This is a genomic window from Peribacillus sp. NPDC101480 (assembly GCF_050277335.1).
Taxonomy (GTDB): Bacteria; Bacillota; Bacilli; order Bacillales; family DSM-1321; genus Peribacillus.
The window spans coordinates 461,374-519,044 of record NZ_JBNNSB010000002.1 but is presented as its reverse complement, the minus strand read 5'-3'; the positions used below and the strand labels follow the sequence as shown (position 1 = coordinate 519,044).

The 57,671-nt window shown below is 37.1% G+C and carries 51 protein-coding genes (2 of these 51 only partly in view); 46 read left to right on the top strand and 5 right to left on the bottom strand.

The genetic code is table 11. From position 1 onward, the window contains the following. From ACQKMF_RS10015 to ACQKMF_RS09985, 7 genes are all read left to right on the top strand, one after another. Window positions 1-502, top strand: partial view of an acetyl-CoA acetyltransferase gene (locus tag ACQKMF_RS10015; RefSeq protein ID WP_101221706.1) — the 3' end only. Its footprint begins 683 nt before the window's first position; 502 of the gene's 1,185 nt are visible here — the last part of the coding sequence; the start codon falls outside the window, past its left edge; its stop codon occupies window positions 500-502. Between the two features lie 27 nt (window positions 503-529). Next, window positions 530-937: an FAS1-like dehydratase domain-containing protein gene (locus tag ACQKMF_RS10010; RefSeq protein ID WP_101221707.1), complete on the top strand. Its 408-nt coding sequence runs from the start codon at window positions 530-532 to the stop codon at window positions 935-937. A gap of 11 nt (window positions 938-948) precedes the next feature. Continuing rightward, on the top strand, window positions 949-1,335 hold the full coding sequence (locus ACQKMF_RS10005) for a MaoC/PaaZ C-terminal domain-containing protein (protein ID WP_427572859.1): 387 nt from the start codon (window positions 949-951) through the stop codon (window positions 1,333-1,335). Between the two features lie 366 nt (window positions 1,336-1,701). Continuing rightward, entirely contained in the window at window positions 1,702-2,880 is a 1,179-nt protein-coding gene (locus tag ACQKMF_RS10000; RefSeq protein ID WP_427573184.1) for an acyl-CoA dehydrogenase family protein, read from the top strand. 12 nt (window positions 2,881-2,892) lie between these two features. Further along, on the top strand, window positions 2,893-3,708 hold the full coding sequence (locus tag ACQKMF_RS09995; RefSeq protein WP_101221710.1) for an SDR family NAD(P)-dependent oxidoreductase: 816 nt from the start codon (window positions 2,893-2,895) through the stop codon (window positions 3,706-3,708). 350 nt (window positions 3,709-4,058) lie between these two features. Continuing rightward, a complete protein-coding gene (locus ACQKMF_RS09990) occupies window positions 4,059-5,063 on the top strand; it encodes an MBL fold metallo-hydrolase (protein ID WP_427572857.1) in 1,005 nt (334 codons plus the stop codon). A gap of 376 nt (window positions 5,064-5,439) precedes the next feature. Further along, window positions 5,440-6,219 (top strand): SDR family NAD(P)-dependent oxidoreductase, encoded by a 780-nt coding sequence (locus ACQKMF_RS09985; RefSeq protein WP_101221712.1) that lies wholly within the window; start codon window positions 5,440-5,442, stop codon window positions 6,217-6,219. Window positions 6,220-6,383: 164 nt separating this feature from the next. Here the strand turns inward: ACQKMF_RS09985 and ACQKMF_RS09980 are convergent, their stop codons facing one another. Then, a complete protein-coding gene (locus tag ACQKMF_RS09980) occupies window positions 6,384-6,515 on the bottom strand; it encodes a hypothetical protein (protein WP_421162147.1) in 132 nt (43 codons plus the stop codon). Window positions 6,516-7,105: 590 nt separating this feature from the next. Between ACQKMF_RS09980 and ACQKMF_RS09975 the strand changes: the two genes are divergently transcribed. The 4 genes from ACQKMF_RS09975 (at window position 7,106) to ACQKMF_RS09960 (ending at window position 13,712) form a co-directional block, all read left to right on the top strand. Next, a complete protein-coding gene (locus tag ACQKMF_RS09975; RefSeq protein WP_427572854.1) occupies window positions 7,106-8,293 on the top strand; it encodes a CaiB/BaiF CoA transferase family protein in 1,188 nt (395 codons plus the stop codon). A gap of 361 nt (window positions 8,294-8,654) precedes the next feature. Next, window positions 8,655-9,923 (top strand): MFS transporter, encoded by a 1,269-nt coding sequence (locus tag ACQKMF_RS09970; RefSeq protein ID WP_318290851.1) that lies wholly within the window; start codon window positions 8,655-8,657, stop codon window positions 9,921-9,923. Between the two features lie 1,457 nt (window positions 9,924-11,380). Beyond that, window positions 11,381-12,652, top strand: coding sequence for an MFS transporter (locus tag ACQKMF_RS09965; protein WP_101221715.1), 1,272 nt, complete (start codon window positions 11,381-11,383; stop codon window positions 12,650-12,652). 88 nt (window positions 12,653-12,740) lie between these two features. Further along, window positions 12,741-13,712 carry an NAD(P)H-dependent flavin oxidoreductase gene (locus ACQKMF_RS09960; protein ID WP_318290852.1) on the top strand — a complete coding sequence of 324 codons (972 nt, stop codon included), beginning with the start codon at window positions 12,741-12,743 and terminating at the stop codon, window positions 13,710-13,712. Between the two features lie 288 nt (window positions 13,713-14,000). Here ACQKMF_RS09960 and ACQKMF_RS09955 read toward each other — a convergent pair whose 3' ends face one another. After that, a complete protein-coding gene (locus tag ACQKMF_RS09955) occupies window positions 14,001-14,129 on the bottom strand; it encodes a hypothetical protein (RefSeq protein WP_286141254.1) in 129 nt (42 codons plus the stop codon). A 319-nt stretch (window positions 14,130-14,448) separates the two neighbouring features. On the opposite strand from ACQKMF_RS09955, the gene ACQKMF_RS09950 reads away from it, so the two are divergent. Genes ACQKMF_RS09950 through ACQKMF_RS09940 form a run of 3 tightly spaced genes read left to right on the top strand, consistent with a single transcriptional unit; the run spans window position 14,449 to window position 17,503 of the window. After that, window positions 14,449-15,606: an acyl-CoA dehydrogenase family protein gene (locus ACQKMF_RS09950; protein ID WP_427572852.1), complete on the top strand. Its 1,158-nt coding sequence runs from the start codon at window positions 14,449-14,451 to the stop codon at window positions 15,604-15,606. Beyond that, the gene (locus ACQKMF_RS09945; protein ID WP_427572850.1) at window positions 15,599-16,690 is read left to right on the top strand and encodes an acyl-CoA dehydrogenase family protein; all 1,092 of its coding nucleotides are present in this window, start codon (window positions 15,599-15,601) and stop codon (window positions 16,688-16,690) included. Before ACQKMF_RS09950 ends, ACQKMF_RS09945 begins: the two co-directional genes overlap by 8 nt. Further along, entirely contained in the window at window positions 16,691-17,503 is an 813-nt protein-coding gene (locus ACQKMF_RS09940) for an enoyl-CoA hydratase/isomerase family protein (protein WP_427572848.1), read from the top strand. It abuts the gene before it with no gap. An 87-nt stretch (window positions 17,504-17,590) separates the two neighbouring features. Here ACQKMF_RS09940 and ACQKMF_RS09935 read toward each other — a convergent pair whose 3' ends face one another. Continuing rightward, entirely contained in the window at window positions 17,591-19,750 is a 2,160-nt protein-coding gene (locus ACQKMF_RS09935) for a sigma 54-interacting transcriptional regulator (RefSeq protein ID WP_427572846.1), read from the bottom strand. 731 nt (window positions 19,751-20,481) lie between these two features. Between ACQKMF_RS09935 and ACQKMF_RS09930 the strand changes: the two genes are divergently transcribed. The 32 genes from ACQKMF_RS09930 (at window position 20,482) to ACQKMF_RS09775 (ending at window position 54,660) form a co-directional block, all read left to right on the top strand. Beyond that, complete coding sequence (locus ACQKMF_RS09930; protein WP_427572844.1) at window positions 20,482-21,069, top strand: enoyl-CoA hydratase/isomerase family protein; 588 nt, start codon at window positions 20,482-20,484, stop codon at window positions 21,067-21,069. 114 nt (window positions 21,070-21,183) lie between these two features. After that, the gene (locus ACQKMF_RS09925; protein WP_101221721.1) at window positions 21,184-21,588 is read left to right on the top strand and encodes a PaaI family thioesterase; all 405 of its coding nucleotides are present in this window, start codon (window positions 21,184-21,186) and stop codon (window positions 21,586-21,588) included. Between the two features lie 177 nt (window positions 21,589-21,765). Further along, a complete protein-coding gene (locus tag ACQKMF_RS09920) occupies window positions 21,766-23,346 on the top strand; it encodes a long-chain-fatty-acid--CoA ligase (protein WP_427572842.1) in 1,581 nt (526 codons plus the stop codon). 152 nt (window positions 23,347-23,498) lie between these two features. Further along, the gene (locus ACQKMF_RS09915; RefSeq protein WP_427572840.1) at window positions 23,499-24,704 is read left to right on the top strand and encodes a CaiB/BaiF CoA transferase family protein; all 1,206 of its coding nucleotides are present in this window, start codon (window positions 23,499-23,501) and stop codon (window positions 24,702-24,704) included. A 1,969-nt stretch (window positions 24,705-26,673) separates the two neighbouring features. Further along, complete coding sequence (locus tag ACQKMF_RS09910) at window positions 26,674-27,456, top strand: enoyl-CoA hydratase/isomerase family protein (RefSeq protein ID WP_427572838.1); 783 nt, start codon at window positions 26,674-26,676, stop codon at window positions 27,454-27,456. A 29-nt stretch (window positions 27,457-27,485) separates the two neighbouring features. Further along, window positions 27,486-28,295: an enoyl-CoA hydratase/isomerase family protein gene (locus ACQKMF_RS09905; protein ID WP_427572836.1), complete on the top strand. Its 810-nt coding sequence runs from the start codon at window positions 27,486-27,488 to the stop codon at window positions 28,293-28,295. A 156-nt stretch (window positions 28,296-28,451) separates the two neighbouring features. Continuing rightward, the gene (locus ACQKMF_RS09900; RefSeq protein WP_101221724.1) at window positions 28,452-29,627 is read left to right on the top strand and encodes an acyl-CoA dehydrogenase family protein; all 1,176 of its coding nucleotides are present in this window, start codon (window positions 28,452-28,454) and stop codon (window positions 29,625-29,627) included. A gap of 17 nt (window positions 29,628-29,644) precedes the next feature. Next, the gene (locus ACQKMF_RS09895; RefSeq protein WP_318290863.1) at window positions 29,645-30,502 is read left to right on the top strand and encodes a hydroxymethylglutaryl-CoA lyase; all 858 of its coding nucleotides are present in this window, start codon (window positions 29,645-29,647) and stop codon (window positions 30,500-30,502) included. A gap of 30 nt (window positions 30,503-30,532) precedes the next feature. Then, window positions 30,533-31,726 (top strand): thiolase family protein, encoded by a 1,194-nt coding sequence (locus tag ACQKMF_RS09890; protein ID WP_427572833.1) that lies wholly within the window; start codon window positions 30,533-30,535, stop codon window positions 31,724-31,726. A 102-nt stretch (window positions 31,727-31,828) separates the two neighbouring features. After that, a complete protein-coding gene (locus ACQKMF_RS09885) occupies window positions 31,829-33,115 on the top strand; it encodes an acetyl-CoA hydrolase/transferase family protein (protein ID WP_427572831.1) in 1,287 nt (428 codons plus the stop codon). Window positions 33,116-33,279: 164 nt separating this feature from the next. Further along, window positions 33,280-34,191, top strand: a complete 912-nt coding sequence (locus tag ACQKMF_RS09880; RefSeq protein ID WP_427572829.1) for an SDR family NAD(P)-dependent oxidoreductase — start codon at window positions 33,280-33,282, stop codon at window positions 34,189-34,191. Between the two features lie 296 nt (window positions 34,192-34,487). Continuing rightward, window positions 34,488-36,050, top strand: a complete 1,563-nt coding sequence (locus ACQKMF_RS09875; protein ID WP_427572827.1) for a long-chain-fatty-acid--CoA ligase — start codon at window positions 34,488-34,490, stop codon at window positions 36,048-36,050. 80 nt (window positions 36,051-36,130) lie between these two features. Further along, the gene (locus ACQKMF_RS09870; protein ID WP_101221729.1) at window positions 36,131-37,303 is read left to right on the top strand and encodes an acyl-CoA dehydrogenase family protein; all 1,173 of its coding nucleotides are present in this window, start codon (window positions 36,131-36,133) and stop codon (window positions 37,301-37,303) included. Between the two features lie 356 nt (window positions 37,304-37,659). Beyond that, window positions 37,660-37,782: a hypothetical protein gene (locus tag ACQKMF_RS09865; protein ID WP_427572825.1), complete on the top strand. Its 123-nt coding sequence runs from the start codon at window positions 37,660-37,662 to the stop codon at window positions 37,780-37,782. Window positions 37,783-38,146: 364 nt separating this feature from the next. Beyond that, window positions 38,147-38,497 carry a hypothetical protein gene (locus ACQKMF_RS09860; RefSeq protein WP_427572823.1) on the top strand — a complete coding sequence of 117 codons (351 nt, stop codon included), beginning with the start codon at window positions 38,147-38,149 and terminating at the stop codon, window positions 38,495-38,497. A gap of 404 nt (window positions 38,498-38,901) precedes the next feature. Beyond that, window positions 38,902-39,729 (top strand): MerR family transcriptional regulator, encoded by an 828-nt coding sequence (locus ACQKMF_RS09855; RefSeq protein WP_101221730.1) that lies wholly within the window; start codon window positions 38,902-38,904, stop codon window positions 39,727-39,729. 129 nt (window positions 39,730-39,858) lie between these two features. Beyond that, window positions 39,859-41,346, top strand: a complete 1,488-nt coding sequence (locus ACQKMF_RS09850) for a UbiD family decarboxylase (RefSeq protein WP_230176502.1) — start codon at window positions 39,859-39,861, stop codon at window positions 41,344-41,346. A 47-nt stretch (window positions 41,347-41,393) separates the two neighbouring features. After that, on the top strand, window positions 41,394-41,969 hold the full coding sequence (locus ACQKMF_RS09845; RefSeq protein WP_101221732.1) for a non-oxidative hydroxyarylic acid decarboxylases subunit B: 576 nt from the start codon (window positions 41,394-41,396) through the stop codon (window positions 41,967-41,969). Window positions 41,970-42,004: 35 nt separating this feature from the next. Continuing rightward, window positions 42,005-42,466: a pyridoxamine 5'-phosphate oxidase family protein gene (locus tag ACQKMF_RS09840; RefSeq protein ID WP_230176501.1), complete on the top strand. Its 462-nt coding sequence runs from the start codon at window positions 42,005-42,007 to the stop codon at window positions 42,464-42,466. 276 nt (window positions 42,467-42,742) lie between these two features. Next, window positions 42,743-43,576: an alpha/beta fold hydrolase gene (locus ACQKMF_RS09835; RefSeq protein WP_230176500.1), complete on the top strand. Its 834-nt coding sequence runs from the start codon at window positions 42,743-42,745 to the stop codon at window positions 43,574-43,576. Between the two features lie 240 nt (window positions 43,577-43,816). Next, window positions 43,817-44,503, top strand: a complete 687-nt coding sequence (locus ACQKMF_RS09830; RefSeq protein ID WP_157830962.1) for a cyclase family protein — start codon at window positions 43,817-43,819, stop codon at window positions 44,501-44,503. 14 nt (window positions 44,504-44,517) lie between these two features. Then, entirely contained in the window at window positions 44,518-45,237 is a 720-nt protein-coding gene (locus ACQKMF_RS09825) for a carboxymuconolactone decarboxylase family protein (RefSeq protein ID WP_048687690.1), read from the top strand. Between the two features lie 21 nt (window positions 45,238-45,258). Continuing rightward, the gene (locus tag ACQKMF_RS09820) at window positions 45,259-45,948 is read left to right on the top strand and encodes a CoA transferase subunit A (RefSeq protein WP_402942179.1); all 690 of its coding nucleotides are present in this window, start codon (window positions 45,259-45,261) and stop codon (window positions 45,946-45,948) included. Further along, window positions 45,941-46,573 carry a 3-oxoacid CoA-transferase subunit B gene (locus ACQKMF_RS09815; RefSeq protein WP_402942181.1) on the top strand — a complete coding sequence of 211 codons (633 nt, stop codon included), beginning with the start codon at window positions 45,941-45,943 and terminating at the stop codon, window positions 46,571-46,573. Before ACQKMF_RS09820 ends, ACQKMF_RS09815 begins: the two co-directional genes overlap by 8 nt. Before the next feature lie 20 nt (window positions 46,574-46,593). After that, the gene (locus tag ACQKMF_RS09810) at window positions 46,594-47,709 is read left to right on the top strand and encodes a muconate cycloisomerase family protein (protein ID WP_260357306.1); all 1,116 of its coding nucleotides are present in this window, start codon (window positions 46,594-46,596) and stop codon (window positions 47,707-47,709) included. 75 nt (window positions 47,710-47,784) lie between these two features. Then, window positions 47,785-48,123, top strand: a complete 339-nt coding sequence (locus tag ACQKMF_RS09805) for a DUF3870 domain-containing protein (RefSeq protein WP_048687694.1) — start codon at window positions 47,785-47,787, stop codon at window positions 48,121-48,123. A 4-nt stretch (window positions 48,124-48,127) separates the two neighbouring features. Beyond that, entirely contained in the window at window positions 48,128-49,321 is a 1,194-nt protein-coding gene (locus ACQKMF_RS09800; RefSeq protein WP_402942183.1) for a thiolase family protein, read from the top strand. Between the two features lie 27 nt (window positions 49,322-49,348). Next, window positions 49,349-50,161, top strand: coding sequence for a dioxygenase (locus tag ACQKMF_RS09795; RefSeq protein WP_402942185.1), 813 nt, complete (start codon window positions 49,349-49,351; stop codon window positions 50,159-50,161). A 194-nt stretch (window positions 50,162-50,355) separates the two neighbouring features. After that, window positions 50,356-51,723: an MFS transporter gene (locus ACQKMF_RS09790; protein WP_402942187.1), complete on the top strand. Its 1,368-nt coding sequence runs from the start codon at window positions 50,356-50,358 to the stop codon at window positions 51,721-51,723. A 212-nt stretch (window positions 51,724-51,935) separates the two neighbouring features. Then, a complete protein-coding gene (locus ACQKMF_RS09785; protein WP_260357312.1) occupies window positions 51,936-53,282 on the top strand; it encodes an MFS transporter in 1,347 nt (448 codons plus the stop codon). 21 nt (window positions 53,283-53,303) lie between these two features. Next, window positions 53,304-54,110 carry a sugar phosphate isomerase/epimerase family protein gene (locus ACQKMF_RS09780; protein WP_170971535.1) on the top strand — a complete coding sequence of 269 codons (807 nt, stop codon included), beginning with the start codon at window positions 53,304-53,306 and terminating at the stop codon, window positions 54,108-54,110. A gap of 148 nt (window positions 54,111-54,258) precedes the next feature. Beyond that, on the top strand, window positions 54,259-54,660 hold the full coding sequence (locus tag ACQKMF_RS09775; protein WP_101221742.1) for a YybH family protein: 402 nt from the start codon (window positions 54,259-54,261) through the stop codon (window positions 54,658-54,660). Between the two features lie 226 nt (window positions 54,661-54,886). Here the strand turns inward: ACQKMF_RS09775 and ACQKMF_RS09770 are convergent, their stop codons facing one another. Together ACQKMF_RS09770 and ACQKMF_RS09765 are read right to left on the bottom strand one after the other, a co-directional pair. Further along, the gene (locus ACQKMF_RS09770) at window positions 54,887-56,320 is read right to left on the bottom strand and encodes an aldehyde dehydrogenase family protein (RefSeq protein ID WP_101221743.1); all 1,434 of its coding nucleotides are present in this window, start codon (window positions 56,318-56,320) and stop codon (window positions 54,887-54,889) included. 28 nt (window positions 56,321-56,348) lie between these two features. Then, window positions 56,349-57,671, bottom strand: partial view of an acetolactate synthase large subunit gene (locus ACQKMF_RS09765; RefSeq protein ID WP_427572816.1) — the 3' portion only. Its footprint extends 312 nt past the window's final position; the window shows 1,323 of its 1,635 coding nt (coding positions 313-1,635); its start codon lies beyond the right edge, outside the window — the gene reads right to left on this strand; it ends in the stop codon at window positions 56,349-56,351.

Here is a 57,671-nt window from a genome sequence, read left to right as displayed (position 1 = left end):
ATATAGAAAAGACCCTATGTATGTGAAAGCGTTATCTATAGCTGCAGGCCCTGGAGATGGGCGATTACGCCAAGACTATGACTTTACGACCTTTAAAGAGAATGTAGCAGCCTCCCAGGCAGCCTATCGACAAGCAGGTATAAAAAACCCAAGAAAAGAAATCAGTATGGCCGAAGTACATGATTGTTTTACTCCTACAGAATTAGTTATATATGAAGATTTAGGATTCAGCGAACGTGGGCAAGGGTGGAAGGACGTCTTAAATGGTGTGTTCGAATTAGGAGGCGAATTACCAGTTAATCCAGATGGAGGATTGAAGTCTTTTGGACATCCTATTGGGGCAAGTGGTTTGAGAATGCTTTATGAAATGTATTTACAATTCCAAGGTCGTGCAGGGAAAAGGCAATTGGATAATCCTAAGATCGGTTTAACCCATAATCTTGGTGGAACTCCTATGCAGTGTGTCTCTTTCATATCAATTGTAGGGAAAGAAATTTCGTAAAAGATCGAAAAATGGGGAGTGATGATTTTGAGTACAGCATTAGAAGAAAAAATCGGTATGAAATTAGAATCCTTTACCTTCAAAGTTGAAAAAGGGAAAATAAAAGAACTTGCATTAGCGATTAGTGATCTTGAAGAAGATTACCTAAATGGAGAAAGGATTTTACCCACTTTTCCGACTGTTATAGACTTCTGGGGTGGGGGAGCTTCCACATCTGAGCTTTTAGGATTAAACGTTAAGAAAGTACTTCATGGAGAACAAGAGTACGAATATATAGGAGAAATTAAGCCAGGTGATGTGATTACTGTAAACAGTGAAGTTGAAAATGTATATACGAAATCATCCATGAATTTTGTGGTTCTAAAAAAAGAATATCTAAACCAAAATGGCAAAACGGTATTAATTAGCCGTTCAACCGTTATTGAAAGACACTAGGGGGGAATGGGATGGAAGTTGGTTATCGTTTTGAGCCGTTGCAAAAAGAAGAAATTACTCATTCACAGCTCGTTCAATATGCAGGAGCATCGGGAGATTTTAATCCTATACACACGGTTGTACCATTTGCGGAGTCAGCGGGATTAGGTGGAGTGATTGCGCATGGCATGTTGATTATGGGGTTTGTTGGTCAGGCAATTGGTCAATGGTTCTCCGTAAAAGACCTTGCAAAATTTTCTGTTAGATTTCGAGCTATGACAAGACCTGGAGAAAAAATCACAGTTAAAGGCAGCATTGTAAATGAAACCAAAGATCGATGGATTTGTGAAGCTTCAGCTATTAACGAAGAAGGGCAGGTAAAAGTAAAGGCTAAATTTGAAGTCAAAAAAACTAAATAATTTTAAATGGACTAATGTTTAAGAAAGAGCGTAAAGTCGCTAGATTACTATAATTTAAATATAACATACAGACATATAATATCATTCAGTTTAACTGTTTCGGTAAGTGATCGAGATTTTACCATAATTAAACAATCAAGTTAAAGGCGAGAATTTACTTAATGAAGATTATTCGATATTTGAGAATTTTCAATTGGAGCGGGCAGAGCCGGCGGATTAACCAACTGTGGTATAAATCTTCTGGATGTTATGAATCAGAGGCTGTTGCTGATTGATTTTGCTTTGAGACAAAACAATTTAAAAAAGGAGTTGTATCCTTATTTTTTAATGAAAGTTCCCAGTTTTTATAAAAATGGAGGTATTAAAATGACAAAAACTGCAGTATATGATGTCCAAAAATCAGAACGTCCTTATTTTTCCGAAGAGCATTTAATGTTTCGAGATTCGCTAAGAAAATTTTTGGAAAAGGAGGCAATCCCTTACTTTGAACAATGGGAAGAAGATCGATTGGTTCCCCGCTCATTTTGGACAAAATTAGGTCAAAATGGCTTCCTATGTCCCTATGTATGCGAAGAGTATGGTGGAGTGAATGGAGATTTTGGTTTATCTATTATTCTGACTGAAGAATTAGGCAGGGTTGGGGCAGGACTTGCAGGACCAGGAACACATAGTAATGTCATCGTTCCTTATTTAGATTCATTTGGTACAGAAGAGCAAAAAAGAAAATACCTTCCTGGATGTGTTAGTGGGGACATTATTACAGCTATTGCCATGACAGAACCAGGAACAGGTTCGGATTTAGCTAATATTCGTACAACAGCCATTAAGGATGGCGATTCCTACATTATTAATGGCCAAAAAACATTTATTACAAATGGTATACATTCTGATTTAATTGTAGTGGCCTGCAAAACAGATCCAACGGCTAATCCTCCTCATAAAGGAGTCAGTCTATTACTGGTAGAAAAAGACACACCAGGTTTCTCGAGAGGAAGAAAACTGAAAAAAGTTGGAATGCATGCTCAGGATACCTCCGAACTTATATTTGAAGATGTCAAAGTGCCGGCTACCAATCTACTTGGTGAAGAAGGCCAAGGCTTTAAATATTTGATGTCTAAGCTCCAACAAGAACGAATATTAGCAGCAATTGGTGGTCAAGTTGCTGCAGAGGATATGCTTGATATTACGATTCAATATGTTAAGGAAAGAGAAGCTTTTGGCCAGTCTATTAGCAAATTTCAGAATACTCAATTTACTATAGCGGAAATTGCAACGGAGGTTCAGCTTGGACGTACATTTATAGATCAGTTAATAGTAAGGCATCAAAATGAAGAGGAAATCGTTACAGAGGTTTCGATGGCAAAATGGTGGATTACTGATATGGCTAGAAGGATTTCCTCTAAATGTATGCAACTCCATGGAGGTTATGGTTATATGGAGGAATATAAAATCGCCCGCCGTTATAGAGATATTGCAATCTCACCAATTTTTGCGGGCACGAATGAAATTATGAAAGTTATTATTGCAAAAAAACTGGGAATGTGAGGATGGAAGGTGATGAGTGAAATGTTAAAAAATCAAGTTGCAATTGTTACTGGATCTGCTCGAGGTATTGGACGGGAAGTTGCTCAAATGTTCGTTGATCATGGTGCAAAAGTGGTCATCACGGATAAGGATGAAGCCCCTGCTGCAGAAGCGGTTACAGCCATACGGGAAGCAGGTGGTGAAGCCATTTCTTTCTGCGGAGATGTAACGGCACCCGATTTTGCAAAAAATATTATCCATACAACCATAAAGAATTTTGGAAGATTAGATATTCTTGTGAATAATGCCGGATATACAGCAGATAATTTAGTTCATCGATTAACGGATGAACAATTTCAGGAGATGCTTGACATACATTTAATTGCTCCATTTCGATTAATTCGTGAGGCAACTCCATACATGCGTGACGTTGCAAAAAAAGAAATTGAAAACGGGGTAACTAATTACCGGAAAATAGTTAATGTTTCCTCTATGTCGGGAGTTAAAGGAAATGTTGGCCAGGCAAATTACGCAGCAGCTAAAGCTGGTTTACTAGGATTAACCAAGACAATTGCTTTAGAATGGGGACAATTTAATATTAACTGTAACTCTGTTGCTTTTGGATTTATTGATACACGTCTAACTCGACCGAAAGAGGAAGGAGGAAGCGTGAATGGAGCTCAGGTTGGAATTCCAACTAAAGTGAGGGATGCGATTATCAACAAAATCCCGCAAAGAAGGGCTGGAGAAGCTAAAGAAGCAGCCTCTTCAATTTTTTACCTTTCCTCTCCACTTTCAAACTATATAAACGGACAGGTACACTTGGTAAACGGGGGCTCATATAGTTAATATTCGAGAATAAATCATCAGCGACTAGACACTCTAGTTACCTATATTTTGGCAATTCCGTGAATAAGATCGATCCTTCCTTTCTGTTAAAAAAGGATCGATCTTAACAATTATTGTCTAGTCTCAATCAACTCCCTTCATATGTGACATTTCTACGAAGGCGATACACTTATTCACCTCATTCTTTACTCTTTCCTCCAGTTGTTTTCAATACTGGATTATGAAAGAAGGAGTAAATGGAACACCTCCTGGAAAGGTGTAGAGATATGGGTTTATGGACTATTTGACGCTGCTGAAAATTCTGGTGATACAGAAGCCCCAATAAGTAGATTAAGAGAGTAGGAATGAGAATGAACTACCGAAAAATAGGTCCTGTGGAAATTATCATGGGTGAAAATAATAGCCATGTTCCATTCTCAACATCACTAATTATTAGGGGACAAGAACATTCAACCCTTATAGATTGTGGTGCAGGCCGAAAAGCATTTGATTACTTGCAAAAAGAACACAATGTGAAGCAAATTTACTTGACCCACCATCATGTTGATCATATTTGGGGGGCACAACTATTTACCGAAGCTGAAAAATTTATTAACCCATTTGATATCAAAAAGGTATCTGATATACATGAGATCTTAAAGTCTGAAGGTTTTTATGCTGTATTTGGTAAAGAAGACATTAAAGAATTGGTTCAGAAACAGCAGAATAGAAAATATCAAGATCATATTATTGGTAAGAGAACGCTAGATGTTCATAGTACTTATTCATATGATTTAAATATGAAGTTGTCGGATACCAATGTTATTATGATACATTCTCCTGGCCATACAGAAGGGTACTGTTGTCCTTATCTCACCGACTACGGAATCCTTTTTGTAGGAGACTTTGATTTAAGCTCTTTTGGACCCTTTTACTGTGATGCGGAAAGTAATATTGACAACTTTATAGAGTCCGCACGAAAAACATTAGATGTTGAAGCAAAATATTTCGTCACTTCACATCATAAAGGAATTTTTCTTAAAGATGAATATAAAAAAGAACTGAACCATTATTTGGATATTATTGAAAGAAGGGAAGAAAAAATTAAGCGCTTTATAAAAGCAGGATATTTACCTCGGGAGTTAGCGAATCAAGAAATTTTTTATTACAAGAATCAATACAAACGAAGTCCATTATTTATAAAGAGTGAAAAAATAGGAATAGTCAAACATTTAGTTCGGCTTATCAAGAACGGAGAACCATTTAAAGATTTTTTAACGGACTTTATTCTCGCTTTCAACATGAGTATGGAGAACACTGAGTATAAATCTGAAATTAATGACTCCACTCCTTGCCGTAACTATTATTGTGGTTGATTGTATGTTTAATTGAAAATAACGACTCCTATCGTATGTAAATCTATACTTGGTTATTATTTAAGTAAAACATTGTGACCATGTGTAAAATGCGTTAAACGATGGGAACCGTTCGTTCGTTAAAGACACAAACGATATACTTAATGATGAACAAGGGAAAACAAGCAGTGAGTGGAGGGTATACCCAATATTTCATTTTTAAAAATTCATATCACCTGTCTTAAAAAAATAACATTATAGTCAGCTAGTGTCTTTTATTATTGACAACCTCTATACGGGGTAGGGTCAGGGAAATGCAGATTTACAACGATAAGCATTTTGATAAGTACAGAATAATACAATTTTTAATATTATTATTTTTAGAAAGGAGCTTATTATGGAAATAGGGTTAAACGGAAAGGTTGCGCTAATCACTGGTTCAAGTAGAGGGATTGGCTTAGAAACGGCACTATATTTAGTAAAAGAAGGAGCCGAGGTAACCATTTGTGCAAGAAATAAAAACCGTTTAAAAGAGGCCGCTGCTTATATTTTTGAACAAACAGGTAAAGAAGTATTTTTTATAGAAACGGATGTTACAAACGAAGAGGAGTGTCAAAAGATAGTTTCTGCTACAGTTGAAAAATATGGGCGTTTAGACATTTTAGTCAATAATGCTGGTACTTCTCAAGCGCATCCATTTGAAGAAGTAGGAACTGAACTTTGGCGGAAAGATCTTGATTTAAAACTATTCGGTGCCATTCATTGTTCTCGTTATGCCATACCACATATGCGACAAGTTGGTGGAGGCGCGATCATCAACGTAACAGCTGCAGTTGGAAAGACACCTCCTGCAGCATCATTACCTACTTCAGTCAGCAGGGCAGCAGGTATGGCCTTAACAAAAGCAATGAGTAAAGACTTTGGCCCAGACAATATTCGTGTGAATACCGTATGTATTGGTTGGATTCGAAGTGAACAGATTGAAAAAAGGTGGAAAAATCAGAACCCAGGACTATCATGGGAACAATTTTCTAGTAAAGAACGTCAAATTCCACTTGGACGTATTGGAAATACGGATGAGGCAGCTAAAGTGATTACATTCCTTGTTTCAGATGCTGCTTCATATGTTACAGGTACATCAGTTAATATTGACGGTGGTATGGTAGGCACTTTATAAAATTGTTAATTGAATAAAGATTTTTTATCAAGAGAGAGTCTGATGGTACGCCCAATGATTCTTAAGCAGGAATTGGTTTATGTTAAACAGTTAAAGTGTAAAAGAGATTATGAAGTTTTCTACTTAAACTATATCGTGCGTTAGTAAAAAAATAAACCCAAATTTTATCTTTGTATCTCATAGATAAAATTTGGGTTTTTATAATAGGGAATTCTTAACGTTGTAAATCCGCATTTTCCTGAACCTGCCCCTAAATATAAAGGTTTATTTTGTGCAGTAGAATCTTTATATATCATTCCCTGCCCCCTATATCAAAACCTTCTTCCAGTTAATAGTAAAATAACAATTTATAGATAAAAAAGATAACCTCGCTTTTACCTCATTAGTTGGTAATCATGGCATGATTCTTGCATTTAATTTTAATAACTCTCTAAGTGAAAAGTTTAAAGAATTTTGTAGAACACCCGAACAGGAAGTAACCAATTAATTAGAGTCAATCAAATATTTTGATTGATGCATCAGAGAATATATTCCTCGTGTAGTAAGTTAATAATCCTAACCTGAAGGGGGGTGAGTTTATTCCGTGCTTTATCACTGGAATTCGCGAAATGTAACAGTAAAATGTATTTCTCAAAGTTTAATTGATATTCCCTAGACTTGTGATGTTCATGGACGTTTAATGAGGGAACAGATGACCCTAATCATTAGAACAGCCTATGAATTTGTAAATTCTGTTTTGTTTTTTCTAAGGAGGAAGCTCGAAATACTATTGGGCAAGAGATTCACTTAGATGGTGGTAAAAGCTTAGGAGCAAGAAAGGTACTAATCTATAGAATGAAAAAAAACGCTAATTACCAAAAATTAGACTGATAAGGAGAAGATAAAAATGCAATCATCCTTGGAAGGTATTAAAGTACTTGATTTATCAAGAACACTAGCTGGTCCATTTTGCACCATGTTGCTTGGAGACATGGGAGCAGATGTGATAAAGGTAGAGCAGCCTGGGAAGGGAGATGAGTCAAGACGTTTCACTCCTCCAACATGGAACGGTGAAAGCTGCTATTATCTTACATCAAACCGAAACAAACGAAGTATTACGGTTGATCTAAAAAGTACAGAGGGAAGGGAAATCATATATAAATTAGCAAAAGATGCGGATATTTTAGTAGAAAACTATAGAACAGGAACACTTGAAAAGCTCGGTTTAGGTTATGAAACATTAAAAGAAATAAATCCCCGTTTGGTGTACTGTTCAATATCGGGATTCGGTAGAACAGGCCCCGAAAGGTTTAGAGCGGGCTATGACCTTCTGTTGCAAGGGTTTGGAGGACTAATGAGTATTACGGGTGATGCTGACAGGGCACCCGCAAAAGCAGGGATGTCCATCGTAGATTTGACAACGGGTATGTTTGCTGTTTATGGAATTCTAAGTGCATTATTCTCTACACAAAAAACAGGAAAGGGACAGTTTGTCGATGTAAGTTTGCTTGATGGGCAAATTGTTTTGTTAAATCATTTGGCAACCGGATTCATGGCAACAGGCAGCCCTGCTGGAAGAATGGGATCCGCTCATCCTTCAATTGTTCCTTATCAATCGTTCAGGACTAAGGACATGGATATCATATTGGCAGTAGCCAATGATGGATTATGGACAAAATGTTGCCATGCTTTAGAATGGATGGATTTACTGGCAGATTCCCGTTTTACAACAAATGTCAATCGAGTTACCCATCGCACAGAACTCGTAAAAATCATTTCTGAGAGAATGATTACGATGGAAAGCAAAGAGGTTTTTGAAAGGCTAAACAGAGCCGGGGTTCCGTGCGGTCCTATACACACCATAGAACAAATTCTTAATCACCCTCATGTTCATTCAAGGGAAATGTTGATTGAAATTGAACATCCTATTGTGAAAAATTTAAAAGTTCCCGGATTCCCGGTTAAATTATCAAATACACCTGCTAACCTTCGACGTTACCCACCTTTGCTCGGGGAACATACAGAAGAAGTATTAGATGAACTTGGTTACTCTACAACCCAAATTAAAAAACTAAAAAGCGGGAAGGTGATTTGACTTAGAATTCAAAACTAAAGTCGGTATATCTTGTCTAGACAAGATAGATTTTGTGGCTGAATTGGTAGAGATTCAAAACTCCAAATTACTTTATTGATATGGATTTCTTAGATACAACTTCATCGAAACCCGTCAGTTAATAAATCTAAAATGTTAAATGCATGTATGGTAGCCATCTTTGTGAGCACGGATTTGAGCCGAGGTCCACATTTCCGTAACCTTCCGTATTTGGGTGTAATGGAAGCGGTACAGGCAGGTTGCATTACGCCCCAATACCTAGCCTTGGACAGAAACCATTCGTCTTTGAAACTAATAAAGTGTATCAAATAAAATATAGTGTGTAAAAAAGGAGGGTGTTTTTATGGAAAAAGCTCAATCAAATCGCAAATGGATTGTTGTGTTCATCGCCTGTTTTCTAGGTTTAGTGGTAGATGGAATGGATTTACAAATCCTATCTTTAACTCTTCCTGCTTTAATGGAAGAATTCCAAATTTCTAAAACACAAGCGGGAATCATCAGCACATGGTCTTTAATTGGCATGGCAACTGGCGGAATCATAGGTGGCTGGTTATCTGACCGATTTGGTCGGGTACGGATGGCAACCTATATGATGGTACTTTTCTCTGTTGGTACTGCTTTACTTGGCCTAGTGCAAACCTACGAGCAATTTATCCTCATTCGTTTTATATCTGCTATTGGGATAGGAGCAGAATATTCTATAGTCACGATGCTTATGGCTGAATATGTACCAACGAAAAAACGAACGACTATTTTGGGTTCATTACAAGCGGCTTATTCAGTTGGATACTTAGTTGCAGCCTTATTGGCAGGAGCGATCTTGCCGATTTTCGGATGGCGACCTCTTTATTTTATATCTATTGTTCCTGTAATTTTGGCAATTTATATTAGATTAAAGATACCAGAACCAAAAGGATGGATAGAAGCAAAGCAACAACCTAAAAAAATCAAGAAAAATGAATGGTTTACAATTTTCAACGATCCGAAAACAAGAGTGGTTTTCCTTTTCTGGATCCTTACTTCAACCTTTTTACAGTTTGGTTATTACGGTGTAGGGACTTGGTTACCTACCTATATTGTAGATGAATTAGGATTCGATTTTAAAAAGATGACAGGGTATCTTGTAGGAAGCTATGCAGCAATGATCTTAGGTAAAATTCTTGCTGGTTGGTTAGCAGATCGATTTGGGCGTCGAAATGTGTATATTATGGGAGGTATATCTACAGCAATTTTCTTACCGGTCATTTATTTGTATAACACACCAGCTAATATCATTGTATTACTTACAATTCTTGGGTTCCTCTATGGGGCACAATATGGCATAAATTCAACGTACATGAGTGAAAGTTTCCCAACACATATTCGAGGTACCGCTGTAGGAGGAGCATATAATATCGGGCGATTTGGTGCAGCGATTGCACCTATTACAATAGGGATAATCGCGGAATCCCAATCAATCGGATTAGGCTTAGCAATGCTTGGTATAGCTTATGCATTGTCCGGAATAATTCCTTGGTTGTTTATCCGAGAAAAAATGTATGATCCGTTTGAAAATAAAGTAAATGCACCTTTTGAACAAAAAGAAAGCGCTTCTAAAAACCATACTATTTGAGTGTATATTCAGTCCTTCAATTTTTGCACTTTGCAAAGAGTGATTCTATATAAGTAATAAATTTCTATGAATTGAGAAGTCGAAATGTTCGGAATCGAAGGAAGGTTTAGTATGCCAAGTGGAATTAAAGTTTTGGATCTGTCCCATATACATCCTTGACCTGTCTTGTTGTTCTCTTATATCTGTAATTACAGGGCAGAAGTGATTGAGATTGAGGAGCTGGAAATCGCGAATTAGTCTCGAGGGAATCAGAAATTTATAAAAGAATTGAAACCATGCATTTTAATCGATATAAGAACAAATTGTAGGGTTTACAAGTAAGTGGCATATTAAGGGAACAGATTTATAGAGTATAGAAGTTTATCTTGTTGTCTGAATTATGACACTCTTGTGTTTAATTAAACACAGTCAAGTGTACATTTTTTATTATGTTTAGCTGTGATTAATGTAAAGTAATCTTCATAGAACCATATTTTCACTTCGCCGTATTGGCATAATAATTGCATCTATATATAGTAGTCAAATGATAGTCATCATTTCTCAATTAGATAACTACATTAACTCCAATACAGACTTTGGCTATTATTTGACAGTAAAAACTATTTTTCCACCATGATCAATGACTGTTAACCAATTTTATATTCGTTTTTTTGAAAGCGGTATCAGTGGAATGGGAAATCCATAGGAGGTGAGAAAAATCCTTTTTTTTACAATTGGGAAAGTGTCGGTATAAAACAGTAGTGGAATTTTGAAAGATGGATTTTTTACTGAATAAGAAAGGGGAATAGAACTTATGAAAAGAGTATTTAAAATTCGTTCCTGCTATCGGTAGATCCATCCTAATTTAAATTGAAAGTTATCTGAATAAGGAACAGGCAGGACTGGATGAAATCACGAAATAAATTTTTTTAGATAAACAGATTATGACATTGTTAAGAAATGGGATGGGTACGATAGGGCCAAATCTAAATGATGATTATACAAAACAATTCCAGAAAGAGTAATCGTTTTGAACTCATATAACCAAGGGATTTTTTTCTAAAGGTGTTCCTGAACCCTTTACGGAAAAAGGATTGATAGAAAAATTCAAGACTTTGTGGCATGGAGTATCTATAGAAGAAAACCAAAATCTAAAAAGACAAACATGGAAGTTAAAAAGAAGTTTCTTCCATAGATAAATCACACCTTTTAGTATTAATAACATTTTGTATTGTAAAGAACACTAAATAAACTGAATGCAAACATGTAATTTAATTAATTCTAACGAACTCATTTGAATATTGCCTTCATCATGTGAATGATGTAAATCCTCTAATTAGAAGGTTGAGTATGAGTATGTTGGAAATAAATTACTGGTTTTTACTAAAGCATTCTGAAAGGTTAATATCATTCACTTTTAACTTAATTACGTGGTGGTAAATAAAATATAATGTTAATAGTCGAGGAGTGATTTTATTATGCGTTGGGCTATCCTTGCTTTTATGTTTTTTCTTTATGTAATTAATTTCGCAGATAAGGCAATTGCTGGGTATGCTGCTGTATCTATTACAGAAGAATTTGGACTTACACCCTTACAGTGGGGATTAGTAGGGAGTAGCTTTTTCTGGTCATTTGTTATATCGAATATATTTGGCAGTACTCTATCGGACAGGTTTGGAACTAGGAAAATGATCACGATTATGGCGATTTCTTGGACAATTCTACAGTTTGGAGCATTCGCTATAACAAATCTACAATTACTTATAGCCTATCGAATTTTATTAGGTATTTTCGAAGGCCCTTTTTTTGCAACTGCAATTGCCCAATTAAATCATTGGTTTCCAGCAAAGTCACGAGGAATGGCCACTTCCATTCTTAATTTTGGAGGGGTTGTAGGCGGGCTTGTATGTGCACCCATACTGGTTTATTTGATTGAAACTTTCGGTTGGAAAATATCCTTTGGGTCATTAGGTTTTGTAAGTCTCCTCTGGACAATTTTATGGGTCTGGCTAGGTAAAGAACGGCCGGATGAAAGTAGTGAAGAGGTTGCTAAAGCACCAATTATTAAGGAAAAAGAGAATTTAAAGACCATCCTTTCAAGTATGTTTTCTTTAACATTTTTAGTCACTCTTTTTGCTGGGTTTACAGTTTATTGGTACCTCTCTTGGATTCAAGTTTGGATGCCTTCTTTCCTTATTAAAGCAAAGGCACTTTCAACATCTGAAATGAGTTATGTAGCTTCGTTGACTGGACTTTTAGCAGGGTTAGTTACCATATCTATTTCCATTTTTTCAGATTACTTATTTAAGAAAAATTCCAGTTATCGAAAATCTCGTGTGTTAGTTGCTGGATTTACATTTTTTATTGGAGCAGCCCTTTTTTATTCTATGACTGAAATTCATTCTATTGCTTGGACGATCGCTGTTCTTATTTTAGGGAAAGGTTGTCTTTCTGCTGTATTTGTTATGGGACCACATATATCAAGCAGCCTACTTCCCCAGCGTACATCTTTAATGATTGGAACATTTGCAGGGGTTTCTACAATTGCGGGTGTTGTCGGGCCTATTGTCAGTGGTAATTTAGTACAGGCGGCAGGTAAAGATATTGTTCAGGGATATGATAATACTATTCTAATGGTTGTAGGCCTATCGATAATCGCCGGCATCTTACTCATTGCTTTTGCTAAACCAGACAATGAAGTTAAAAAGAAACAAAAACTTATGGATGAAACAGAACAACAAGCATTGTAAATGATTGAAATTGGGAAGGGACCAATTCTATTATTAACTTCTGTGGTACTTGTGGATTTAAAATCTATCAAAAGAGAGGGTAAAAATCATGACAAATGCTAAATTAGATTTACTTTTGGACAATACAAGGTTGCCTGTTATTTGTGCACCAATGTTTCTTGTTTCAGGTACAGAATTAGTTATTGAAGCTTGTAAATCAGGAATAATCGGTTCGTTCCCTTTATTAAATGCTAGGACTGGGGAAATTTTAGAAGGGTGGATGAAACAAATAAAAAGAGATCTGGAAGAAGCACAAACTTTAAACCCTGACAAGATAATTGCCCCATGGGCTGTAAACCTTAATGTTCATAAATCAAATAAACGGTATGAAGCAGATTTAGAACTAATTAAACAATACAAACCACCGATTGTCATTACTTCATTAGGAAAGCCAGAAGCAATTGTTAGTATTGTTCATGAATATGGTGGGCTTGTTTTCGCTGATGTAGCCACACTTGCTCATGCCAAAAAAGCAGCTGAAACAGGTGTTGATGGATTAGTACTAGTGTGTAATGGTGCTGGAGGACATGGAGGGACGATCAATCCAATTGCATTTATAGGTGCAGTTAAAAAGTTCTGGAATGGAATTACTCTTCTTTCAGGCTGTATCACTAACGGTCAAGACATACTAGCAGCCAAAGCATTAGGAGCAGATTTTGCTTATATGGGTACTAGATTTATTGCAACGGAAGAAAGTAACGCTAAAGAAGAATATCAAAAGATGGTGACTGATTCAACAGTCGAAGATATTATTTATACAGATGCTTTTAGCGGAGTAAATGCAAATTATCTTGTTCCTAGTATTAAAAAGGCAGGCCTTGATCCAAAACGACTTAAGAGTAAAGAGACTGTTGATGTATCTCATTCCGATGCTAAAGCATGGAAAGACATTTGGTCTGCTGGTCAGGGGGTAGGTATGATTGAGGAAATTCTACCAATCGCTCAAATAGTCAATGAACTCGAGGAGGAGTATGAAAAAGCATTATCTACACTAATTTCAACTAAAAAAATTCAGTGTTAAATATCGTTACATTAAATCGGTGGGATATGGAAAAAGAGAGGAATGTAATCTGTATTTTTAGAAAGTAAATGAATTCAAGTTAGTTATGATCTGCCAAGTATGTCCTGGTGGAAAAGAAAAAGTAGTTTGGTCTAACAAAAACACATTTACAATTTTAAAAATATTAACAATATGAAAAATATCCCGAATATTGAGTTCTTTTAAAAGAGTCCAATATTCGGTTTTTTTCTGTATTCTTTCGCTCAAGCGTTGTTCATCTATGTCTTTCTATTAGGATAGGGGATTTCTTTAGGGATCAATGGCACTTCCTTGGAACAACTGATTTTTATTCCGTACTTTAACAAATACTTCTACAATTAAATCTCTTTCTTTTGATATTAAATTATTTTTATACTCAATTAATTCAATATCTTCCAATTAAGTTCTACATCCAACACCAATTACTTCAATAGAGTGCCATAACCTATTTGCAATTGTGTAATTTTTGGGGAGTTTTGCGAAATGATTGATTTTTAGCTAGGTTTACTCGGAATTATTGGTATCATTCTTGCATGTTTAATATGTGTATTCCTTAAGAAAACTTGTTATTACCTTATTTCGCCTCCCTTTACCCTGTTGTTATTGGTCAGGAAATTGATGTTTGTATTAAACGTGTATATCAAAAAGTTATTACAAGCAATGTAGTCTTATTCAGATGAAAAAAGATCTAAAAAATTACGAATGAGGTGGTAAATGAATGAAAGGTTTGCATATACCAGTTGTTCAACTTCCTGAAAAGATAGAAGATTTAAGAAAAGAAATAAGACAGTTTATAAGTTATGAAATAGATAGTGGAGCAATCGAGCCCAGATGTGATAGCTGGCTGAGTGGGTTTTCGTCAGAGTTTTCAAAGAAAATAGGAGAACGAGGCTGGATTGGAATGACTTGGCCAACTAAATATGGTGGAAAGGAACGATCATCCATTGAAAGATTTATTGTTACAGAGGAATTACTAGCAGCAGGGGCACCGGTTTCTGGTCACTGGATTGCAGATAGACAGTCTGGACCGCTCTTTCTTAAATGTGGAACAGAAGAGCAAAAGCTGTTTTTTTTACCTAGAATTGCAAAAGGAGAATGTTACTTTTCAATAGGGTTGAGTGAACCTAATGCTGGTTCAGATTTAGCTGGAATACAATCAAGAGCAGTCAGAGTCGACAAAGGATGGTTATTAAATGGTAGTAAGATTTGGACAAGTGGGGCACATGTTTCTCATTACATGATCACCCTTTGTCGCACCTCTCCTCAAACTCAGGAAAATCGTCATGCAGGAATGAGTCAATTAGTTGTAGATTTGTCAGCCCCGGGAGTTACCATACGACCCATTCATTTAATGACAGGTGAACATCATTTTAATGAAGTGTTTTTTGAAAATGTCTTTATACCAGATGAAATGGTTGTAGGTGAAATTGGAAATGGATGGGCACAAGGGATGGCTGAATTAGCATATGAAAGAAGTGGTCCTGAACGGATTCTAAGTACTTATCCTCTTCTAAACGAACTAACGAATGAATTAATAGAAAAAGGGGATAAGAAAGGTTTAAATGAGGTTAGTAGAGTGATCTCTAGACTGTGGACATTACGAAATATGTCACTTGGAATTGCCAAAATGTTAGAAGAAGGAGTTCCTTCAAATATCATTGCGTCTTTAGTAAAAGATATGGGAACAAAATTAGAACAGGAAATTGCAGAAATCACCAGATTGGTTGTAACAGTAATGCCTTCCATAGATTCTGTATACCGATTAGAAAAGTTAATGGCTCAATCCATACTACAATCACCAGGTTTTACTTTACGTGGTGGTACAACAGAAATACTCCGAGGAATTGTTGCTAAGGGGGTAATCAATAATGAGTGATATACAAGAAATGATTATCGAATCAACAACAAAAATTATGGAAAAATATTCAACAAAAGATGTAATTAACAAGGCTGAAAATGGCATTTGGGCAGGTGGGTTATGGAGGAAATTGGTGGATTTAGGAGTAATAACAGTTGCAATTCCTGAAGGCTTAGGGGGAAATGGTGGGGATTTTTTTGATGCATTAAGCATCCTGCATTTAGCAGGAAAATACTCAGCACCTATTCCTCTTGCTGAAACATATATCGCTAATTGGTTATTATCCGGGATAGGAGAACCTGTAACAGACGAAATATTAACGGTTTTTTACACAAAAGATATGCAACCTCTTCAATTTAAAAAAAGTGGGAATGGTTGGATTGTATCCGGAAAAGCAAAAAATGTTCCTTGGGCTCGTTTTGCTCAAAAATTGTTAGTCTTTGGGGAAACTACTGCAGGCCCAACCCTCTCACTCGTAAAATTAGAAAAGGCTGAAATAATACACGGGCAAAATCTTGCTGGAGAAGCAAGGGATGTGGTGATCTTTGAAAACGTCTTTATAGAAGATTGTAAGCAATTTGAAGTAAACCAAGATGAACAGGTGAAAAAAGTGCTTTATAGTGGTGCACTTACACGATGTGCCATGATGGCGGGTGCATTAGAAAACATTCTAAACTTAACTATAAATCATACTTCAGAACGATCCCAATTTGGAAGACCTATCCACCGATTTCAAGCAATTCAGCAACAACTAGCACTGCTTGCTGGAGAAGTTGCAGCTGCTAGCGTTGCTACAAATTGTGCGGTTGAATCATATAATAAAGGCAAATTTTCAAAAGAAATAGCATTTGCAAAAATACGGGTTAACGAAGCGGCAGGTAAGGCAAATCAAATTGCTCATCAAGTACTAGCAGCTATTGGGTTTACTTATGAGCATACTTTACATCACAGTACAAGACGGCTTTGGTCATGGCGGGACGAATTTGGTACAGAATCAGACTGGGAACAAATCGTAACTGAAGAACTAATAAAATTACAGAAAAATCAACTTTGGTCTATGATTACTTGTGTAGAAGATAATAGAAAAAAGGTGGGGAAATAAATGAAAGACTTAATCTTTACAGTTGAAAACAATGTAGCAAAAATTACTTTAAATCGTCCGAGTAGTTTAAATGCTTTCAGTGCAGAAATGATTGAGCTATGGATTGATGCATTGGAAACAGTTCGTGATTCTGAAGATATTCGAGTAGTTGTACTATCTGGAAATGGCCGAGGATTTTGTTCTGGTGGGGACATTAAATCGATGGCAGAAGGGCAAGGGTTTTTAAATAATGATGGAACAGAAGATTTAACATCAACTGCACTAGTACGAAAGAATTCGCTGTGGAAAAAAGTTCAAAGAGTTCCTCTTTTATTACAAGAAATTGATAAACCGGTTATCGCTGCTCTACATGGATTTGCATTTGGTGCAGGATTTGATATGACTTTGGCTTGTGATATTCGAATTGCAGCAGAAAGTACGAAAATTTCAGAAAGCTATGTAAAATCAGGAATCGTTCCTGGGGATGGTGCAGCTTGGTTTTTACCAAGAATAATTGGAACTGATAAAGCATTAGAGTTACTATGGACTGGCACCGTATTAACTGCACTAGAAGCAAAAGACATGGGATTAGTTACTCATGTTGTAGAGGATGAAAAGTTAGCAGAATTTGTTGATTGTTATGTTGAAAAATTAGTTCAAGGCCCACAAGCAACAATGCGTTTTACAAAAAGAGCTGTTTATCAAGGGCTGGATATGAATCTACGGACCTCTCTCGATATGATTTCGTCAGCAATGGGAATCGTTACAGAACTTGAAGATTATCATGAAGGTGTTAATGCAGCAGTTGCAAAAAGAAAACCAAACTTCAAATAATTTTATAACGTTTATGAAATCTTAATCTCTTAAAAATTAGCAAAAAGACTGAAAGCTATGTTTTAGCATTTTCAGTCCTTTTTGCTATTAATTAGAATTAGATTTCTTGAATTTTTTGTAAAATTGCGACCTGCTTATCCCCAAAAGTTTTGCTGCTGCTGTACGATTGCCTCCTGTTTGTTTAAGTGCCAAATCAATAGCATCTTTCTCTGCCTTATCTATATTGTTTTTATAAAAATCGGAGATTAAAACTTCTTGAGATACTTCCTGTGTGGTGGACTCAAGATGTGGTGGAGAATCTAAATTTCTAATACCTTTTGTTTTTTGTATATATTCAGGAAGATGCTCTATATCTATAATATCAGTCCTTATGCAATTCATCGCTCTTTCAATAGCATTTTCTAGTTCTCTGACATTTCCAGGCCAGGTGTGTAACGATAGTAACTTCATAGCTCCCTCAGTAATATTAACTTCTCCTAACCCCATGAGATGACTGAATTTTTTTGTAATAGATTTAGTAAGAATAGGGATATCCTCACTTCGATCTTTAAGAGGGGGTATATTAATGACAATAACATTTAGCCGATAATACAGATCTTCCCTAAATTCATTATTAGCAACCATTTGCTTTAAGTCTTTATTAGTTGCAGCAATGATTCGAACATTCACTCTTATAGTATCATTTCCTCCGACACGTTCAAATTCTCTTTCTTGAAGTACGCGGAGTAATTTCACTTGCATTGAAATAGGCATATCTCCAATCTCATCTAAAAATAATGTACCATTATTGGCTAATTCAAATTTCCCAGGTTTTCCACCTCTTTTTGCGCCTGTAAATGCCCCATCGGCATAACCAAAAAATTCAGATTCCCATAACTCCTCAGGTATAGCAGCACAGTTTATCTTAATAAATTTACCGGTTCGATTAGATGCATTATGGATACCTCGTGCAAACAGCTCCTTGCCAGTTCCACTATCGCCCAAAAGAAGAACATTAGAAAATCCTGTTGCGGATTGTCGTGCGAAATGCTTTATCCTTCCCATTTCTTCATTTTGTGTTAGAATATCATCTAAATCAAAGGGCTTACCACCAATGAGAGATAGCTCACCCCGGTAAAATGAGACTTCTTTTTCTAAATCATTTAAAATCTTCACCACGTTTTTCCACTTGTTTAGGTCTTTGTAAATAATTTTAGCTATAGCCCCTACAAGCTGTTTTTCCTTATAAATTGGTGTTTTCTGAATAAAACAACGATGTTTACCAATTATCATGGCTTCAAGTTTTTCACTTTGAAAACCCTGGGCTAGAGCTTCTTCTAATTTTATTTCTGGGATAATTCGAGTAACTGGATGGCCTACAAGGTCATTTTTTGTTTTTCTCACAAATTCACAAGCTGCATCGTTGAACATTTCAATTATTCCGCTTTGATTAATGACTATATAGCCGTCATAAGTAGTATCCAGAACCGTTTGCAATGTGCGTTCTAACTTTTTGGTAATTTCGAGTTCGTTTGCTATTTGTTCATAATCGGTTAAATCTTGTATTAGGATAATCCCCCCCCAATCATTACTTTCATTAGAAAGGGATTTGTATGTAATAAGGAGCCTTTTGTCTTTAATTGAAATTCGGTGAAGCTGAATATCTATTACAGTGAGATCTCCGCTTGAAATATTAGTTAATTGTGGTAATACCTCGGTATAATGAAATCCGATACTCTGTTCTTTAGATAGATTGCACAATGATTCTGCTGCGTGATTTGTAATGAGAATCGTCCCATTATGATCTAAAGCCATGATGCCAGTTTGCATATGCTGAAAAAGAGATTCCAAAGAGTTTCCAAGAGATTCATATTTAGATTGATAAGCTTGTATAATGTTTTTCGTATCTAGAACTCCGGCAACTTGATTATCATCCGAGAGAACAACAGCCTGTCCAACCTTTTTTTGTTTTAAAAATAGGCGTACTTTGGTTAAATTATCATTTTCATTCACTGTAACTGCATCTTTAATAATAAAAGGAAGCATGTTTTCATCAATGGAAGCGTTTTCTGAAAATGCCTTGAAAATAGAGGAAGGTGTCATGATCCCAATGAAAGAATTTTTTTTGTCCATAACAGGCAATATCATTATTTTATCTTTTCGAAATATTTCCACTGCATCACGTATTGTATTATCTATGTACAATTTAGGAACATTTTTATTCATATAATTCTTAACTGTTTGAATAAAAGAATTTTTAACGAGCATGCTATCACTCACTCCCTAATAACTTAATTCTCAATAAGGCGATAAAACTCTCAATTGTCGGAATATTGTAATTATAACACAAGTTTCTTCAAGGAATCTTGAAGAAACTTAATTTAGTCAATTGGGAGTATTTCGGTATGTTAGTGTTTTTTGTCATGGAGGTAGAGCCTTATCATTAAAAAGAAGATGTTATGCTTTATAGATTTGAGCGACCTTTTTAGAGAACAAATTTTAAGTGGGAATATAAGTTAGTAATGATTGAAATTTTGAAAGAGAAACATATTTATCAATAAAATCAAGATTTCTACTAATCGAAGAAGAGGCACAACAATACCTCACGTTTAAGTTTTTTTAAACACTTTACATATTTAATTTCTAGAAGACCCGTAGGATAAGGGAAAGTTTAGTAAAACAATTGAATTTTGCATTTTATGATAAATCGTTTTTCAAAAAGCATTTTTAATTTAACAATAGTTGTCTCAAAATAGAAACACTGTGCATTTTATTAAACAAATGTTGACATTGGCGTACAGTGGACACACAACTTAAATCTACATATGGTCAATAAACCCTGGAATTATAGTTGGCATGAAAATTGCAATAAATATTGAAACATATTTTAAAAAAGGTGCCTACAAAGTTTTGGTTAGGGAAGCGAAACGACAATCCAATTTTACGAACTATGGTGGTACTCAGGCAATCAATAAATTTATTGTCAAGGGGGAAACAATTTGTCAAGAAAAGTTCTATGGGAAACTCAAGGACGTGTGGCAATCATTCAACTTTCAAATTCTCCTTACAACTGTGTAGACGATCAATTTTTACAAGATTTTGATCGAACCCTGGATGAAATCGAGCTGTCTAAGGACATTCGAGGATTGGTGATTTTAAGTTCAAATAATAAATTTTTTGCAATTGGAAAGAATGGAGGGAGGAAATCTGATGAAGACCATGAGGAAGACCTGCTTTATAAGATTTTGAAAAGATTAACGCTGTATTCATTGCCAACAATCAGTATTATTTCTGGTACTGCAATTGGAACCGGATTGGAAATTGCGTTAGCATGTGATTTGCGAATTTCCAGTGAATTTTCAAAATTTGGTTTTTATAGCCATATTAGTCCCTCATCTATTGGGAAGGAATGCTTAATCGAATTGACGAGCCCTTCTAAAGCAAAAGAACTAATATGGCTTGGACAATTAATCGGGGCACAAGAAGCAGTTGATATTGGTATTATAAATCGCATATTCCCTGATTCACGTTTAATAAACGAGGGGGTAGAAATGGCCAATTCAATTATTCAACAAAAAAATTATTAAATTCACAATATATTCTGCATTAAATTGGTTGATTAATATATTTAAAAATAAATGTAGTATTTGGTGAAACAGTGTTAATTAGATTTCAAAGTGAAGAAAAAGAGGTGAAAAGTCATGCCATTAGAAAATATTACGAATATCTTTGAGAATAGCCCCTATAACAAACATTTAGGAATCAAATTTGAAAAATTTGAAGAAGATTCCATAGTTTGTTCCATTAAGATCACAACTTATCATTTAAATGTAAATAAAGCTGTTCATGGTGGAGTGTTCTTTAGCATCCTCGATTCAGTAATGGGTGCAACGATACGAACAGTGGTTAACCAGCCTATTGTGACAGTGAATATGAGTATCAATTATTTTGCTCCTCTTATGAATGGAGAAGAAATGATGGCAACAGCTAAAATCTTACAACAAGGAAATAGTATTGTAACCGCTGAAGGTTTGGTGAATGACTCTAAGGGGAGTTTAGTAGCAAAGTCAATTGGTACCTTTAAAATAATGCAAATGAATAGGTAAGGATATTGACATAGCCGCAATTCAATAAGTATGGATGTTAGAAATGAAATTGGAGTTTTTTGCATGCTTTAGTCAAATCTGAAGTCATGGCTTTAAAATCCAGCAATTAAAGCTTTAAAAAAGTTGGCAACTTAATGGTGAAAAACCTTCATTAAATTTCTTTAGAAGGGAGTAAATATGAAAATGATCAGGAAGGTCATGGCAAAACAATTACTTATTGGAGAAGCTTTAAAATCTGCTGCACATAATGTTCCGGACAAGGAGGCATTTGTATTTGAAGATCAACGATTAACCTATCAAGAACTCCTTAAACGTACCCTTCATTTATCAGAATGGCTGCAAGGAAGAGGAATCGGTAAAGATGAAAAAGTAGGTTGCTTATTCAAAAACGGATTGCCCTTTGTTGAATTATACTTTGGAGTTAGTTTGGCAGGCGGAGTATTTGTTCCAGTTAACTTCCGTTTGGTCTCGAATGAAGTAGATTATATTCTAAATCACTCAGATGTAAAAATATTATTTATAGAAGAAGAATTTATTGAGACCATCCGCGATGTAGTAGAAAAACTCACACAAATCCAGACGATCGTTATAGTAGGATCCCCGGATAAGGATTTAGGGAAGGATGTAATTTCATATCATTCTATATACGATACACCTACTATTAATCAATCTAGAGAACAACTGAGTGACGATGATGCTCACGCAATCATTTACACCTCTGGAACAACTGGAAGACCAAAGGGAGCAGTATTAACTCATAAGAATCTTTATATGAATGGAATGAATAAGCTCTATCATTCGCAAACCAAAAAGGGAAGCAAGCAATTGCTGATTCCTCCACTTTTTCACGTAGCGGCTTTATCACTTTTAGTACAGAACTGCTTGTTGGAAGGGACAATGTTCATTCACAGAGAATTCCAACCTGTAAAAGTTCTCAAAACCCTTCATTTAGAAAAAATCAACTCGATGTTCTTAGTCCCATCTATGTGGAACTTTCTTTTCCAAGTACCTAACCTATTAGAATATAACCTAAGTTCAATGACCAGTTGCTCGACAGGAGGGGCTATTTGTCCGGTAGAAATTAAGAAAAAAATAATGACTGTTTTTAAGAATGCAAAAATACATGAAGCATTTGGACAAACAGAAATGAGTCCGTCTACGACCTATTTATCTGGTGAAGATTCACTAAGATATAATAAAACAGCTTCTGTTGGAAAACCGTCTATAAATGTTCGTGTTCGGATTGTCGATGATGAAATGAAGGACGTACCTCTTGGTGAAGTAGGAGAAATTGTATACCAGGGTCCAACAATGATGAAGGAATACTATAAAAATATAGAAGCTACGAAGGAAGCCTTTAAAGGTGGCTGGTTCCACAGTGGCGACTTAGTCCGGATGGATGAAGATGGATATATTTATGTGGTAGATCGAAAGAAAGATATGATTATTAGCGGTGGTGAAAATATTTATCCAAAAGAACTAGAAGAGGTTCTCTATAGCCATCCTGACATTTTGGAAGCAGCAGTAATTGGAGTTCCAGATGTAGAATGGGGTGAAAGTGTAAAAGTATGCATTGTATTGAAGCCTGGAAAACAATTAACGAAAGATCAAGTTATTAAATTTTGTCAAAGTAGGATAGCATCTTATAAAAAACCGCGTTTCGTACAATTTATGGACTCGCTTCCAAGGAATGCATCCGGTAAAGTCTTAAAAACAGTTTTACGCTCATATGGTCACGAAACAAACTTCATTAACTAAATGAGTCCGTTTTGAGAGATTTAAACAATAAAAGCAACTGGGGTGTATGATTTCCAGATGAAATTAGTGTAATAGTTAGAAGTTTTTACCTTTTGCAAACGAGTAAAATTTCGTAAACTAACAAATTAATTTTAATAAAAGGAGTAGAGAATGTGGGAGCACTTAGTGGAATTAAGGTATTAGATTTATCAAGATTACTTCCTGGACCTTACTGCTCACTTATGATGGCAGACTACGGAGCAGAAGTAATAAAAATTGAAGAGCCAGAGCGAGGTGACTATATACGTTGGAGAAAACCAGCTATTGAAGAAATAGGTGCTAGACATTTAACAATAAATCGAAATAAAAAAAGTGTTGAATTGAACCTTAAGACAGAAGAAGGGAAAGAAATTTTTAAAAAAATGGCGGAAAGTGCTGACGTCATTTTGGAAAGCTTTCGTCCTGGGGTAATGAGTCGTCTAGGGATAGGTTTTGATGAAATCTCAAAGATTAATAGAGGAATCGTTTATTGTTCATTAACTGGATATGGGCAAACTGGACCTTATCGCGATTTACCAGGACATGATATTAATTATATCGGCTACAGTGGAATATTAGGCTTAATTGGCGAAAAAAATGGAAAACCAGTCATTCCTGGTGTACAAATTGCAGATATAGGTGGAGGTGCATTGATGGCTCTATCTGGGATATGTATGGCACTATTAAACAAAGAAAGAACTGGAAAAGGGCAATATATTGATGTTTCAATGATGGATGGTGCCGTTACCTGGTTATATGCTGCAGCATCAGATTACTTTGCTTCAGGAAAAGTTCCAGAAAGAGGGGGAAATCGATTAGATGGTCAATATGCATTTTATCAAGTATATGAAACAAAAGATAATAAATATCTTTCTGTTGGAGCATCCGAAGAGAAATTCTGGAAGAAAATTTGTGAATTAATAGGGAAACCTGAATGGATTGAACTTCATGGAGGTAATGATGATGTTCAAGAACAATTAAAGCTAGAAATGTCAGAGGTATTCAAGAAAAAAAATCAGCAAGAATGGTTAGACTTATTAGCTTTAGAAGAGACATGCGTAGGACCTGTCAATGATATAGAGCAAATCTTTTCGGATCCTCAAATTATCGAAAGAGAATTATTTACCGAAATGAAACATCCAGTTGCCGGTAACATCAAGCAAATTGGATTTCCAATCAAATTTTCGGAGACACCAGGAAAAATACATGCTCACGCACCGATACTCGGAGAGCACACAGAGGAGATTCTTCAGCAATTAGATTATTCAAGTGATACCATTGAAAATCTCAGAATTAGCGGGGTAATTGGTAAGAAGGTATCAGGATCCGTCGTTAAATGATTGGCAGGGATAATTTATGGGTTATCACAATTTGATAAAGGAGAACATTTATATGGGCACTCTTTTTAACTAAAGTTTGATATGGTTTTTCCGATGAAATTCAGGAGCTTCTCAGATAACCATCCGCACTAGAAGTATATGGGTTAATGGCCCATCACAAAGCGCATAATAAGGTGGAAAAACGCTTCCATTTTTAGTGAAGTCTTTTTAAAAGATTGTTGTTTTTTGAGATTTGGTGCTTGGCTAATCTAATATAAATGTTATTAAAGTGAGGGAGAGGAATCTATTTTAAATATCTTTGAAAGGTATATAAATTAAACGTTAATCGAAGCACGCAAATAAAAAGGCATGCCTTTTTGTTTGCATTCCAGATTGTGGAAGAGTGAATTAAAAGACATTATAAGTATTTATGTAGAATGTTAATTATTACAATTAAATAATACAGCAGTTAGTTGAAAAAATGATTAAATTTTGGGTTGACTATTCGTTAAATAAAATTGAAAAAATTATAAAAATCAAGTAATTTAAAACACCTTGATTTGGATTATTAAGGAATATTCGTCATTTAAAAAGCTGTCGGTTGGTTAAGGGGAGTCGATGACCTCCTCAACTCGCCCAGGAGTGGTAAGACTGATATGTATGTCTTAACGGTTGACAACGATAAAATCTTTGTTTGTATCTTTTAAGGCAACAATGTAATTTAAAGCTTTATCCTCATTGTCTCCACACAACTTGAATCATAAAAAGACGTAATACTACAATTAAGTAGTATTATCGGCATTATAAAGGGAAATTAGTGTTTGTTTCTAGAGTAGAGTCGACATTTTAGTCATCGATGAATTAGGGACTTTTATTGCTTTGTTATACTTGTGATCAGGAGTTTTGTGGAAATAGGCGAGATAGACTAATTTATAAGTGGTCCCCGATTAATAAACTTGATGATATATTGTTCTATCCCGAATATCTAAATACCCACTTGGGAAATTGCCATAAACAACTGAACATTTTATTATCGGAGTTTTATTGGGTTACTTTTCCTTAATAGTGTGTCTTCCACAATCGGGCGCTTTAATGGCATAAGGATTACTGAAATGATCAAACTTTTTTATAAAAGAATGATTCAATTGAATATTGTAAGGGCGTGTTTGATCAATCTTATTTTCAAAACACGCTCTTTCTTTTTGTTCGTTTATCAAGTTTATAACTAGCAATTTGATCAAACTTTATGTCAAAGCAACATAAAGCTCTTTTACTCTTGGGCATATGTCCAATTCCCTTGAGTTCCTATTATCGAGACAGGTTAAGTTACTAAACACTAAATTGTCTATTGTAATGTATTGCTGTCTCCCAATTGATACAGTTGTATCATGTTATTCGTTTGTATTTATGTACAAACATCAAGAGAAGTACATTATTTCGTGATTTTATAGTGAAATATAAATTGGAACGATTCTTGCGTTGTAAATAGTCAGAGAAGTACTTCCCAAAAAAAATACCCGAAAAAAGAATTCAATATTTAGTTTAATGGTAGCTTTATAATGCTGCGATTAAACTATTTACTTCAATGGGTCGTCTAGCCTTTTTCTTTTAAAATAGGATTTTAATTGTATCAGAATAAAAACACTGTCCGATTTATCGAACAACTTTAGCCAAAAGGTACAAGCTGTATAACTATCTAGTTTTGGGTTTTGGGTGGATAACACCTTAACTAGTTGATGGACTCTCTGGTACGGATACAGTGAGGTTAATCCACATCAAACGGATTTATTGACATATTTTATTAAAGGTTTAAATAATTTGGCATAAAAATTGCATACATATAATTGAAAACCTTATGAAAGGTATAGTAAATGAAAGTGAGGTTAATTAGGAAAGCAATAGCGGGGTATTTGGTAAAAAGGCATCAAAATATGACGTGAATATTTTGAATTTTATAATAACAAAGGTGGTAAATGGAGGCGAACAAATTATGGCGTTTGTTGAATGGAACCGAGTTGGAAAAGAAGGAGTTATAGCAGAAATTGTATTAAATCGTCCAGAAGCCAGAAATGCATTTACGACAAAGATGGCTGAAGAGATTCTTGAGATTTGTCAAACAATAGACAAAAGTAATATTAGGGCTGTTTTGATGACATCCTCTAACGATACATCATTTTGTTCCGGAGCAGATTTAAAAGAGCGAAATAATATGACTGAAACAGAATGGAAGGAACAGCATGAACTATTTCAGAAAATGTTTAATAGCATTCAAGATATGAGGCAGCCGGTTATTGCAGTAGTAGATGGGTACGCATTAGCTGGAGGTTTTGAAATTGTTTTAAATTGCGACATGATTGTAGCAGCAGAAACCGCAATATTCGGGTTGCCCGAAGTAACAAGAGGAATTATGCCTGGCGGTGGAGGTACAAGATTATTGGCTAAACGAATTGGTGTTCATCGTGCAAAAGAATGGGTTTGTACAGGAAGTATGGTTTCCGGTGAAGAAGCTGATCGAGCAGGACTTTTAAATATCCTTGCGAAATCAAATGAATTACGAGAAAAAGCGCTAGAATTGGCTGGAAAAATTGCTGTTAATGCTCCTTTAGCTGTTCAAAATTGTAAAGCATCTATAGATGAATTATTTGGAATGCCAAATAAAGAAGCTAGGAAAATAGAAATAAGTTATTACAATCGATGTATCAAAACCGAGGATCGTTTAGAAGGAGTCCGCGCTTTTGTCGAAAAGCGTTTACCACAGTTTTCTGGTAAATAAATTAGCATATTCATTTAAAAGAAAAGGGTGTGAATAAAAAGGTGACGTATAAAAATTTGCAAATTACAACGCATAACGGAGTTTGTACTGTTAAATTAAATCGTCCAGAAGTCAGAAATGCTCTCGGTTTAGAAATGAGGGAAGAGCTAAGAGATTTTTTCACCCAAATGAAAGATAATAATGAAGTAAAAGTCATTGTTTTAACAGGTGAGGGGAAAGCTTTTTCAGCTGGTGGTGATTTAAGTGCTTTAAAAGAAATTGATGCTTTTACAGGAAGAAAACGGTTACAGTCTGGTCATGAAATGATTCATTCAATCTTAAATTTAGAAAAGCCTGTAATAGCGGCAATAAACGGTACGGCTGCCGGGGCTGGTGTTAGCCTTGCGTTAGCTTGCGATATGATTGTAGCTAGTCGTTCATCCGCTTTGATACAGAGCTTTGTAAAGGTAGGGTTAATCCCGGATCTCGGTTCTATTCACTTTTTACCAAGATTAATAGGCCGTCACCGTGCACTAGAGTTAATGTTTTTAGGGGAAAAAATTACTGCAGAACAGGCACAAAATATTGGAATCATTAATCGTGTTGTTGAAGATGATTTTCTAATGGGAGAAGTAAACTCTATAGCATTAAAGCTTGCTGAAGGACCTGATATGGCATTAGGTTTAATGAAAAAGTTAGTAAACAAAAGTGTTCTGACAGACATTAACGATACTCTTGAATTAGAGGGGTTTGCTCAAGGGATGTGTTTTGAATCAGATCATTTTAAAGAAGGTGTCAAGGCTTTCTTTGAAAAACGCAAACCTCAATTTCAAAAAACAAAAGCGCAAGCGCCTAGCTAAGGCTAGGGATTGCAGTCAAAAACCGCGACTTCCGGTCGCAACGGCTGCACATGCACGTCCTACCCTTCGGAGCTGGATGTCGTGCACTCTAAAGTACAAGCATTTTATAATTTCCTAATCGAAAATAAATAAACTATTTAATAGGAGGAATTCTTTATGACAGCATCAACTGTAAAAGTAAATACTCAATTCCATGATGAATTAAGACAAAGCGTTCGCAATGTTTGCAGCAAATACCCTGACTCTTATTGGAGAGAATTAGACGCAAAATTAGCATATCCAGATGAATTTGTTAATGAGATTACTAGAAACGGATTTTTAGCGGCTCTTATTCCAGAAGAGTATGGTGGATCTGGTCTTGGAATAACAGAAGCTTCTATTATTTTAGAAGAAATTAATCGTTCAGGTGGAAATGCAGGAGCTTGTCACGCTCAAATGTACACAATGGGTACACTGCTTCGACACGGCAATATTGAACAAAAGGAGAAATATTTACCGAAAATTGCTGATGGCTCATTAAGATTGCAAGCATTTGGTGTAACTGAACCAAATACTGGTACAGATACGACGAAATTAACCACTTTCGCCGAGCGTAGAGGAGATAAGTATATTGTAAATGGACAAAAGGTATTTATTTCACGGACAGAACATTCAGACTTAATGATCTTACTTGTCCGGACGACTCCACTTGAGCAAGTGAAGAAAAAGACAGAAGGGCTTTCTGTTTTGCTTGTCGATCTTAGGGAAGCAATTGGTAATGGCCTATCCATTAAACCTATCCGTACGATGATGAACCATGCAACTACTGAGTTATTTATTGAGGATTTAGAAGTACCGGTTGAAAATCTTATCGGAGAAGAAGGGCAAGGTTTTAAGTATATTCTAGATGGTATGAATGCAGAACGTATTCTGATTGCTGCAGAATGTATTGGAGATGGTCGGTGGTTCATAGAGCGAGCTACAAATTATGCAAAAGAAAGAGTTGTTTTCAATCGACCTATCGGACAAAATCAAGGGATTCAATTTCCGATTGCTCGTGCACATGTAAATATAGAAGCAGCAGATCTTATGCGTTTTAAGGCAGCTCAATTATTTGACTCTGGTCAAAAATGTGGGGCGGAGGCTAATATGGCTAAGCTTCTTGCTGCAGATGCTTCATGGGAAGCAGCAAATTCTGCCCTACAAACACATGGCGGTTTTGGATTTGCAGAAGAGTATGATGTAGAACGAAAATTCAAAGAAACGAGATTATATCAAGTTGCACCTATTTCTACAAATCTAATTCTTTCTTTTGTAGCTGAACATGTTCTAGGATTACCGAGATCGTATTAATTCAGGGGGATGGTCCAGTGTTTATTCCTAAGGAAATTGAAATTATTGAAGTAGGGCCTCGTGATGGTTTACAAAATGAGCCCGAAGCGATATCGACAGAACAGAAGAAAGAATTAATTACCCAGCTAGCAAAAGCAGGATTTTCACGTATGGAAACCACATCTTTTGTTCATCCGAAGTGGGTACCGCAAATGGCTGATTCTGAGGAAATTGCACGTTTCTGTAATGAACTTGGAATTAATTATATTGCGTTAACACCCAACTACAAGGCCTTGGAACGCGCAATTGAAGCAAAATCCCCTCAAATTGCAGTATTTGTAGGGGCAAGTTCTGAATTCAATAAAAAGAATATTAATAAAACAACTTCAGAATCATTAGATGAGTGTAAGCCAATGTTCGCCAGAGCAAAAAAAGAAGGAATGTTTATTCGCGCTTATATTTCAATGGCTTTCACTTGTCCTTTTCAAGGGCCTGTAATATTTGATGAAGTGAAAAATGTTTGTGAGCGCTTTATTGAGTTTGGAGCAGATGAAATAGATGTAGGAGATACAAACGGGCAGGCTGATCCCAAAATGGTGTATGAGCGATTTTCTAGATTACGGGACCAATATCCGGATACTACCTTTGTAGGACATTTTCATAATACAAAAAAAATGGCGTTAGCAAATGTAATCGCCTCTATGCAGGCAGGTATATCGAAGTTTGATAGCTCTGTTGGAGGTCTTGGGGGTTGTCCGTATACTCCCGGGGCAACGGGCAATGTTTCAACAGAGGAATTATTAAACATGGTCTCACGTATGGGGTGTCAAACAGGAATTGATTATAACGAACTAATAAAAGTAGGACCTTTAGCCAAAAGTCTTTCAACAAGGTAATAAATAACATATAAGATAGGAGAGGTTAAGATGAGAAATGCAGTCATTATTGATTCTGTTCGTACCGCAGTCGGTCGAATGGGTGGAACATTAAAAGATGTAGAGGTTGATTATTTAGCTGCAAAAGTACTGGACGAAATTTTGATCCGTACGGGTATCGATAAAAGGGACATTGATGAAGTGATTATCGGTCAGGCAAAACAAAGTACAGATTCACCTAATTTGGCTCGCTTAGCACTTTTACGCGCTGAATTCCCAATTGAAATTACAGGGTATACTGTCCATCGTCAATGTGGATCCGGTATACAAGCTATGAATAGCGGGGCTCAGCAAATAATGTGTGGATTATCAGATGTAATAATTGCGGGTGGAGCAGAAAGTATGAGTACAGCACCGTTCTATCTCCGAAATGCACGTTTTGGATATAGAGCAGGAAATGGTGAAATTTTGGACCCTAATACTGAAAGTCAGCCACGGGCACAGCCTATTGAAACATACGGACATTTAACAATGGGTATGACAGCAGAAAACTTAGCAGAAAAATACTCCATTTCTCGTACAGAACAAGATGAATTTGCTCTTAGAAGTCAAGAAAATGCCCAAAGAGCTATATCGACAGGATTGTTTACCGATCAAATTGTTCCCTTTGAAGTAAAGACAAAAAAAGGAATGGTCCCATTTAAAGTTGACGAACATCCAAGAGAAACAAACATGGAAAAATTATCTCAGTTAAAGCCGGTTTTTAAAGAAAACGGTACGGTTACTGCAGGTAATACAAGCGGACGTAATGATGGGGCAGGAGTTGTATTGATGATGTCTGACGAAGCGGCAGAACGCTTTGGTAAAAAACCGAAAGCGAAAATTATTGCTCAAGCGGCAGCAGGTGTATCACCAGAGATTATGGGAATTGGCCCTGCTCCTGCAACACGAAAAGCATTGAAACAAGTAGGATTAACAATCGATGATATCGGACTTATTGAGTTAAACGAGGCGTTTGCAGCACAGTCTCTTGCTGTTATTAAAGAACTAGGACTTAATATTGACCGTGTTAACGTTAATGGTGGTGCAATTGCTTTAGGTCATCCAATCGGTGGAACTGGTGGCGTTTTAATGACAAAATTGCTTCATGAAATGGAAAGACGTGGAGAAAAGTATGGATTAGTCACATTTTGCATTGGCGGTGGCTTAGGAATAACTACTGTAGTCGAGAATATGCAAGTTTGAAATATTTAATGGCGTTTTAAAAAAAATCTTAATAATCAAGTGCACGTTTGTTTAAAAGGCAATTCATTGATTTATTACAATAACGGCGGAGGTGAAATAATCATGACAATCAAAAAGTGGGCTACTCTATATAACACGCGACAAACAAGCGCTGAACAGGCGATTTCTACTATCCAGTCTTTTCAAAAGGTCTTTCTTGCACCTTTTTGCAATGAACCGCAAACACTAGTGGAGGAACTGGTTCGTCAAAAGGCACGTTTACAGAATGTTTATCTATATAATGCAGTTATTGGCAGTCCATGTATATATGCTGATCAAACGTGTCACTCACACTTTAAAATTCGTACTTTTTTGGGGTCTTCTCTCTTAAAAAGTGCATATATGAATTACGCATGTGACTATTTACCGGTTAATCTCTCAGAAATACCTCGCTGGGTAGAGCAAGAAAAAATAGACGTAGCCCTTATACAAGTATCATCCCCAAACGATGAAGGCTATTGTAATTTAGGGTTGTCCGTAGATACAGTACAAACCTTAATTAAAAGAGCAGCAACAGTTATTGCACAAGTAAACAATGAACTACCTCTCACATATGGAGAGACACTTGTACATGTATCAGAGATTGATCAATTTGTGCTTTCCGATCGGCCATTACTTTCGATTCCGAATGGAAAACCGTCAAAAGATGATATGAAAATAGGAAGATACGTTGCAGAATTGATACCTGATCATGCTACCATTCAAGTAGGGCTTGGGAAGATTGCGGATAGTGTCTTAATATCTCTTAAATCGAAAAAAGGCCTTGGTATTCATTCAGGATCGATCACAGATCCTGTTACAGAGTTAATCAATCTAGGCGTTATTACGAATGAGCATAAAGAGATTAATCAGTATAAAACAGTATGTACAACTTTAACTGGAACAAAAGAATTATATAAATATTCCCACATGAATAAAGAAATTCAATTATACCCCTCAGATTATACACACAATCCTGCAGTTATATCAAAAATGCGTAATTTTCATTCTATCAATTCGGCATTAGAAGTTGATCTATCAGGTCAAATAAATGCTGAGCAAGTGGGCGATTTCCCAGTAGCAGGAGTTGGCGGACAAATGGATTTTATTCATGGAGCAAGACTTTCAAAAGGTGGCAAGGCTATTATTGCTCTTCCTTCCACAGCCAAAAAAGGGGCTCAATCACGAATAAAAGTTAAAATTCCATATGTTACATCTATTAAATCTGAAATTGATTACGTTGTAACGGAGTATGGAATTGCATCTCTGTTTGGAAAATCACTCAGTGAGAGGGCACAAGCTTTAATAGCAATTGCTCACCCTGATTTCCGTGATGAACTTCATTCAGATTTTGAAAAAAATATGAGATAGGTTTTAAAAAAAATATAAACTTCACTTCTTAATGATACAAGAAGTGGCTAGAATCACCTCAATTACAAAGTATTTTACAGTTTATTAGACAAATTTCAAATTATTAAATACCTAATTACTGGAAGGCTAATGCAGAAAGTAAAAAAATGAAGGGGTGGATAATTATGAAAAAATTAGAAAATAAAGTTGCGATTGTTACAGGTGCTGGACGGGGAATCGGAAGAGAAATATCCTTACTACTTGCTAATGAAGGAGCAAGAGTAGTCGTCAATGATTTAGGAGGCAGTTCTGATGGTAAGGGTAATGATACAAAAGTAGCAGACGAAGTTGTTCAGGAAATTAGAGAGTTAGGTGGAGAAGCAGTAGCTAATTACGAATCAGTTGCAGAATATGATAGCGCAAACAAAATTGTGGAAACGGCAATTACTGACTTTGGTCGTATTGATATTGTGGTAAATAATGCAGGAATTTTAAGGGATCGTATGCTTTTTAAAATGAGTGAAGAAGAATGGGATGCAGTCATCTCGGTTCATTTAAAAGGTTCCTTTAATATGACAAGAGCAGCTGCACCCTATTTCAAGGAACAAAAAAGCGGGCGATTTATTAACTTCACTTCAACATCAGGCTTAATTGGTAATGTTGGTCAAGCTAACTATGCTGCTGCAAAATTAGGGATTGCTGGTCTTAACAAAATAACAGCTTTAGACATGGCTCGCTATAATGTAACCGCTAATGCTGTAGCTCCATTTGCTTGGAGTAGGTTAATTGGCTCCATTCCAACTGATACAGATAAGGAAAAAGCTAGAGTGGATAAACTAAAACAGCTATCACCAGCTCACATTGCACCGTTAGTAGCCTTTTTATGTTCAGATGAAGCTTCTGATGTTTCAGGACAAATATTTGGTGTTAGAGGCAAGGAGATCATGGTCTTTTCTCAACCTCGTCCGGTTCGGTCAGTTTATAATGCAGAAGGATGGACGATTGATAGTCTAAATTCTATTATAGGATCTTTACAATCGAGCTTTACACCACTTGAAGTAAGTGCTGATGTATTCCCGTATGAACCGTTAGTTTGATGATTATTAATCAATTAGGTGCTTAATAAATAGTTTCACCAGCAGGATTTGCAATTTAGGAACGGTATTTATTAGTTGTAGATTGCTTTGTGAATTGTGCTCGTAACCGGGAAATAACCTATTAACAAACATTTAAAGATTATGCTGTATAGTAAAAAAGAAGGCTTTCTCTATACATCAACAGTAAATCTTAAAAAAGAAAGATATCTCAAACTATCAAATATCAGCTCCAGAGTTTGGTCAGCATATGAATGATAATAATCTGAAAGAACATTCATACTAGGGGGGAAGTGATTGTGATAAATATTGATAATATATCTCGACTATCAATCTACGAGATGTTAAAACAAACGGCGTTAGAATATCCTGATCAATTAGCTGTGATAGATGGTCAAATTAGGTTGAATTATACTCAGTTAAAGGAATTCGTAGATACTTTTGCCTCGGTCTTATATAAGAAAGGGTTTCAAAAAGGGGATCGAGTCGGTTTAATGGTACCAAATAGTATTCATTATATAATTTCATATTATGCTACTCTGCGTTTAGGTGGAATAGTGGTGCAAGTTAATCCTTTATATCAAACATCTGAGCTCGAGTATATGCTAGATGACGCAAATCCAAAATGGTTCATTTGCGAACGGCATCAATCTGAAAAGTTCAAATTAATAAAGCGATTTGAAAACGTTAAGGTACTTTTCACTAAGGATGAGAACAACCTTGATCAAATATTATTAAAAGAAAATAATTCTGAACTTCCTCCACTAAATATTGATCCAAAAGAAGATTTGGCTGTATTACAGTATACGGGTGGAACAACGGGCAAATCTAAAGGAGTTATGCTGACACATTTTAATATAATTTGCAATATTCATCAATCTGGGGAAGTTATCTCAACGGTAATGAAAAAAGGTGAAGAGCGAATATTAGGTGTTGCACCTCTAACCCATGCTATGGCCATGACGAATATGAATAATACTGTACGAATTGCAGCTACATATATTATTCTAGATAAATTCGAAGTAAACAAGGTATTGCAGGCTATTAGTATATACAGACCAACTATGATGACAGGCTCACCTACTATGTATATTGCTTTATTGAACCATCCAGATCTAGGAAAGTATGACTTATCTTGCTTTAAAATCTGTGTTTCCGGTTCTGCCCCCCTTCCTGTAGAAGTCTTAAAAGAATTAGAACGAAAATCTGGAGCGCGTATTTTTGAAGGATATGGTTTATCAGAAGCAACAACATCAACTCATCGAACTCCAGTAAAAGGAGAACGGAAGATTGGTAGCGTGGGAGTCCCAATACCTTTAACAGAATCTAAAATAGTAAATGTAGAAACAGGTACTAAAGAGTTGGCGCCTGGCGAGAGTGGTGAGCTTATTATAAAAGGGCCGCAAGTAATGAAGGGTTACTGGAATAAACCTGAAGAAACCGCTCTTACGATTCGTGATGGCTGGCTATATACAGGAGATATAGCAATGCGTGATGAAGATGATTATTACTTTATAGTAGGTAGAAAAAAAGATATGGTCATTGCGGGTGGGTTGAATATTTATCCAGCTGAAGTCGAGGAAGTACTGTATCAAAATCCTGAAGTTGCTGAAGCGTGTACGTTTGGTGTGCCTGATTCGTACCTTGGTGAAAAATTATTAGCAATCGTGGTATTGAAAAAGGATGCAAGTATTACCGGAGAAGATTTAATAAGCTGGTGTGAAGGTCGATTGGCAAGATATAAAATACCACGAGTAATTGAATTTCGTGACGAGCTTCCTAAGACATCAGTGGGGAAAATTTTAAGACGCAAACTTGTAGAAGAGTTCAAAGAGAAGGTAGATTCACTGCCAAAAAAATAAATTTGATCCTTAAAAAATATAAACTCGGAATTTTACTTTATGTTTAAAACTAATAGTTAAATTAAAAGGAGTGTCTTTATATGAATTTTACCTTATCATCCGAATTAATCGAAATGAAAAATACAATCAGAGATTTTGTTGATAATACAGTGGATCCCCTTGCTGATCAGATTGAAAGGGACGATAGAATACCAGATCATATAATGAAAATGAGTAAGGAACTAGGATTATTTGGGCTTAGCATTCCAGAGGAGTATGGTGGTTTAGGAATTGATATGGTAGGAAAATGTGCGATTTACGAAGAAATTGGTCGTACATCAAATGGATATACAACTGTTATTGGTGCTCATACTGGTATTGGTTCAGTTGGGATTGTTGAGATGGGTAATGAAGATCAAAAAATAAAGTATTTACCAAGGATGGCAACTGGAGACCTTATTGGAGCATTCGCATTAACTGAACCGAGTGCCGGTTCAAATGCCGTTGCCTTAAAGACAAAAGCAATCCGAAAAGGTGATAAATATATTCTTAATGGCTCTAAACATTATATCACGAACGGTCCTATTGCCGATGTATTTACGGTTATGGCTGTTACTGATCCTAATAAAGGAGCAAAAGGAATCACCTCCTTTATCGTTGAAAAAGATTGTAAAGGATTAGTGATCGGGAAAACTGAAGAAAAAATGGGACTAAGAGGCTCTCATTCTTCTGAAATCTTTTTTGAGGATTGTGAAGTTCCGGTAGAAAATGTACTTGGTGAAGAAGGACTAGGATATGTAAATGCTTTAAAAATTCTTGCGAATGGTCGTGCAGGTCTAGCGGCCCGAAACCTTGGCTCCTGTCAAAAGTTATACGAATTATCTGTCAAATATGCACATGAAAGAGAGCAGTTCGGCAAACCAATCTTTGATCAGCAAATTATTCAGCATTACTTAGCTGAAATAGCATTAGACGTTGAAACATTAAGGTCTGTTACCTATAGAGTCGCTTGGATGGTTGATCAAAAAATGAACGTGATCAAAGAAGCAGCAATGGCAAAACTTCTTGGTTCCGAAATATATAATCGAATCGCGGACAAGGCTGTACAAATTCATGGCGGTATTGGATACATTAAAGATTTTCCGATTGAAAGATATTATCGTGATGCACGCATCACAAAAATCTATGAGGGAACTTCAGAAATTCAAAAGAATATTATTGCGGCTCAAATACACAGGGAATACTTAAAAACGGCACCATCCATTTATGCTTAATTAAGGCTTACTAAACAAAAAGTCTAATAGTTAACAGCGAAGGCGCTTGGAACTTTAAAATTGGGATATTGAGGAAAGATATGAATCAAAAAACTGTTATTATTACAGGCGGTGGCAGTGGTATTGGAAAAGCATGGCTAAAATTCGAATAAGAGGTAGCGTATGATGTTATTTTTGGCCGGAATGCTGAATGACTATATGAAATAAATACCAGAGACGGTTACAATTGGAAAGATTAAGCCGATGCCGATGGAACCTATAAGGTAGCTATTCCTATTCAAAATGCAAGTACCAGCATCTCAGTAACAGCAAAAGATGCATCTGGAAAAATATCCGTTACAAAAGTTGCGCCAAACATGCCGACTATTAATCCAGTTGAATACTACACAACTAAAGGGAAAATGGAGAAGTATGCAAAAGTAACAGGGAAAATTGGAACAAAAATCTATTCAGCCAATGCTAATGCCTACGGAACATGAAATGTAAATGTTTCCAAATCCAAAAGTTGGTACTAAAATCATTTTAAATGAAACAGACACAAAAGGTCGTGTGAGTGTCAAAAGATCTGTCACAGTATCAAAGAATTTTGATAAAAAAAGAGCAGAGGTAAATTTATAGACTCTGCTTTTTTTTGTGTCAATGTAAGAGTTAAACTAAAACTCTTTTAGAAGGGCATTAACTTCGAATTTCAGAAAATAACGCGGTTTCAGCTGGAAATAGTGTAGAACGAAAAGAAGCAGGATATGTTTTGTGAATCACATTTGAAAAAATATTCATGAAAAACGATCGCCCAAGAGGTGCTCGTTTTTTAGTAGATAGATTGATGAAGTTCTTATTTAAGTCATGAATGCAAAAATTGACCTTTATAAAGAAATTGGAGGTAGTTTTGTAATAGCCTCGCCTCAACCGTCTGGGGTAGGATATTTTTTATTGGTAGCAGGCGATCCTAATAATCCGGCAGTCGGATTAACAATCGATGGTCCATCTTTTACCTTCCAGGGCAATCGTGTGTATTCTACTCGTTTTACTTCTCCTTCTTCTCCACCAGTTCCGAGTGTTTTTAAAATTATAGTTTCATTTGAGTTGACAAATTACCTGATTCAACCTATTTATTCTTCTAATCCCTCCGGTTTTTACAATCCAGAAGGATACAATTTATTATCGATATCTAGGGTGCGCAAGCTAGCTGTTTAGAATCTCCACCAATAGCCAATCAATCATTTATGTAAATAAAGCTGGTAATGATGTTACTGCTGACTATAGTGAAAAAATCCATTAATCCTTAAGCGACGGAACCCCCTGTCTTAGTATTTTTTATACTCAAATTAAAATTTAATCTATGAATTTCACTTTCTCACCTATTGCCTAATTAATGAAGATGCTGATATGATCCATTTTTTCGATAGGCAGGACCTTTAAAATCCATTCATTTTAAATGGAAAAATGGTAAAGTTAGAGGGGATTGAAGATTTCTTTAGAATACTGACCCTCTCCAATCGGCTGTAGCTCCGAATGGAAGGAGGGAAATTAAAAAATTAATATATGATATAAGACTTAGAAGGAAATGCACAAAAAGTATTTGCAGAGGAGTAGCGCATATGGACAATTACTTATCAATCAGTGAAATGGCTTCCATTCACAGTATCTCAAGGCAAACACTCATTTATTACGATAAGATCGGTTTATTTAAACCGGTACATATAGATGAACATGGTTATCGATATTATAGTGCCATTCAGATTCCGTTTCTAAGGGAAATTTGCTTTTTGAAGTCGATTGGCATCAAACTGAATGATATTAAGGACCATATAGGAAATCGGAATTTAACCACTGCCATGTCACTTTTGGAATTTCATCAAGAATTCATTGATAAAGAAATAAATGCCTTGATGAATACCCGTACATTTATTCAACAGAGATTAATGAAATATTCAGAAGCCAAAAATATTAAAAGTGAATTGGATAAACCTATTATAGAAGAATTTCCTGAAAGGCATGTCTTATTTATACCATTTGAAAATGATTTGTGCCGTGAAGAATTACATTTAACGCTTATGAAAGCTTGGAATGTATTAAGTAAACATGAAATGCTTCCGTCTGAGGGATTTGGCACGGTTATTTTAAAGGATAAACTTGGAATGGATGATGTTTTCGAGGGTGCGGGAATATATACTGCATTACCTTTTATAGATCCTGATATGGATAACATGATGACGTTGCCTGCTGGGCAATATGCCTGTGTATATAAATATGGAATGCCATATAATATTGAGTTTTTAAATGAATTGGTTCAATGGATCAGTGAAAATCACTATAGAATTATTGGGGACGTTGTGGACGCTTGCTTATTGGATACCACCTTTTACGAGAATGATAGTAGTGTTGATTTTTGTCAGCTGCAAATCCCTGTAGAGAAAATTACTTGAATTTTCAAATATCCATTGACTGTATAGTAGAAATACACTTTAGAATATCAATTGTAACCGATAACATATAGGTTATTTGAATGTGACTATACATAGGATACTGATCTTAAAGTGACAGGGGGATTTATTATGTCTGAAAAAATGAATAAAGTGACAGATTTACGTTCTGCGCTGGAACTACTGAAGTCGATTCCAGGACAATTGATTGAAACGGATGAACCAGTCAATCCTCATGCTGAATTATCTGGCGTGTATCGTCATGTCGGTGCTGGCGGGACAGTGATGCGTCCAACAAAAATCGGGCCTGCCATGGTTTTCAATCATGTTTTGGGTCATGAAGATTCAAGCGTGGTAATCGGACTTTTAGCCAGCCGGGAAAGAGTCGGCCACATGCTGGATACAAAACCCGAGCGGCTCGGGTTCCTTTTAAATGAAGCTGTAAAAAACCCAATTGATCCAATCACCATTTCGAATGATAAAGCGAAAGCTCAAGAAGTGGTTCACTATGCAGAAGATCCCGGTTTCGATATTAGAAAATTAATACCTGCGCCTACGAATACAGAGGAAGATGCAGGTCCGTATATCACCATAGGAATGTGCTATGCCTCTGATTCAGAAACCGGTGAATCTGATATAACGATACACCGATTATGTTTACAAAGTAAAGATGAGATGTCCATGTATTTTGTTCCTGGCCGTCATTTAGAAGTTTTTCGTGAAAAGGCTGAAAAAGCAGGAAAACCGTTACCAATTTCCATTAGTATCGGTGTTGACCCTGCAATTGAAGTCGCTGCTTGTTTTGAAGCACCTACGACTCCCCTTGGCTTTAATGAGCTGAGTGTTGCAGGGGCGATCAGGAAAGAAGCGGTAGAATTGGTCCAATGCTTGACAATTGATGAAAAAGCTATCGCGAATGCTGAATATGTAATAGAAGGGGAATTGGTTCCCGGAGTGCGCGTTCGGGAAGATCAAAACACCAATACTGGAAAAGCAATGCCGGAATTCCCTGGTTATACAGGTTCAGCTGTTGCGGATCTGCCTCTAATCAAAGTGAAAGCCGTAACGCACCGAGTCAATCCAATCATGCAAACAGTTATTGGTCCAAGTGAGGAGCATGTTAATATGGCTGGCATTCCAACTGAAGCAAGCATTTTGCAAATGGTGGAAAAGTCCATGCCAGGAAAATTATTGAATGTTTATGCCCATACTTCAGGAGGAGGTAAATACATGGCTGTTCTTCAATTCAAGAAAAGTCAGCCAAGTGATGAAGGGCGCCAAAGACAAGCTGCACTATTGGCATTCTCTGCCTTTTCTGAACTTAAGCATGTATTCATCGTGGATGAAGATGTGGATCCCTTCGATAGCAATGATGTTTTATGGGCGTTAAATACTCGTTACCAAGGTGATGTTGATACGGTTTTCATTCCTGGAGTGCGCTGTCACCCGTTAGATCCTACACAAGATCCCGCATACAGCCCTACCATTCAGGAAAAGGGTATTTCCTGTAAAACCATTTTTGACTGCACAGTACCATTTCATTTAAAAGATGAATTTAAAAGGTCCGAATTTAAAGAGGTGGATCCAAGTCGATTCGTTCCTGGATTTTCCAATACGTAAGTTTCCATAAAGCTTCGATTCGATGACTAATGTAAGGAGGGGAATTAATGAAAATCATTGTTGGAATAACAGGAGCGACTGGAGCCATTTTCGGAATTAGGATTCTTCAGATGCTTAAAAGCAGTGAAGTGGAGACCCATTTAATCATGTCCCCGTGGGCACATGCCACCATTCAACATGAAACATCATATTCTGTTAAAGAAGTGGAGGGATTAGCTGATCATTCCTATTCTTACAAAGATCAAGCAGCAAGAATTTCAAGTGGATCGTACCGGGTTGATGGCATGATCGTAGCACCTTGCAGTATGAAAACACTAGCTTCCATTCGCATGGGGCTAGCGGATAATTTATTAACGCGATCTGCTGACGTCATGTTGAAAGAAAGAAAAAAATTATTACTAATGACTAGAGAAACCCCTCTGAATACGATTCATTTGGAGAATATGACGGCGCTTTCCAAAATGGGGACCATTATATTCCCTCCGATGCCAGCCTTTTATAATCATCCTGAGAATGTTAACGATATCATTGATCATCTGGCTTATCGTGCGTTAGATCAATTTGAAATCGATACTCTCGGTGCGAAACGGTGGGACGGAATGAAATATCGCACCAAAATATAACAGATTACTAAGGAATTAAAGAAAAAGGTGAAAAAATGAATGGGATGGAAATGCCAGAAGAGATATTCGACTTGTTAAATGGTAAAGAACTTGTCGACAAGCAGCATGAAGCCATGATGCTGTTAACGATAAGTGAAGAAGGATGGCCGCATACTGCAATGATTAGCGTAGGTGAGATCGTAGCGGTAAGCCGGAAGGAATTAAGGATTGGCCTATGGCCGGATACTTCGACCACAGCCAATGTCATTCGTACCCATAAAGCTACACTGGTTTTGTTTTGGAAAGGTAAAGCACAATATATTCGCCTTTCATTAGAGAGATTAAAAGAGCTGCCATATGTCCAATATAAAAGAGTAAGATTCCACGCCCAAATAGTAGAGGCACGGGAGGATATGGCTAAGTATGCTGAAATACGCTCTGGAATTAAAATCGACTTGAAAAACCCTAAAGAAGTTGTTGAACGTTGGAGTGAGACCATAGGGGATCTCCTTCAATAAAATTCCCAGGTACCGACTTTAAGTTACTGAGTAATTGAAATTATCAAATAATAATTGTAAAAATCCGAACTTCATGTAAAATGGAATCATTACATGTATTTATAACTTGCCTATTCATTAACCATTAAAAAAAGCCCTTTTTTAATGAAAATTAATGAACTGACTGGCTATCTTAATTTCTCGATCAAGTTACCTTGATGGTGAAGTTAAGATAGCCTTTTTTATTAAATATGCTGGCTGGTTTATGTTAATAATCATGAAATGGGGAATGTCACTATGGAAATGTATGTAAAGGAATTGGGGAACAAAAGAATTCAAATTGCAGATTATCCTGGAGAGAAAGGGCCAATCATAGCCATACATGGTTTAACGGGTAATCATAAGCAAATGCATTATTATGCAGAAATGTTAAAAGGCGAGTACAGAGTCATCTCGATTGACTTAAGAGGGAGGGGAAATAGTTCGAGGGCAGATGTACAGTCTTCTCTTTTTAAACATGCAGAAGATGTAATTGAGTTAATTCAAGAATTAAAGGTTGAAAATCCGATTTTGATAGGGTATTCAATGGGAGCCTTCATCTCAAGCGTTGTAGCCAGCAAATTAACCTCGGTACAGGCATTGATATTATTGGATGGTGCGGCCATTTCCTCTCAACAACAAAGGGACATCGTACAACCATCACTAGGCCGATTAAGTAAAGAATATGAATCTCAGGAAAGTTATATTGCTGAAATTAAGGAAATCTATAGCCGTTTGGGTATCAAATGGACGGATCACCTGCAAAGTGTGGCGGAGTATGAGGTTCATGAAGTGGATGGTCACTGGGAGAATAAATCATCAGAAGATAGCATTCTTAGGGATTTTGATAGTTTTTATTCTTTTGTCCCTAAAGAGATTTGTAGACAAATTTCCTGTAAAACGTTATTGGTGTATGCCAGTGGGAAAATAGGGGAATTTCCTCCATTATTTTATGAAGAAGCCTATGCTGATACGAAGAAATATACGCCTGATATCGAAATGATCGTTTCTACATGTAATCACTATACAATGGTGTTTGAAAATAGAGTGGAGATTAACGAAGGAATAAAATCTTTTTTAAAACGAATTTGATTTTTTGCAGTTATTTTTAAAAAAGATATTGAAATTAACAGAAAATAGTGTAATATTAAGAATATATAAAAAACTTAATTATTGCCTATTCATTAGCTATTAAAAAATAACCTTTTTTAATAACAACTAGTGAACAACTGGCTACCTTAAACACCTGCTGTCATTTATTGATAGTAATGTTTAGGGTAGCCATTTTTGTCGTGATAATGTAAACGCTTAATGAATTTGGGGGTTTTATGGTTGAAAATCATTGATTTAACATTGGAACTTTACGATGGTCTAGTTACAAATAATGATTTACCTGCAATAGGCATTAAAGATGAACCTCTTGAACAAAAGGGGAAATCTGATTCACTTCCTAGAGGATACCGTTCCAAGTTGATTTCTTTTTCTGACCATAGTGGGACTCATGTCGATGTGCCTTCACATTACTTTGAAAACGGGGAGTCGGTTGAAAACATCAATCTGAAGAATATGTTTGGTGATGCCCTCATACTGGATGTAAGCATGTTAAAAGCGACACATGAACCGGTTACGAAAGCTTTACTTGAAGAGGCGGAACGCAGGCAGGGGGTGTATGTAGAAAAAAACGATATCGTCCTCATCAGGACATGGGGGAAATCATGGGGGGAAGAAGGCTTTTTTGAAGCGCAGGCCTTAGATGATAGTGTGGCCCAATGGTTTATTGAAAAGCAAATACATATTGTCGGTTTGGATTTGCCCAATGCCGATTTGAACCAGGACTCAGAAAGCGGAATTCATCAAAAATTACTGAACCATGATATATATATCGTTGAAAATCTAGTGAATCTTGAAAAATTACCTAAGCATTCTCGCTTTCTTTTTTTCGGGATCCCTTTAAAACTAAAAAATGCAACAGCCTCACCTATAAGGGCACTATCGATACTTGATTCACAATTAATATAAAGAGGTGCAGACGAATGAGCGAGGGATTATTGTATTTCAAAGAAGTTTATGATGTTGTACCAGGCTGGGTGCAAAAAATGCACGATTATAGCCCCAATGCACTTGATCACTATACCAACTTACGCAGTAACATCATGCAAGAGGGAGCCTTGACGAAGAAGGAGAAAGATATATTACTGGTAGGCATGAATGCTGCGAGGTTGTATGAACGAAGTATGGTGTACCATACAAAAGGGGCAATCGATGGCGGGGCAACATTACCGGAACTGGTAGAATATCTAATAGTTTCATACTTATATAACGGAACAGAAGCATTAAAAACAGGAATGAAGTCTTTGGAGTATGCTCTTACACTTAAAGGCATTCGATATCCCGAAATAAGTGGCCATCAAGGAACAGCAGAAGAAATCCTGCTTTATATGATTGAACTATTAGGGGATGAGGAGACGGGATTCGTCTCGAATGTTTTGAAACTGGTTAAATCGGAAGACCAAAACTCCCTCAAAGATTATATATTAAGTGATTCAGTGGTTTCAAAAAGGCTAAAACATCTCCTGATGACAGGAATATTCATTACAGAATTAAAAGGGGAACAGGTTGGGGAATGGATGGAGGCGGCAAGGTTAAATGGAGCCTCGGAAGAACAATTAGCTGAAGTGGGTCTGATTTGCTTATTGACTGCTGGAATACCTGCTTGGTTTGAGGCAAGTGATTCATTGATTGAAAATAAGTAACGTGAGATTGGTGGGGAAAACATGACGAAAGTACATCAAGATATAGAAGCAGCTTTATCTTGTGTGAAGAACGGTCATACATTAATGGTAGGTGGATTTGGCTTGATCGGTGCCCCTCTTACATTAATAGATGGTTTGGCCAAAAAGGATGTAGCAGGCTTGACGGTAATCAGTAACAATTTAGGCGAGAAAGGAAAAGGTCTGGGAGTTCTCCTAAGCCAGAAGAAAATAAAAAAGGCGATTGGTTCTTATTTTACAAGCAATCGTGAAATTGGGGAGGTTTACCAACGCGGGGAAATTGAATTAGAACTATTACCACAAGGGACATTAGCGGAATCCATTCGTGCTGGCGGTGCTGGCATAGGCGGTTACTATACGAAAACGGGTGTAGGGACCGATTTAGCTAAAGGAAAAGAAGAAAGGGAAATAAATGGGGCTACATATATTTTTGAACCTGCCATAAGAGCAAATGTAGCTTTGATCAGGGCATGGAAGGCAGATACACTTGGTAATCTTGTTTATTATAAAACGGCTCGAAACTTTAATCCGGGAATGGCAACAGCCGCAGATGTCGTAATTGCGGAAGTGGATGAGATAGTTGAACCTGGAGAACTCCCGCCAGAAGAGATTGTAACACCGCATCTATTCGTCGATGGAATTATTAAGGCAAAGAAAATCCTGACGAAGGAAGGTGTCAAAGTTTATGAGTGACAAAGAATTAATGCAAAATATGATAGCAAGACGCGCGGCAAAAGAATTGACGGGTCCTTGTATAGTGAACCTTGGAATCGGGATTCCGACCTTGGTTGCAAAGTACATTGATGATGAAAATGTTTTTTTCCATACGGAAAATGGATTGTTGGGAGTTGCTGATGTAGAGGAAGATGAAATCGATCCCAATTTAGTTAATGCAGGCAAGTTGCCAGTAGGGGAATCGATTGGTGCATCATTCTTTAATAGTGCTGAATCGTTTGCAATGATCCGTGGAGGACACATTGATGTTGCCATCTTAGGTGTTTTGCAGGTAGGTCAAACCGGGGAAATTGCAAATTGGGCGGTACCAGGCAAGAATATCATGGGTGTTGGAGGAGCGATGGACCTGTTGGTTGGCGCCAAAAAAGTGATCGTGACCATGACACATACAAGTAAGGAAGGTAAAAGTAAGGTTTTAAATGAATGCACCTACCCGATTACTTCCACTAGAAGCGTTGACTTGATCATCACCGAGTTGGCAGTCTTTGAAGTAATTGAAAAACAGTTGAAATTGATTGAATTAATGCCAGGTATAACGATCGAAGAAGTAAGAGCAAAAACAGAAGCGAATTTTATCTATTAAATGTTAAAAAGGTGGATTAAATGAAAATACGTTCAGTTGATGTATACATTATTGATTTACCCACAATTCGTCCTCATCAGCTTGCCATGCATACGATCGTGGAACAAACGATCATTCTTGCCCGTGTCATGGATGAAGAGGGTGCGGAAGGTTGGGCGGAAGTGGCGACAATAGGCGGGGCTTCATATGGTGAGGGGACACCTGAGGCGATCAAAGTGAATATTGATACATATATCGCCCCGCTTATCATTGGAAAAAACCCCGTCCATTACGACAAAATCATGCATGAAGTTTCACTAAATGTTAGAGGAAACAATTTTGCGAAGGCTGTCGTTGAATCAGCCATGGTGGATTTAGTAGCCAGAAGGAGAAACATCCCTGCTTATGAATTATTCGGTGGACAAATTCATAAATCATTGCCGGTGGCATGGACTTTGGCAAGTGGGGATACGAGTAAAGATATCGAAGAAGCGAAAGAATCCTTACACCAAAAACGTCATAATATCTTTAAATTGAAAATTGGCAAAGGTAATCCATATAAGAATGTGGAGCATGTATTGAAAATTATTGAAGCCGTGGGAGATCAAGCACGCATTACTGTTGATGTTAATCAAGCATGGGATGAAACAACGGCTATTTATTGCATTGAAGCTTTACAGGAAGGCGGGGTTTCCATGGTCGAACAGCCGCTGCCAGCTTGGGATAATGAAGGGATGTCAAGATTGACCAATCGTTTTAAGGTCCCGATCATGGCCGATGAATCATTGAATTCATTACAAGATTCATTCCAAATAGCTAAACATAGGGCAGGTAATTCCTTCGCCTTGAAAATATGTAAACATGGAGGGATGACCCAAACGAAAAAGGTGGCTGCGATTGCTGAAGGTGTAGGCTTTGGTTTGTATGGAGGAACGATGATTGAATCATCATTAGGAACGGCCATTTGTGCACAACTTTATTCAACCATTCCAAAATTTGAATTCGGTACAGAATTATTTGGACCGTTACTTTTCAAAGAAAATATTACGCTAAACGAAATAAAATATGAGAATTATGAAATAATCATCCCGGATGGTCCAGGATTTGGCATGGAGATGGATATGGAAAAGGTAAAACATTTTTCAAGAGGTCTTTAATTAATATAAACTGGAATGGGGATTATGGAACTCCCACTGGTTTATGCAAGTAATCTTGAGAGGATGTAGTTTTATATGGGACAGCCAACTTTATTAATCACGGCCTATGCGAAGGCACCGCAAAATACGAGCATGTATGAAAATTATAAATACGCTGGGATGGTACTGGAAATTCACAAAGAAAGTCACATAATCATTAATGCAGAATTTACGTTTTTAACAACTTTGGCCCAGGATTTTTTTAAGCGAATGATAGTTGGTTTTGATTTTAGTAAAGATATTGATTCCTTAATAGAGAATATTAAAACGGACTTTTTAGCTCCATCGCAGCAGTCTGTGATTGTTGCCCTGAAAATAGCTCACCAAAGATATAAGGATAGTTTAGAAGAAAGAAATAAAAATAGCAGGAGGTAGAAAATTGAGCAATGTAGTAATAATAGACTCGGTTCGCACCGCTATAGGGAAATTAGGGGGAGCATTGGAGAATGTTCCTGCCGATTTCCTGGCAGCTGCTGTCCTTGATGAAGTTATCAAGAGAGCGGATATTCCTAAAGAGAGTATTGATGAAGTGATTATGGGACAAGCCAAACAAAGTTCAGACGCGTCAAATTTGGCAAGAGTTGCATCACTCCGGGCAGGTTTTCCTGTAGAAGTACCAGGTTATACCGTACACAGACAATGCGGATCCGGCATTCAAGCGATCAATTCTGCCAGTCAACAAATTCAATGCGGATTTGGGGATGTAATCATTGCAGGCGGAGCGGAATCAATGAGCACGGCCCCATACTATATGAGGAATATCCGTTTTGGATTGAAATCAGGGAATGGACAGTTATTGGATCCGAATACGGAAAGCCAGCCAGGTTCACAGCCCGTTGAAGATTACGGGATGTTAACGATGGGAATGACAGCAGAAAATCTGGCTGAAAAATATTCCATTTCAAGGACTGAACAAGATGAATTTGCTTTAAGGAGCCAAGAAAATGCAAAACGGGCAATTTCTACTGAAATATTTACGAAAGAAATCGTTCCGTATCAAATTAAAACGAAAAAAGGGTTAATGGAATTTAATGTGGATGAGCACCCAAGAGAAACCAGTCTGGAAAAGCTGGCTAATTTAAAACCGGTTTTCAAGAAGAATGGAACGGTAACCGCTGGAAATAGTAGTGGTAGAAATGATGGTGCATCCGCTCTGATACTTATGTCGGAAGAAGCAGCAAAAAGGCGTGGTAAAAAGCCGAAAGCAAGAGTGATTGCTCAAGCGGCAGCAGGCATATCACCAAATTTCATGGGGCTTGGGCCTGTCAACTCCACCTTGAAAGCGCTTCAAATATCAGGGTTGAAACTGAATGATATTGATTTAATTGAACTGAACGAAGCCTTTTCTGCACAAGCTTTGGCAGTAATCAAAGAATTGAGGCTTGATATGAATAAGGTGAATCCTAATGGCGGTGCCATTGCCATGGGACATCCAATTGGTGCCACTGGAGCAATTTTAGCAACCAAGTTGATACATGAGTTAGAAAGAACCGGAAAAAGATATGGGCTAATCACATTATGTATAGCAGGTGGATTAGGAATCAGTACCATCATTGAAAATCAACAAATATAAAAACTTAAAAAAATTGGAGGAAGTATTATGAAGAATCAAAAAGTAATCGACGTTTATAATGGATTGGTAGTTAAATTCAAGGAATTAGTTAGCGAATACGAAATTGATCACAATGACTATCAAGCTCTTGTTGATTGGATGGATCAATTAGGCAGGGCAGGGGAAATTCCGTTATTTATGGATGTTTTCTTTGAAACTCATGCACTTCAGGAAATGTATAAAAGTGTAAAAGGAACGGAACCTACTATTCTAGGACCTTATTACATAGAAAATACGCCAGTCGTTCAAAATCCCGGAGTGTTGCCACAACGTGAAAATGAACCAGGTGACGTCCTTTACTTTTCAGGATCTGTTAAAGATGTTAATGGAAATCCGTTGTCAAATACCAAAATAGATATGTGGCAGGCTGATACAAACGGTGAATACTCATACTTCGCTGAAGGTATTCCAGATGATAATTTACGTGGTGCTTTTTATACGGATGCGAATGGTAATTTTGAAATAAAAACAGTTGTACCGGGTAATTATTCAATTCCAACAGATGGACCTTCTGGTCAATTCTTAAAGTGGATTGATCATCATTCATTTCGTCCAGCACATTTGCATCTCTTATTCCAACCGGAAAATGGCGATAGATTAGTAACACAAATATATTTTGAAGGCGATGAATATTTAGAAAATGATGTTGCACAAGGTGTTCGCGGAAGCTTAATTACAAAGTTAGAAAAACATTCCGGTGCAGAAAAAGGATTGAAAAATGATTATTATAAGGCTCATTTAGATTTTGAACTTAGATTACAAGATAAACCTGTTTTCAATAAGGCTGTCGTGAAAAACTAATCATCGATAAGAATATACATGTGAAGATTTTCTAAGAAGGATTTTGTTCCCTTAGGTAATAAGAATACTAAAGATGCTTTGTTAATGGGCAATTCCAATGAAGATTATCTGATTTTTCCGATTATTTTCCGAGTTTCTATTTTAGAACTCGGAAAATACATTCGAAACCGATATTTTATGATGGGAGGCGGAAAATGCGTAGTGTAGTAGCTTCGGATATCATTGCTGTCAGTAAATTTAACCGCTTTCATTTACTTGTTTTTCTTTGGTGTTTTTATGCCATCGCTTTCGACGGGTATGAAATAGCCATGTATGGTGTGGCTTTGCCTTGGATGATGGAAGAGTGGGATTTAACTTCCATTCAGGCAGGGGCAGTCGGCAGTTATTCCTTATTCGGCATGATGATTGGCGCCCTGATTTTAGCACCGATCGCAGATAAATATGGCCGGAAGAATGTTCTCGTCATTTGTATGATTTTGTTCAGCATATTTACCTTGGGGGCAGGGATTGCACCCAACCTCACATGGTTCACAGTAATGCGTTTCATTGCTGCAATTGGAATGGGAGCATTAATGCCGAATGTTATATCGCTAATGACTGAATATTCCCCAAAACAAAATCGGGCCATCATTGTAGCTGCGATGTATTGTGGCTATTCAATCGGTGGAATCATGGCATCATTAGTGGGAATGTATATCATTCCTTATACGGATTGGCGTGTATTATACTTTATTGGAATTTTGCCATTACTTACACTTCCAATATTCATGAAGCAGTTTCCTGAATCCCTTTCCTACTATTTAGCAAAGAAGGAAATTGGGAAGGTTGTTGAAATCCTCAATAAAGTCAAACCAGAAGGGGATTTTAAAGAAACAGACGATTTCAGGCTTAGTGAAGCTGAACAGAGGGGAAAAGGATCTCCAGTAAAAAAACTATTCACGAACAAACGGGCATTCAGTACGGTTTCCATTTGGGTGGCTGTGTTCTGTACATTGATGATGGCTTACGGATTAAATACCTGGCTTCCAAAAATGATGCAGGATTCCGGATTCAGTATCACCTCAAGCCTTTCATTTAACCTGGTTTTGTGCCTTGGTCAAATTGGAGGTTCCTTAGTAGGCGGTTATTATGCTGGAAAAATGGGCCATCGTAAAATTCTTGTTACACTATTCTTATTAGGGGCCGTTACCTTTGTCGCATTGAGCGCTACGACTAATAACATCGCGGTATATTTACTGATTTTTATGGGGGGTGCCTGTACTGTTGGTGCCATGAACTTAGCCAATCCGTATATCACAGAATATTACCCCCGTGAAATCCGTACGACGGGTATGGGCTATTCGCAAGCTATCGGCAGGATTGGCTCAATTCTCGCTCCCACTTTAATTGCCTTTCTTCTGTCAACAGGCATGGATCCGAAGGTGGCTTTTGCTACATTTGCGCTGCCAAGTATCATCGCAGCGGTCGGTTATATTCTGGTCCAAGAAAAACATGGATCTTTTGACAGGGTAGTCAAGGAGGACAATGAAGAGGTAGAATCAGAGAAGACTGTAACTATTTAAAGAAATGATTCACAATTCGGAATACAATCCCCTTAGTTGTTTAACATTGCAGCAAGGGGATCTGCAATTCAATGGTTCTAGGGGCTGCTCTTGAAAATATTAAACTCATGTTGTAAGTAAAGGAAGGAAACATATTGGCATTTATAAAATTTCAATAAAAATTTAGTAGAACGATGTACTAATATTGGGCAATAGGTTAAGGGGGAAAAATATTGAGCTCAGAATTAAAGGCAATAATAGAAGATCGCACATCGGAACCGGTAACTGACAGATCAAAAAAAGGAAAACAGAAAACTGTTCGATGGTTCATCTTATTTCTAATTGCTTTAGTCACGTGTATTAATTACATCGACCGTGCCATCATTTCGCTTGCTGCTCCGAATATTCAAGCCGATTTACATATTGATCCGGCTATGATGGGTATCATATTTTCCGTATTTGGCTGGAGCTATACCTTCTCCATGCTATTTAGCGGCTACTTTCTTGATAGATTCGGTCCTCGAAAGGTATACACGGTTTCCCTCGTTTTATGGTCTGTATTTACATTCATGGTAGGAACCGCGAAAAATATATCGTCACTTATTACATATCGCATAGGACTGGGTGCCTTTGAATCTCCCTCCATACCTACTAATGCCTGGTGTGTATCCGAGTGGTTTCCTAAAAAAGAACGTGCTACTGCTGTAGGGATTTATACGGGTACCCAATATATTGGGTTAGCCTTCCTGACTCCAGTTTTTACTTGGATCATCATAACCTTTGGTTGGAATTACCTTTTTTATATCGCCGGAATCATAGGGATTCTCATTGGATTTGTTTGGTATGGATTCTATCGGAACCCTAGGGAACATATGCGGATTTCTCAGGAAGAGCTAAACTATATCAAAGAAGGCGGAGGGATGATCGGAACTGAAGAGAAGCATCCTTTCTCCTGGAACCGAATAGGCCAACTGCTTAAACACCGTCAAATTTGGGGAATGTTCATCGGGCAATTTTCCATTCAAACTACTTTGTTTTTCTTTATGACTTGGTTTCCATCCTACTTGATCGATGAAAAGGGAATGACGATGTTGAAAACTGGAATTTATGCGAGTATTCCTTACATCGTAGCCATATTAGGAACCCTCATTGGCGGCCGATGTTCCGATTGGATGCTGACACGCGGGGTATCAACAGGAATGGCACGTAAACTTCCCATCATTGTCGGATTGTTACTGTCTTGTTTGATTCTTGGAGGGAATTATACGGATTCACCAAACATAGTCATCACCTTTATGGCGATAGCATTCTTTGGACAGGGGATGGCATCAACAGTTACCGGAGCACTTTTAGCTGATATTGCCCCGAAAGGAATGGTAGGCCTAACGGGTTCCTCACTATATTTTGTAGCAAACATTGGAGGGGCATTATCTCCGTTAATCGTCGGTTTAATCATTAGTGCGACACATTCTTATGCAGCAGCGTTAACCTTTATATCCGTAGTGGCCCTAATTGGCGCTTTTGCTTATATCTTCCTTCTCGGAAAAGTACAGCGTATAGAAATCACAATGAAAAAATAAAAGGAGAAAGGCGGAATTACATTGAAACTGAGTTTATGCACTACAGGATTTAAAGAATGGGACATAGAGGAAATAATAAATTGGCTGCTTCCGTTGCAAGCGGATGTTAAAGGACTTGAATTATGGAATAAACATATAGAACGATTTCAGGAGAAGCATGGACCACTGGACAAGTTAGCCAAATTACTTGAAAATAATGATTTACAAATACCATCCATTAGTGGATATACGACTTTTTCGAAACTCTGGAACCAAAAAGAACATCAAAACGAAATCAATCAAGCAAGAAAATTGTTAGATATGGCCCATCAATTGAACTGCCCATTAATACGGACTTTCGCAGGGCATATAGCATCAAGGAATGCCTCACCGGAGCAATGGTCGGAAACCGCTACCGAATTAAATAAATTAGGGCAAATGGCCGATCTCTATGGAGTGGATGTAGCAATAGAAATTCACTATGACTCTTTTGCTGATAACCTCGAAGCTATTCAAAAGCTTTTAGAAGATATTGACCATCCACGGATAAAACTGATTTTCGATGGTGCTAACTTATACGTTGATCAATTGAATCCGAAGGAGGTATTGGAATCCATCTTCCCCCATGTCAGCCATGTACATTTAAAAAATTATCACTACAATCATAAAGAGCGATATAAAAACAAACCAGCCCCCATTTTTAGTGGGGATGTTGACAATATTCGCTTACTCGAAGAATTGAGAAAGCGGAATTATACAGGCTTTGTTTCTCTGGAATATTTCGGTCAGGAAGGAATGCCTAACTTGCTTGCCTCATTAGAACAATGGAAACAGCAACTGGCATATTGATTTCTTTACGTTTTTTAGCTGAAAGATATACGATAGGATATCAACTTTTATTAAAAATGCTTCTTGAGCAGGATATTCCATCATGACAGTCGAACATCAATTGGTATAAGAGCGGTCCAATTAAAAGAAGCTGAATAGGATGGTGAATATGCAGAATCATGAGCTGGAACAAATCATAAAAAATGCGGACAGGGCAATAAATAATGAGAATTTCGATCATTTAATGGAGTTCTATTCAGAGGATGCAACTTTAGTTGTCAAACCTGGAACATTTGCAAAAGGGAAAGCGGAAATCCGTCAGGCATTCATTGCTATCGCTGAATACTTTAACCATAGTTTAATCGTCAATCAAGATAAGATGGCAATAATCGAAACGGGTGATACGGCATTGGTTGTGGCAAAAGCCCAGCTAAGTGCCAATCAAAAGGAAGACTCCGAATTCTCTATGGAAAGAACCGCGACATATGTATTTAAAAAAGATTCCACCGGTACATGGCGCTGTATAATCGACAACTCTTATGGTGCTGAAATAATTGAAGAATTGAAGTAATAAGTGAAAGCTGCCGTATTTGGTGGCTTTTTATCTTTTACAACTAGATTACATCTGTATGTAAAAAATCGCCTATGTATAGAAGTGATGCTGAAATGAAGAAATGATTGTACCAATAATAAGAACAACGGCTACAATCAAAACATAAATTTACGACAAAAAAAGAAGACGAAATCTTTAAGATATCGCCGTCTCATATAATAAGGGTTTATAATTTTCCCTATGTTCAATTGTCGCTTATTTTAAAGCTGATAAACTTCTGCTCCATCATTTCTTGCATCGCATATTTGACGCCTTCTCGGCCAACTCCGCTGTCCTTCCAGCCACCATAAGGCATATTATCAATCCGGTAAGTTGGGATATCATTGATTACGACTCCACCTGTTTCCAAGCGTTCCGCCGCATAAAAAGCTCGTTCTATACTCGGAGTCATCACTCCTGAGTTCAATCCGTAACGCGAATCATTTGCATCATTGATGGCATCATCCAGCGTATCGAATGGGAAAATGCAGACAATTGGACCAAATACTTCGAAACGAAATACCTTTGAGTCACGATTTACATTGGTTAAAACGGTAGGTAAAAGTACATTGCCTTCAACTGTACCGCCGCACTCAATTTTTGCTCCTTCCTGTACTGCCTCGTCAATCCAACTTTGTAATCGTTCCAATGATTTTTTTGAAATAACCGCTGTAATATTTGTATTTTCGTCCAGTGGGGAACCGATGACAAGCTGTTTTGTTGTACTTACGAATCGATCTAAAAATTGTTGGTATAGTGATTTGTGAACATAAATTCGTTGAATCGAGATACACACCTGACCATTATTCGTAAATGAACCCATCACACTTCTTTGAATGATTTTATCGATGTCGACTCCTTCATCAATGATGAACGGCGAATTAGATCCGAGTTCAAGGGTAAGCTTACGGAAGCCTGCCTGCTGCTGGATAAGGTGTCCGACCTCTACACTGCCTGTAAAAGTCACCTTTTTTACATGTGGATGGGTCGTCAATGCTTCACTTAAAACATCCCCTTTGCCCGGTATGATGTTCAATACTCCATCTGGCAACCCTGCTTCTTTAAAAATATCGGCAAGAACCAATGAACTCAACGGGGTTTGTTCGGCAGGTTTTAACACAATCGAGTTTCCAGCCGCAATAGCTGGACCAACTTTATGTGCGACCAGATTAAAGGGAAAGTTAAATGGGGTAATCGCAGTAACGACGCCAATCGGGGTGCGAACCGTGAAGCCAAAACGGTTTACCCCGCCAACTGCCGCATCCATCGGGATTTGTTCTCCATAATTGTTCTTGGACGCTTCTGCAGCAAAACGATAGGTCTGAACCGTACGATTCATTTCTTCACGAGCATTTCGAATCGTTTTCGCCGCCTCTAGAGAAATGATTTTCGCAAGCTCTTCACTGCGTTCTTCCATGATTGCTGCAGCTTTAAATAAAATTTCTGCTCGTGCATGAGCCGGGTAGGATCGGTATTTCTGAAAAGCGGCATTTGCCTCAACAATCGCTTCAATGGCATCCGCTGGTTCAGCCTGTCCGATTTGTGCAATTTCTTCATTTGTATGGGGATTGAATAAGGGCTCATACGATTTAGCCTCCCGCCATTTGCCACCGATCCACAATTGCCACTTTTTCTTCATTTGACATTCCTCCAATAATACATGCTCTTTATAATTTACAAATATAATCACCTAGTGTTTTCGATAACTTTACATTTTCCGAATAATCGACATCCACATCAATCAAGACAATTTCCTGACTTGAAATCGCTTCTTCTAATGCATGAAGCAATTCATCGGAGTGGGTTACTTTCACTCCTTTAACCCCAAAACTTTTTGCGAATCCTAAAAAGTCTGGGTCTGTAAATTCAATCGCATTCGTACGATCAAATTTATTCAATTGCTTCCACTCGATAAGGCCAAATTTTGAATCATGGAAAATGACAATAACGAAGGCAAGACCCAGACGTTTGGCAGTTGCCAATTCAACCCCATTCATCAGAAATCCACCATCCCCTGTAACCGCAATGACAGGTTTATCAGGCTTTGCCAATTTGGCCGCAATGGCACCGGGAACCGCAATACCCATTGATGCAAAGCCATTAGAAATGATAGTGTGATTAGGCTTTTCCGGCTGATACATCCTGGCAATCCATAATTTATGGGCGCCCACATCCGAAATGACAATGGCATTCCCTTTTTCTGCCTTTTTTATATCGGCAATAATTCGCTGAGGGATGATAGGGCTTCCTGATACATCATCAGAAGAATGAAATTTCTCAATGATTTGAGACCTTAACTTTTTCACTTCTGGCCAAAGCTCCTTTTTTGCTACACCAGTAGTCAGGGCTTCAAGTGCCTCAGTAACATTTCCGATTAATTCAGCTTGAACGGGGTAATAGGCATCAATCTCAGCCGGTCGGGCATCAATATGAATAATCGGCTTCATTGCCTCAACGTTCCAATACTTTGGCAAATACTCGACGAAATCATAGCCGACGGTGATAATAAGATCGGCCAAATCAAACCCACATAGAACATAATCCCTTGCTTGCATCCCTACTGTAAAAAGGGTCAATGGATGGTCAGAAGGTAAAACTCCTTTGGCCATGAACGAATTAACAACGGGAATCTGCTTCTCTTCTGCAAATTTCCGTAAGTACTCAGCAGCTTCATCACGGACTACGCCATTACCAGCTAGAATAATAGGTCTTTTAGCGCGATTTATTAATTCGACAGCTTTTTTGATTTCTTCCTCGGCTGGGCGGGATCTAGGCATTGGTGTAACCGGAAGTGGTTCACCTTCTGTATCCATCAGCGCCACATCTTCCGGGAGTTCTATATGAACAGCTCCTGGCTTTTCTATGACTGCAGTCTTAAATGCTTTACGGATAATTTCCGGAATCGTATGCGGCACCTTAATTTGTTGATTCCATTTCGTTACTTCCTCAAAAACTCCAATAATGTCCACATATTGATGTGACTCCTTATG

Excerpts from the sequence above, each read along its gene's own strand:
- ACQKMF_RS10005 (WP_427572859.1), top strand. The coding sequence starts at position 949 with ATGGAAGTTGGTTATCGTTTTGAGCCGTTGCAAAAAGAAGAAATTACT.
- ACQKMF_RS10000 (WP_427573184.1), top strand. The coding sequence starts at position 1,702 with ATGACAAAAACTGCAGTATATGATGTCCAAAAATCAGAACGTCCTTAT.
- ACQKMF_RS09995 (WP_101221710.1), top strand. The coding sequence starts at position 2,893 with ATGAGTGAAATGTTAAAAAATCAAGTTGCAATTGTTACTGGATCTGCT.
- ACQKMF_RS09990 (WP_427572857.1), top strand. The coding sequence starts at position 4,059 with ATGAACTACCGAAAAATAGGTCCTGTGGAAATTATCATGGGTGAAAAT.
- ACQKMF_RS09985 (WP_101221712.1), top strand. The coding sequence starts at position 5,440 with ATGGAAATAGGGTTAAACGGAAAGGTTGCGCTAATCACTGGTTCAAGT.
- ACQKMF_RS09980 (WP_421162147.1), bottom strand. The coding sequence starts at position 6,515 with ATGATATATAAAGATTCTACTGCACAAAATAAACCTTTATATTTAGGG.
- ACQKMF_RS09975 (WP_427572854.1), top strand. The coding sequence starts at position 7,106 with ATGCAATCATCCTTGGAAGGTATTAAAGTACTTGATTTATCAAGAACA.
- ACQKMF_RS09970 (WP_318290851.1), top strand. The coding sequence starts at position 8,655 with ATGGAAAAAGCTCAATCAAATCGCAAATGGATTGTTGTGTTCATCGCC.
- ACQKMF_RS09965 (WP_101221715.1), top strand. The coding sequence starts at position 11,381 with ATGCGTTGGGCTATCCTTGCTTTTATGTTTTTTCTTTATGTAATTAAT.
- ACQKMF_RS09960 (WP_318290852.1), top strand. The coding sequence starts at position 12,741 with ATGACAAATGCTAAATTAGATTTACTTTTGGACAATACAAGGTTGCCT.
- ACQKMF_RS09950 (WP_427572852.1), top strand. The coding sequence starts at position 14,449 with ATGAAAGGTTTGCATATACCAGTTGTTCAACTTCCTGAAAAGATAGAA.
- ACQKMF_RS09945 (WP_427572850.1), top strand. The coding sequence starts at position 15,599 with ATGAGTGATATACAAGAAATGATTATCGAATCAACAACAAAAATTATG.
- ACQKMF_RS09940 (WP_427572848.1), top strand. The coding sequence starts at position 16,691 with ATGAAAGACTTAATCTTTACAGTTGAAAACAATGTAGCAAAAATTACT.
- ACQKMF_RS09935 (WP_427572846.1), bottom strand. The coding sequence starts at position 19,750 with ATGCTCGTTAAAAATTCTTTTATTCAAACAGTTAAGAATTATATGAAT.
- ACQKMF_RS09925 (WP_101221721.1), top strand. The coding sequence starts at position 21,184 with ATGCCATTAGAAAATATTACGAATATCTTTGAGAATAGCCCCTATAAC.
- ACQKMF_RS09920 (WP_427572842.1), top strand. The coding sequence starts at position 21,766 with ATGAAAATGATCAGGAAGGTCATGGCAAAACAATTACTTATTGGAGAA.
- ACQKMF_RS09910 (WP_427572838.1), top strand. The coding sequence starts at position 26,674 with ATGGCGTTTGTTGAATGGAACCGAGTTGGAAAAGAAGGAGTTATAGCA.
- ACQKMF_RS09900 (WP_101221724.1), top strand. The coding sequence starts at position 28,452 with ATGACAGCATCAACTGTAAAAGTAAATACTCAATTCCATGATGAATTA.
- ACQKMF_RS09890 (WP_427572833.1), top strand. The coding sequence starts at position 30,533 with ATGAGAAATGCAGTCATTATTGATTCTGTTCGTACCGCAGTCGGTCGA.
- ACQKMF_RS09885 (WP_427572831.1), top strand. The coding sequence starts at position 31,829 with ATGACAATCAAAAAGTGGGCTACTCTATATAACACGCGACAAACAAGC.
- ACQKMF_RS09880 (WP_427572829.1), top strand. The coding sequence starts at position 33,280 with ATGAAAAAATTAGAAAATAAAGTTGCGATTGTTACAGGTGCTGGACGG.
- ACQKMF_RS09870 (WP_101221729.1), top strand. The coding sequence starts at position 36,131 with ATGAATTTTACCTTATCATCCGAATTAATCGAAATGAAAAATACAATC.
- ACQKMF_RS09865 (WP_427572825.1), top strand. The coding sequence starts at position 37,660 with ATGCCGACTATTAATCCAGTTGAATACTACACAACTAAAGGGAAAATG.
- ACQKMF_RS09860 (WP_427572823.1), top strand. The coding sequence starts at position 38,147 with ATGAATGCAAAAATTGACCTTTATAAAGAAATTGGAGGTAGTTTTGTA.
- ACQKMF_RS09855 (WP_101221730.1), top strand. The coding sequence starts at position 38,902 with ATGGACAATTACTTATCAATCAGTGAAATGGCTTCCATTCACAGTATC.
- ACQKMF_RS09850 (WP_230176502.1), top strand. The coding sequence starts at position 39,859 with ATGTCTGAAAAAATGAATAAAGTGACAGATTTACGTTCTGCGCTGGAA.
- ACQKMF_RS09845 (WP_101221732.1), top strand. The coding sequence starts at position 41,394 with ATGAAAATCATTGTTGGAATAACAGGAGCGACTGGAGCCATTTTCGGA.
- ACQKMF_RS09840 (WP_230176501.1), top strand. The coding sequence starts at position 42,005 with ATGAATGGGATGGAAATGCCAGAAGAGATATTCGACTTGTTAAATGGT.
- ACQKMF_RS09835 (WP_230176500.1), top strand. The coding sequence starts at position 42,743 with ATGGAAATGTATGTAAAGGAATTGGGGAACAAAAGAATTCAAATTGCA.
- ACQKMF_RS09825 (WP_048687690.1), top strand. The coding sequence starts at position 44,518 with ATGAGCGAGGGATTATTGTATTTCAAAGAAGTTTATGATGTTGTACCA.
- ACQKMF_RS09820 (WP_402942179.1), top strand. The coding sequence starts at position 45,259 with ATGACGAAAGTACATCAAGATATAGAAGCAGCTTTATCTTGTGTGAAG.
- ACQKMF_RS09815 (WP_402942181.1), top strand. The coding sequence starts at position 45,941 with ATGAGTGACAAAGAATTAATGCAAAATATGATAGCAAGACGCGCGGCA.
- ACQKMF_RS09810 (WP_260357306.1), top strand. The coding sequence starts at position 46,594 with ATGAAAATACGTTCAGTTGATGTATACATTATTGATTTACCCACAATT.
- ACQKMF_RS09805 (WP_048687694.1), top strand. The coding sequence starts at position 47,785 with ATGGGACAGCCAACTTTATTAATCACGGCCTATGCGAAGGCACCGCAA.
- ACQKMF_RS09795 (WP_402942185.1), top strand. The coding sequence starts at position 49,349 with ATGAAGAATCAAAAAGTAATCGACGTTTATAATGGATTGGTAGTTAAA.
- ACQKMF_RS09790 (WP_402942187.1), top strand. The coding sequence starts at position 50,356 with ATGCGTAGTGTAGTAGCTTCGGATATCATTGCTGTCAGTAAATTTAAC.
- ACQKMF_RS09775 (WP_101221742.1), top strand. The coding sequence starts at position 54,259 with ATGCAGAATCATGAGCTGGAACAAATCATAAAAAATGCGGACAGGGCA.
- ACQKMF_RS09770 (WP_101221743.1), bottom strand. The coding sequence starts at position 56,320 with ATGAAGAAAAAGTGGCAATTGTGGATCGGTGGCAAATGGCGGGAGGCT.